Source organism: Brevundimonas sp. (genome assembly GCF_027487935.1).
Lineage (GTDB): Bacteria > Pseudomonadota > Alphaproteobacteria > Caulobacterales > Caulobacteraceae > Brevundimonas.
Genome location: NZ_JAIYCP010000015.1, coordinates 56215 through 110667, shown reverse-complemented (window position 1 = coordinate 110667; position 54453 = coordinate 56215). Strand labels below are relative to the sequence as shown.

The following is a 54453-nucleotide window of genomic DNA, read 5'->3' as shown; positions in this document are numbered from 1 at the left end:
AGAATGTCTGCCAGCTGACGCACCAGGGTGGTGTCGATCTCGGCTTCATTCCTGAGCTTCGGAGCGGGTGTTTTGGAGTCGGCCATGGGAGCCTCTTGTTACCTTACTGAACCGAACGGTCGGCGGTGGCGCGGTGTTCCTGCGCCAGACGAAGAGCGGCCTTGACGGCCAGTTCGTAGCTGAATGGGCCGAAGCCCGAAACCACGCCGGTGGCGACCGGCGAGACAAAGGAGCGATGACGGAAGCGCTCACGCGCCGCCGGGTTGGAGAGATGGCATTCGACGATCGGGATCGTCAGCGTCCTGAGCGCGTCGAGCAGGGCGACCGAGGTATGGGTATAGCCGGCGGCGTTGATGACCAGGACCGAGGCCTTTTCGCGGGCCTCATGGATCTGTTCGATCAGCTCGCCCTCGTGGTTGGTCTGGCGGAAGACCACGACCGCCCCGTCTGCGGCCTGTTCGCACAGGGCCTGGACGTCGGCGAGGGTCTCATGTCCGTAGATGGCGGGCTCGCGGACCCCAAGCAGGTTGAGGTTCGGGCCGTTCAGGACGTAGAGGACGGGGGTCTCGGGCATTGCGCTCGCGATTGTGGCGGTCCGACCGGAATCGGACCGGCCTTTTAGCTGAGGCGTGACGGTTATCAAACCGCACGTGTGAAAGAGTGACGTAAGGGAATGCGCATTCAGGTCAACGGGGAACATCGCGTGGTTGAAGCCGCGACCATCCTTGCCCTTGTGGAGGAACTTGGGCTGGACGTGCGCAAGGTGGCGGTGGAGCGCAATCTGGAGATCGTCCCGCGGTCGCTGCATGCGACGACGGCTCTGGCGGACGGGGACCGGGTGGAACTGGTGCAGTTCGTCGGCGGGGGGTGAAAACCTTTGCGCAATCGCGGCGGGTGCGCTCTGATACGTCTCAAGGGAGAGGTGCATGGACCGTGAGATCAAGATCGCCTTGGGGGCCGCCGCCGGAATAGCCGGTCTGGTCATCGCTTTCATCTTTCTGGTCAGGTTCCTTGTGCCCGTCATTCTTGAAGCCCGCTTCTCGGGCAGTCTGATCGCGGCGACGGTCGTGGGTATCGCCGGAAATCTGCTGCTGGTCTGGGCCGGATGGAAACTGTGGTCCTGGGCCTCGCAGTCGTTGAAACGTTGAGGGAATAGGCGATGTCGAATTTCGGATCCGGGATGCCCAACATCAAACTGCCGACCGGCGGGGGATCGCCGACGCGTGTGGTCTCGCTGGTGGCCCTGGTCGGGGTGCTGATCGCCATTTCGACGGTCGCCGTGAGCTCGTGCAGCGTCACGGTCGAGAGCGGCTATATGGGGATCAAGACCACCAAATTCGGGGCCAACCCCGGGGTCCAGCGCGCCGAACTGGGGCCGGGCTTTCACTGGGAAGGCATAGGCGAGAAAATCATCACCTATCAGACCCTGCAGCGGACCTATTCCTACACCCGGGAAGCCAATCCCGACGGCCGGGAGAATGAGGAGATCACCTTCTCGGACGTGCTCGGCCTGCCGATGACGGCGGATGTGGCGCTGACGTTCCGGATCCGTGAGGACAAGGCGGCGGACCTGTTTGCGACCTGGCGTCAGGAGTTCAATGCCTTCATCGACGGGCCGTTGCGGACCTCGGTTCGGGCGGCGATCGCGCGGGAGACGGAAAAGCTGCCGGTGGCCTGTAATGCGCAGCAGTCAGCGACGCCGAATGTTCAGCCGATCGCGCCGGGGGCCGTTGCCGGGCCCGCGGTTGCCGGCACGCCGGACAGCGATGACTGCCCCGGACAGCTGATCGGACCCGGGCGCCAGATCGTGCTGCAGAAGGCCATGCAGGCCCTGCAGCGGGAATGGGCCCCGCAGGGGCTGGAGATCATCCGCATGGAGTGGGTCGGCTCGATCCGTTATCCGGAGACGGTTCTGGCGGCCATCCAGTCGCGAACCACGGCCGAACAGAACACCCGCGCCGCCCTCGAGCGGGTCAATCTGGAGCGGGCCAATGCCGAGGCCCGGATCGCCCAGGCCCGCGGCCAGGCCGAGGCCAACCGGTTGCTGGCCGAATCGATCCGGTCGAACCCGGAGGTGGTGCGGCTGCGCGAGATCGAGCGGACCCTGGGCATTTGTCCGCTGAGCGCCAGCACCTGTGTGGTCGGCTCGGACATCAATGTCTCGGCGTTGATCGAGGCGCGCGAGGCCCGGGGTGGCGGCGGCGGCGGATAAGTCTGCCGCCCCCTTCGACTCGGGCGGATGAACGGCTAAACCCCGTTTCATGACCTCTCCCCAAGACACATGGACCGTCGCCGGCCGGACCTTTTCCAGCCGGCTGATCGTCGGCACCGGCAAGTACAAGACCTATCAGGAGAACGCTGACGCGGCCGAGGCGGCGGGGGCGGAGATCGTGACCGTGGCGGTGCGGCGGGTGAATCTGTCGGACCCCAGCCAGCCGATGCTGGTCGACTATGTGAAGCCGGACCGGTTCACCTTCCTGCCCAATACGGCGGGCTGTTTCACGGGCGAGGACGCGGTGCGGACGCTGCGGCTGGCGCGTGAGGCGGGCGGCTGGGATCTGGTCAAGCTGGAGGTGCTGTCGGACACGGCGCACCTCTATCCGGACATGATCGAGACGCTGCGGGCGCTGGACCTGCTGATCAGGGACGGCTTCCAGGTCATGGTCTATTGCACCGACGATGTGGTGATGTGCCGGCGGCTGGAGGAGGCGGGGGCTGCGGCGATCATGCCGGCGGCGGCGCCGATCGGCTCGGGCCTGGGCCTCCAGAACCGGGTCAATATCCGGCTGATCATCGAACAGGCCAAGGTGCCGGTGCTGGTCGATGCGGGGGTGGGGACACCCTCGGATGCGGTGCTGGCCATGGAGCTGGGCTGTGACGCGGTGCTGATGAACACGGCGATCGCGGGCGCCAAGGACCCGATCCTGATGGCCAGTGCGATGAAGCATGCGGTGATCGCGGGGCGGCAGGGCTATCTGGCCGGGCGGATGCCGCGGCGGATGTATGCCAGTGCCAGCTCGCCGATGGCCGGGCTGATCTGACGGGCGAGTTTTCGTCCGTCATCCTCGGGCTTGACCCGAGGATCAGGCGCAAAGGCCAGCTGGGTGTCCGGTGCGGCCCCGGAACCTCGCCCGTGCGACCGTTCACGGAGCACCGGATGGTCTGATCCTCGGGTCAAGCCCGAGGATGACGGCTCCGGCCGGGTCGGCGCGGAGAGTCTTCAGTCGACCCCAAAAATTGGGTCCGGGCGGTACAAAAAATGTACCCGGTCGGGTCGGGGTGCTGCGTCCTGGTGCGGGCGTAGCGATGGATCAGGATTGTCAAAGACCGGCCCTGTGGGGGTTTGGGCATTAAGGCACGCGGCTGCGTCAGATTCGGACGCAGGGTGGAATCGGCTCTGCGGGCAGGGGCGAGAAGACACTGTTCGGGGTCGAGAAGGGCGAGATTGTACGGCAAGGGAAGGGCGTGCGGAGCCTTCTCCCATTGGGAGAAGGTGGCCGAAGGCCGGATGTGGGTCGGATGGGTGGAGCGGCGAAGCCGCCCCCGGACAGGCGACCCTCACCCTTTCGCGCAAGGACGACGGCTGCGCCGCCGTGCGCTCAAGCCCTCTCCCATTGGGAGAGGGAGTCGGTTAGAGCATCGCTTCCTCCTGCCGAGACCGACCATGCACGACATCCGCGCCATTCGAGACAATCCCGCCGCCTTCGTGAGCGGCTGGTCGTCGCGTGGGGTCGAGGGGGCGCAGGGGCTGGTCGATGAGATTCTGACGCTGGATACGGCGCTGCGGGCGGCGCAGACGGCGGGGCAGACGGCGCTGGCGAAGCGCAATGAGAGTTCGAAGCTCATTGGCGCGGCGATGGGGAAAAAGGACCTCGTCGAGGCCGAGCGGCTGAAGGGCGAGGTCGAGAGCCTGAAGGGCGAGATCGCGGCGGCGGAGGCCGAGGAGGCGCGGGTCGGCAAGGCTCTGAGAGACCTGCTGGCGGCGCAGAAGAGCCTGGCGGCGGACGATGTGCCGGACGGCGAGGACGAGGCGGGCAATGTCCTGTGGGGTCAGCCGTGGGGCACGCCGCGTGAGGGCGGGCCTTCGAAGGATCACGCCGATCTGGGCGAGGCCATGGGCCTGCTGGATTTCGAGGCGGCGGCGAAGATGTCGGGGTCGCGGTTCGCGGTGCTGAAGGGCGGGCTGGCGCGGCTGGAACGGGCCATCGGCCAGTTCATGCTGGACGTCCAGACGGGCGAGCACGGCTATCTGGAAGTTAATCCGCCTTATCTGGTGCGGGATGAGGCGATGTTCGGGACCGGGCAGTTGCCCAAGTTCGAGGAGGACTTGTTCGCAGCGACCGGGTTCGACCACGTCGCCCGGCTCCATGCCTATGTCGGTGAGGCGCTCGGGGCGTTGCGGGATTGCGAGCTCTCCGAGGAGGACATGCGAACCCGAGATGCACTTGTTGAAGAGGGCGCGGACGGCGAGGACTTTCTGCGTGGAGCTAAAGAGACCTCCTTCACCATGGAGGCTCATAACCGCTTCGATAGCCTGCTCTCCAAAGAGGGGGCCGAAGACTACGCCAATCGCCACTTCCTCATCCCCACCGCCGAAGTCTCCCTGACCAACCTCGTCCGTGAGCAGATCCTGTCCGAGGACGAGCTGGCGACGCCGATCCGGTTCACCGCCCTGACGCCCTGTTTCCGGGCCGAGGCGGGGTCGGCGGGGCGGGATACGCGGGGGCTGATCCGGCAGCACCAGTTCCACAAGGTGGAGCTGGTCTCGATCACGCGGCCGGAAGACTCCGAGGCTGAGCATGAGCGGATGGTGCGTTGCGCCGAGGTGGTGTTGGAGAAGCTGAACCTGCCGTATCGCCGGATGCTGCTGTGCAAGGGCGACATGGGTTTTTCGGCGAAGAAGACGTTTGACCTGGAGGTCTGGCTGCCGTCGCAGGGGACGTATCGGGAGATCAGCTCCTGCTCCAACTGCGGGGATTTCCAGGCGCGGCGGATGGACGCGCGGTTCAAGCGGGCCGGGGAGAAGAAGACCGAGTTCGTGCACACGCTGAACGGCTCGGGCCTGGCCGTCGGCCGCACTCTGGTCGCGGTGATGGAGAACTATCAGGAGGCGGACGGGCGGATCCGGGTTCCGGAGGCGCTGGTTCCCTATATGCCCAAGGGCATGACCCACGTGGGCGGGCCAGGATAACCCCGCTCATCCCCGCGAACGCGGGGACCCAGTGCTGTCGTTTCGCACGGGTGGGTGGGATAAGGGGCGAGTCCGTTCCGGTCTGGTTCGGATCACCCAAAGAACTGGGTCCCCGCGTTCGCGGGGATGAGCGGATTTGACGGGAGCATTAGAGATGAAAGCCCTTCTAGCCCTGACTGCCGGCACCCTGTTGGCCGGTTTCGCCCCGGCACCGGCCGTCGTTGCCCATGATCCCGTGCCCACGGAGATTGTGGGCTGGGTGCGGTTCTCGGACGGGGAGTTCCAGCTGTATGAGCGCGAGGCCCAGGTGCTGCGGCCGTTCTCGCGGCCCTGTCTGTCGGGCGTGGCCTCGCGGGACCTGATGCGACAGGCGGTGCAGGACCTGAATGGCCGGCAGGTGAAGATCACCGGGGTGATGGCCGACTGGTCCCAGGCCGAGAACAACCGGATGGAGTTCCGCGGCTCGGTCGTCCGCAATGTCTGTCGCGGCGAGACGGTGCTGCTGGCCGACCGGGTCGAAGTGCTGCAGTAGTTTCCTGCCCCTTGTCATCCCGGCCGAAGCGAAGCGGAGAGCCGGGACGCGGTGCCCGCCTTTGTCATCGTCCCGGATCAGCGCTTTCGCGCTGTCCGGGATGACAAGGGAGCGCTCCGAGGGTCACGATTTTTCGAGTGCGCGGCGACGGCCCAGGCATTAGTCAGGCCCCATGCGAATCCTCCTGACCAATGACGACGGCATCGAGGCCGAAGGGCTGGAGTGCCTGGCGCGGATCGCGCGGACCCTGTCGGATGACGTCTGGGTCTGCGCGCCGCAGACGGAGCAGTCGGGCAAGGGGCGGGGGATCACCCTGACCGAGCCGCTGCGGGTCAATCAGATCTCGGACAAGCGGTTCGCCGTGACCGGGACGCCGACCGACTGTGTGGTGCTGGCGGTCAATGACCTGATGCCTGAGCGGCCTGATCTGGTGCTGTCGGGGGTCAATCGCGGGCATAATGTCGGGGAGGACTGCTCCTATTCGGGGACGGTGGCCGGGGCATTGCAGGGGATGGCCTTCGGCATCCGCTCGATCGCCCTGAGCCAGTCGCTTGAGCGGTTTCATGACGAGGTGCGGGCACACTGGGAGACGGCGGAGGCCTTCGCCCCGGCGATCATCTCACGCCTGCTCGCCCAGCCTTGGCAGGCGGGCGTGGTGATGAACCTGAATTTCCCCGCCCGGGCGCCGGAGGCTGTGACCGAGGTTGAGGTCACGCGGCAGGGCTTCCGCAACATCGGCGAGATGCATGCGGTGAAGCGCACCGACCTGCGCGGCCGCGACTACTACTGGATGAGTTTCCGCGGGACGAAGCACGACCATCCGGCAGGGACCGACCTGCGGGCGATGGATGAGGGGAAGATCTCGGTCACGCCGCTGCATATCGACCTGACCCATGCGCCGAGCCTGCATGACCTGAAGGGCGTGCTGGGCGGGGCACCGCCGAAGAGTGTGGTGGCGGTATGATTTCTTTCCCCGCTCATCCCCGCGAAAGCGGGGATCCAGTCTTGTCCAGCCTGGCGACGGCGTCTCAGGTTCACCTTTCGAGGGCCGACATCGCTTTTCCATCACCCAAAGCACTGGGTCCCCGCTTTCGCGGGGATGAGCGGATTTTGTGGGTGGTCCCATGAAACTGAATGACGATCGCGCCGGACGGCTGATCCTCGGGCTGCGGCAGCAGGGGGTGATGGACCCGCGCGTGCTGTCGGCGATTGAGTCGATCGACCGGGCTGTGTTCGTGCACGAGAAATTCCTCGACCAGGCCTGGGAGGATCAGGCCCTGCCGATCGACTGCGCCCAGACGATTTCCCAGCCCTATATCGTCGGCCTGATGACCCAGGCGTTGGACGTACAGCCGCGCCACCGGGTGCTGGAGATCGGCACGGGCAGCGGTTACCAGGCGGCGGTGCTGAGCCGGCTGGCGCGCTATGTCTATTCGATCGAACGCTACCGCAGCCTGCTGACCGAGGCCGAGGCGCGGCTGAAGGCCCTGAAGATCGACAATGTCATCACCCGCCACGGCGACGGCGGGCTGGGCTGGCCGGAACAGGCGCCGTTCGACCGGATCATGGTGACGGCGGCCTCGCCCGGAGAGCCGACCGAACTGCTGCATCAGCTGAAGCCGGGCGGGATCCTGGTGTGCCCGGTCGGGCGGTCGTCGGTGCAGAGGCTGCACCGCTATGTCGGCCAGCCGGACGGCAGCTTCCAGCGCGAGAGCCTGGCCGAGGTCAGGTTTGTGCCGCTGGTTGAGGGGACGGCGAAGGAGGGGTGAGGGGGTGGCTAGTGGTTAGTGGCTAGTGGCTAGTTGCTAGTGGTTGCAGGACGACTGTCTGCGGAAGGGCGGCGCAGGCCGCGCCCTCGCACCGGTGTCGGCCAACCACTAGCCACTAGCCACTAACCACCCCATACCCCGTTAACCTTCCCGCCCAACTTTCGCGCCCTTTGACGGGTTGGCTGGAATCGGTGGTCGAGGCACACGGGGTCGGCGGCGAGCGGCGGGAGACGACATGACGATTCAATTCGCGATCAGGGGGCTGGCGGTGCTGGGCGCCGTGACGACGCTGGTGGCCTGCGCAAGCTATCCGGATGCGCCCCGCTATCCGATCTATACAGGGGCTGCGCCGCCGCCGGCGCGGGCTCCCGCCTATCCGGACCGGCCGGCCCCGAGCGGCGAGGGCGTTCGGGGGCCGACCGATCCCGCGCGTGAGGTGCCGCCGCCCATGACCGCCCCCGTGGCCGAGATCGAGGGCGGGACGCTGGGGGCGCCGGTCAACGCGGCCCCGCGCAGTTCACCCGCCGCCGGCCCGGCCTCGGAAGGGTTCGCGGCTCCGCCACCGCCGGCGACCTCGGCTGTGGCCTATGAAATCCAGCCCGGGGATACGATTTCGGGCGTCGGCCGGCGGTTCCAGACCCCGGTGCAGACCCTGATTGATCTGAACAACCTCGGGCCCCGTGCGGCGATCAGCCCGGGACAGCGCATCCTGTTGCCGTCCGGTGCGGTGGATATCGGCGGTGATCCCTATGCCACCGGTCCTTCGCCGGGCGGCGTGGCCGTGCCGGACGAGGTTGCACCGCCGCCACCGCCGCCGCCGCCGCCGCCGCCGCCTTCGCAGAGTGTGGCTGCGCCGCCTGCGCCGCGCGCGCCGGCCGAAGCTGTCGCACCGACCCCGGTGCCCGCTGCGACGGGTTTGAGCCTGGACTGGCCCGTGCGGGGTGACATCCTGCGGCGCTTCGGGCCGGTCGGGCTGGGCGAGCGGAACAACGGCATCAATATCGGCGCAGCGGCCGGGACGGAGGTCCGGGCTGCGGCGGCGGGGCGGGTCGGCTATGTCGGCGACGACCTGGCCGGGCAGGGGCTGACGGTGCTGATCGTGCACCGGGACGGCTGGCGCACCGTCTATGGCCATCTGGGCACAGCGACGGTGCGGGACGGTGCGGACATCCGCGCGGGCCAGGCGATCGGCACGGTCGGGAACACCGCCGGCGACGGGCGGCCCTCCATGCATTTCGAGGCCTGGCGCATGCGCGGCGACCAGCCGGTGGCCGTCGATCCGCTGACGGTGTTGCCGCAATAGCGTCCCGCGAGGCCCGCGAGCACAGGTCGCGTTGCAATGTGACGCAGCGCACCCTAGTTTCCGCGCCTCATTTTCAAGGGTCGCATTGAGCGGCCCCAAACGTATTCGGAGACTATCGTGGCGGAACTTATGGCGGGGCCTTTCGGCACCCTGATCTTCTTCGTCCCCGTGATCATCCTGTTCTACTTCATGCTGATCCGTCCGCAGCAGAAGGCGATGAAGGCCCACCAGGCGCTGATCGCCGGCCTGAAGCGGGGTGATACGGTGGTGCTGTCGAACGGCGTGATCGGCAAGATCACCCGCGTCGAGGCCGAGCAGGCCATGGTCGAGATCGCCCAGGGCGTGAACGTGGCCGTGGTCAAGCAGATGATCACCCAGGTGCGCGATCGCACCGGGGTGGCCGCCAACGACACCAAGACCATCGCCAAGTCCTGATATCGTCCTGAAAGGTCCGGGGACGCCCGCATGATCCATCTGTCGCGCTGGAAGGTCGTCCTTCTTGTCCTGTCCCTGCTGTTCGGCCTGCTGTTCAGCTATCCGAACCTGCTGACCGCCGATCAGCGCGCGGCCTTGCCCGGCTGGCTGCCCAAGAGTGGGCTCAACCTCGGGCTCGACCTGCAGGGCGGCTCGTACCTGCTTCTGGAAGTCGATGTTCCGGCCATGCGCGAGAAGCGGCTGGCCAACCTGGGCGAAGACGCCCGGACGGTGCTGGCCGAGGCCCGGGTCGGGGTCCTGAGCATTGCGCGTGAGCCGGCCGGGGTGATTGTGACGCTCGCCGACCCCGGCCAGATGGATCTGGCCATTCAGTCGATGCGCGTCCTGACCCAGGCCAATCAGAGCGGCGTCGTGGACCGGGTGGTGCAGCGTCAGGGGGCCGATCGCGTCCGTTACGCCTACAGCGAGCAGGCCATGGCATCGATGGGAGCGGACGCCGTCACCCAGTCGATCGAGGTGGTGCGTCGCCGGATCGACAGCCTGGGCACGCGTGAGCCGTCGATCACCCGGCAGGGCAGCGATCGCATCGTCGTCCAGGCCCCCGGGGAGAGCGATCCCGCCCAGCTGGAGCGGGTGATCGGCCAGACGGCCCAGCTGACCTTCCAGATGGTCGATGTCGAGAACTCGGTCCAGGATGCCATGGCCGGCGCCGTCCCGCCTGACTCGGAACTGATCCCCGGCGCGCCGGATACCGGTCAGGCCTTCTATCTGGTCAAGCGCCGCATACTGGTGTCGGGCGAGAACCTGACCAAGGCCGAGGTGACGACGGACCAGGCCAACCAGACCGCCATCGGCTTCCGCTTCGACGGTGCCGGCGCCCGACGCTTCGGCGAGGCCACCGCAGCCAATATCGGTCGCCCCTTTGCCATCATCCTGGACGGCAAGGTGATCTCGGCCCCGCGCATCAACAGCGCCATCACCGGCGGCTCCGGCATCATCGAGGGCAGTTTCACCATCGAGCAGGCCTCGGAAATGGTGAACCTGCTGAACGGCGGTGCCCTTCCGGCCCCGTTGAAGGTCGAGGAGCGGCGGACGGTGACCGCTGAGCTCGGTGCGGATGCCGTTGCCGCAGGCAAGCTGTCGACCATGATCGGCTTCACGATCATCGTGGTGTTCATGTTCCTGGCCTATGGGGGCTTGTTCGGCGGGATTTCCGTGGTCGGCCTGCTGCTGAACGGCCTGCTGATTGTGGCCGCCATGTCCTTCACCGGGGCGACCCTGACCCTGCCCGGCATCGCCGGTCTGATCCTGACCTTCGCCGTGGCGGTGGACGCCAATGTGCTGATCTATGAGCGAATGCGGGACGAGGCGCGGGCCGGGCGTTCGGTCATCGCTTCGCTGGATGCAGGCTTCAACAAGGCCATGGGCACGATCATCGACGCCAACCTGACCACACTGGTGGCGGCGCTTATCATGTTCATCTTCGGCGCGGGTCCGGTGCGAGGTTTCGCATGGACCCTGACCATCGGTGTCTTCACCTCGATGCTGTCGGCGGTGCTGGTGGCCCAGGTCGGACTGGCCTGGTGGCTGAAGCTCGCCAAACCCAAAAAACTGCCGATCGCGGAGTGATGGCGATGCGTGGATGGCCTCTCATCAAAGTGCTTCCGATCAAGACGGACCTGAAATTCGTCTCGTTCGCCAAATATGCGGCCGTGCTTTCGGCCGTGCTGGTGATCGCGTCGCTGGTCGGGGTGTTCAAGCCGGGCCTGAGCCTGGGTATCGACTTCCGCGGCGGTGCCGTGATGGAGCTGACCAAGCCCGCCGGTGAGACCCTTGACCTTGAGGCCGTCCGCCATGCGGTCGACGGTCTCGGACTCGGTGACGTCAATGTTCAGGGTATCGACAACGACGCCAGCGCGATGGTCAAATTCCAGGTGCCGGAGGACGAGCCCCAGGCCCAGGTGGTCGAGCGCGTGCAGTCGGCGATCACGGCAGCCGTCGGCGAAGTCAGCTATTCCGGCGTCAGCGTGGTCGGGTCCAAGGTTTCGGGCGAGTTGTTCAGCTCGGGCCTGATGGCCCTGGGCGCGGCCATCGTCCTGATGTTCGGCTATATCTGGTTCCGGTTCGAGCCCCAGTTCGGGTTCGGAGCCGTCGCCGGTCTCTTGCATGACGTGATCCTGGTCTTCGGCCTGATTGTGCTGTTGCGGCTGGAGTTCAGCCTCAACATGGTCGCCGCCATCCTGACCGTTATCGGCTATTCGATGAACGACACGGTCGTGGTCTTCGACCGCCTGCGTGAGAACCTGCGCAAGTACAAGACGATGCCCCTTCGTGAGGTGATCGACCTGACCATCAACGAGATCCTGACCCGGACGATCATCACCGGCTTCACGGCGGTGATGGTGCTGGCGGCCCTGGCCTATTTCGGTGGGCCCGCCCTGTATGGTTTCTCGATCGCCCTGATGTTCGGCATCATCTGCGGCACCTATTCGTCGATCTACGTCGGCGCGCCGATCATCCTGCTGTGGGGGGTCAAGCGCGGCACCCGCGACCAGGACGACCTGAAGCCGGTCAAACTGGGTATGGCGTCGCGGCCGTAGGCTTTGAGTGGTTAGTGGCTAGTGGCTAGTGGCCAGGCGGGACCTGTGCGGTGGCGCGGTCCGGGTCGCCCTTGCTCTGACTGACATCGGGTGATCAGTGGCTACTAACGACTAGCCACTAGCCACTCGCCACTCTGGCCCGCCCGGGGCGTTGGCCGAATTCGCGCCCGCGTCTATGGTGCCGCTTCAACGAATCGCCCGGGGAGGGGCGGACCATGGGCAAGCTGCTTTCGAACTTTCGCACCACCATCCTGCTGAGCCTCGCTCTGGCCCTGGGTATGGTCCTCGCCTTCGGCCAGGTGTCGGGCGGTTTCGGTGACATCTTCTGGCAGGCTGCGCTGCGCTGGGTGCACGTCGTCGCCGGCATCCTCTGGATCGGCCTGCTGTACTATTTCAACTTCGTCCAGATCCGGGTCATGCCCAACATCCCCGCCGAGCTGAAGCCGGCGATCGGCAAACATATCGCGCCTGAGGCCCTGTTCTGGTTCCGTTGGTCGGCGCTGGTGACCGTGGTGGCCGGTCTGGGTGTCATGCTGGCGCGCGGGCATGCCTATGCCGCCGAGGTCCTGAGCTTCGGTTTCGCCGGCGGTCTGACCGAGGACCAGAAGGGTTTCACCCTGATGGGCGTGGGCATCTGGCTGGCCGTCATCATGTTCCTGAACGTCTGGGGCATCATCTGGCCGAACCAGAAGCGCGCCCTGGGCATTGTGGTCGTGGACGACGACGCCAAGGCCAAGGCCGCCCGGGTCGCCATGCTGGCAAGCCGCACCAATCTGCTGCTGTCGCTGCCCATGCTGACCTCGATGGCGATGTACCAGACGCTGTTTGGCTGATCCGGCGACAACCCTCGACGAACAGGTCCGGGCCGCCGACATTGACCGGTGGCTGTCCAGCCGCTTCGTGGCCGATGGACGGCTGCGCGCGGACCTGATCGTCCTCTATGCCTTCGAGGCCGAGCTGATGGCGATCCCCGCGCGGGTGACCCAGCCCCTGCTCGCCGAGATGCGTTACGTCTGGTGGCGCGAGCAGCTGGACGGCGTCTTCGCCGGGATTGCGCGCAAGGGCCATCCGGTGCTGGAAGCGCTGACGGATGTGGTGGCACGCCACAGTCTGGACCGCGCCCCCTTTGACTTCCTGATCGCGGCGCACATCGGCCGGGTGCATGGCGAGCCGCACGATCTGGACGCCTTCTATGTCGGACCGATGCAGACGGCCGTGCGGGTGCTGGCCGGGCCGGGGCATGAGGCGGCGGTCGTCGAGGCCGGGCGGGTGCGGGGGCTGTCGCAGACGGGGCAAGCGGCCGAGGCCAGGGCGCTGAGGCCCCTGGCCAACCGGGCGTTGGCGAGGCTGCCGGTCGAGGCCTTCCCCGCCGTCGCGGTCGCCACACTGATGCGGCCGGATGCGCCCGAATTCGTCAAACGGTTGGGACTGGTGGCCGCTTCGGTCCGGGGCCGGCTTTGAGGCTGCTGGGGCTGCCGTTCAGTCCCGCGGCCAGGCGATGACCTCGGACGGCCAGACCTCACGGTTCGGCGAGCCGTCATAGGCCCAGGCGAGGGTCCGGGCGAGGGTCCGCGCGCCGGCCCGGACGACCGGGACCGGCGGCGTCTTCAATCCGTGCATCGTTCTTGCCCAGTGGGGCAGGAGGTCGACGCCGGCCTGCATGATCACGGCCGAGGCGGCGTCGGTCACGGCCGCGCCGACGGACTGGCCGAGGACCAGCTGGGCGACCTCGCGGGTGCGGGCATCGGCACGAAGCGCCGGGCGCATCGACTGGATCAGGGCCTCGGCTGCAGCCCGGTTGTACGGGATCGGATCGGCCCCGAGCCGCTCGGCGACGACGGCCATCTCGACGAAATAGCGGTCCTGGTCGGCCAGAGGCATGTCCGGCTCGGCGTAACGGATCCAGCCGTTGAGGAAGCTGATCGCCTCGGTGACATGGACACAGGCCAGCAGGGCGGGATCGCTGACCCGGTAGGGGGTCCCGTCCGGCAGGACACCGCCGATCCGGTCGTGGATGCTGCGCACCCGGTCGATGGCGGCGATGCCGTATTCGGCATGGTCATAGGTGGTGACGGCGATGAATTTGGCCGTGCGCCTAAGCCGCCCGTGCATGTCGGAGCGGAAGTCCGAATGGTCCCAGACCCCGGCCAGCACGGCCGGATGCAGCATCTGCAGCAGCAGGCCCGAGACCCCGCCGATCATCATGGTGACGATGTCGCCATTGACGCGCCAGGCGACGGAGTCAGGCGCGAACAGGGCATCGGCGCGGCGCAGGATGGGGCGTTCGCCTTTCGAGGCGTCATTGAACAGTTCGGTGATCCGGCGGCGGATGGCGACCTTGGCGGGTTCGAGGATCACGCGCGGTCCAGCTCCAGATGGAGGAACTGATTGAAGGGGCTGGCCTGATAGTCGCCAAAGGCTTCACCGTTGGCGAAGCCGCGCCGCCTGTAGAGAGTCAGGGCCGGCTCGAAGGCCGGGCCGCTGCCGGTTTCGAGACTGACGCGATCGAGACCCATCAACCGGGCTTCATGCAGGATACGCTCAAGCAGGCTTGCCGCTACGCCCCTTCGAAGGTGATCGGGGTGGGTGCGCATCGACTTGATCTCCCCGAGCCCCGGGGCCAGAAGCTTCAGCGCGCCGATGCCGACGGCCTCGCCGTCGATCCAGCGGGTCCAGACGGCCACATCGGCTGACTGAAGGCCTGAAAGGTCGAGTGCAAACACAGAGCCGGGCGGTGAGTTGGCTTGCATGCCCCTCAGATGCAGCTCCAGCAACGCCCGGACGGCCGGATGGTTCAGGTCGTCGCGGCGGATGCCGTCGCGCATCAGCCTCTCCAGGCCTTGAGCGCCTCGAGCGCCCGGATGCTCATCAGCCGCTTCTTGGCCCGCCCGCGTTCCTTGAGGGGTATCTTGACGCCGGCCTCGTCGACCTTGGGGGCCTCGAGCGGGGGGAGGAGGCCGTAGTTGATGTTCATCGGCTGGAATTTGGAGATGCCGCCGGGGCCTTCGAGGTGGCCGCCGGTGATATGTTCGACGAGGGCCCCCATGGCGGTGTGGGCCGGCGGGGCTTCCAGCGGGCGGCCCAGACCTGCCTTGGCCAGACGTTCCGCGGCGGCGAGGCGGCCGGTCAGCAGCCCCATGGCGGCGCTCTCGACATAGCCCTCGACGCCGGTGACCTGTCCGGCGAAGCGCAGGCGCGGCATGGCCTTGAGGCGGAGCTGGCGGTCGAGCAGTTTGGGCGAGTTCAGGAAGGTGTTGCGGTGCAGGCCGCCGAGGCGGGCGAACTGGGCGTCCTGCAGGCCGGGGATCATGCGGAAGACCTCGGCCTGGGCCCCGTGTTTCAGCTTGGTCTGGAAGCCGACCATGTTGAACAGGGTGCCGAGCGCATTGTCCTGGCGCAGCTGGACGATGGCATGGGACTTGACCATGGGGTCGCGCGGATTGGTCAGGCCGACGGGCTTCATCGGGCCGTGGCGCAGGGTCTCGCGGCCGCGCTCGGCCATGACCTCGATGGGCAGGCAGCCGTCGAAATAGGGGACGTTCTCCCATTCCTTGAACTCGGCCTTGGGGCCGTTCAGCAGGGCGTCGATGAAGGCCTCGTACTGCGCCTTGTCCATGGGGCAGTTGACATAGGCGGCTGCGTCGCCGCCGGGGCCTTCCTTGTCGTAGCGGGACTGCCGCCAGGCGATGTCGAAATCGATGCTGTCGGCGTGGACGATGGGGGCAATGGCGTCGAAGAAGCTGAGGGCATCCTCGCCGGTCAGGTCGAGGATGGCGGCGGCCAGGGCCGGGGAGGTCAGGGGGCCGGTGGCGACGATGACATTGTCCCAGTCTTCGGGCGGCAGGCCGGCGATCTCCTCACGGACGATGGTGACGAGCGGGTGGGCCTCCAGCTTCGCCGTTACGGCCTGGGAGAAGCCGTCGCGGTCGACGGCGAGGGCACCGCCCGCGGGGACCTGATGAGCATCGCCGCAGGCCATGATGAGGGAGTCCAGCGCCCGCATCTCGGCGTGCAGCAGTCCGACGGCGTTATGCTCCCAGTCGTCGGAGCGGAAGGAGTTGGAACAGACCAGTTCCGCAAGCCCGTCCGTGTTGTGGGCATCGGTCTTCACGCCCGGCACGCCGCGCATCTCGTGCAGGACCACGGGCACGCCGGCCTCGGCGATCTGCCAGGCGGCCTCGGAGCCGGCGAGGCCGCCGCCGATAACGTGGATGGGCTTGAGAGTGTCCGTCATGGGCGGCTTCTAGCGGGGACGGAGGAAAGGGGCTAGATTGGTGTCAGGCTTGGGGAGGCTGGGATGGCACGATTTTCGATTGGAACGGCGATCGGCGAGGGCTTTGGCCTTGTCCGGCGACGGCCGTTTGCTGTGTTGGTCTGGGGGCTGCTTATGGCGGTGCCCTCGGTGGCGAGCCTGGCATTGGTCCTGCCGATGCTGGGCGGGATGTTCGCCTCGATGGCTTCAGGCATGTCCGATCCCGAACAGGTCCATAACGCCATGATGGCCGACATGGCGCAGGTTCAGGACATATCGTCGCTGCTGAATCTCGTGCAGCTGGTCGTGATGGTGGTCGTCTATACGGCGGTCATGCGTGCCGTCGTTCGGCCCCGCGAAACCGCCTTCTTCTCCTTGCGGCTCGGAATGGACGAACTGAGGGTCGCGGTCGTCGGTTTGGCATTGACTGTGGGCATCTGTCTGGGAGCCCTGGTCTTTGTTCTGTTGGGCGTCGGGATCGGGTTTGCGACCTGGGGCCTGGGTGAGCCCTACAACTGGCTGATCATTGTGGCCCTTTGCCTCGGCTTCGTTCTGGCGATCTGGCTTGGTACGGCGCGGGTCAGCCTGATCGCATCGGCCAGCGTCCTGCACCGGACCTTCGCCTTCGAACAGGGCTGGAAACTGGGCCGCGGCCGGACGGGTGCGCTGTTCGGCATGATGCTGGTCCTTGTCCTGATCATGCTGGTGGCGCAGGCCCTGTTGGTCGGCATCGGCTCGGCCGTCTTTATGGCTGCGGCCGGCGGTATGGACTGGTCGCGTATCCTGACGGCGATCGAGGAAAACCCGGTTACGGCACTGACGGCCCTGTTCAATGCCAACTGGCCATGGGTCACGCTCGCCGGCCTTGTCGTCGCGGCGCTCCACGGGGTCATTGTGACCTTGAGCATTGCGCCCTTCGCTTCGGCCTGTCGGCAGTTGTCCGCCGAGGTAGCGCCGGCGGCGGAAGAGGGTCACTGAAGCGGTCCGTGCGCACAGCCCACGGGATGAGCTAGGGTAGCCCGACAGTCGGGCGGGAGGATTCGATGGCGTTTTCAGCGACAGATGCTGTGTTCGAGGGCTTCAGGGTGGTGCGGCGGCAGCCGCTGACCCTGGTGTTCTGGTCCCTGTTCTATGCGGCGATCATGGTCGCGGCCTTCGCCATGATCGGCCCGTCCCTGATCGGTTTCGTCACGGCGACCGAACAGCTTGAGCAGTCCGGCGCGACCCCGACGATGGAGGATTTCGCGCCCCTGTTCCAGATGATGGGTCTGCTGTTCGCGGTTCTGCTGCCGGTCAGTCTGATTGCCAGCGCCATGATCTATGCCGCCGTAGCGCGCGCGGTCCTGCGGCCTGGGGAGAGCGCCTTCGGCTATCTGCGCCTCGGCATGGACGAGGTCCGGGTCCTGGTGGTGTCCGTGGTTCTGTTCCTCGTCTTTATGGCTCTGATATTCGTCCTGAGCGGGCTGATCGGCGTGGCGGTCGGTATGACGGTCGCTGCTGAGGCCCCGGCGCTTTGGCTTCTGGTGGTGCTGCTGGTCCTCGGGGCCATCGCCCTGTTCGCCTGGCTGTCCGTGCGCCTGAGCCTTGCGATCCCGATCACCATGGCCGAGCGGCGGATCGCGATCTTCGACTCCTTCGGTGTCACCAAGGGGCGTTTCTGGCCGCTGCTGGGTATGGCGCTGCTGGCCTGGTTCCTGAGCATGGTCGTCGGGCTGCTCGGCTCTTTGGTCGCCATGCCGCTGGAAATGGCAACCGGCGGGATGACGGCGCTGGAGGGTCTGGAAGACGAGAGCCTTCAGGTCATTCTCCAGGCGGCCTGGCCGGCGATCGCCGCCTGGATCCTGATCAATTCGGTGATGTCGGCCCTGCAGGTCGCGGTCGTCTATGCGCCGTTCTCGGCGGCCTATCGCGACATGAAGGCCGCAGCGTCGGAATAGGGTGCCTGTCGCAGTGTCCGACCGGCGAACTCTTCAGTCGCGCGGCCGTGGCCTGATCAATCTTCCCCGGCCTGCATCCATTGACCGCCGTCGCGGCCTCATGCCTGGACGGATCGTTGTCCGCTGACCCACGCCAAGGAGCGCCGCATGGCCGGTATTGAAATCTACGCCCAGCGCAAGCGGCGCCATCGGCGGACCTGGACGCTCGCCGCGATCGTGCTGGGGCTGGTCTTCATGGTCTGCGGAGAGGTCGGGGCCTATCTTCCGGCGGTCGCGACGGGCTTTGTGGAGCCCGGTGGCGGCGACGACGGCTGGCCGCAGATGGCCTATCAGCTCGGCGCTGCCTTCGGTCTGAGCGCCGTCCTTGTCCTGCTCTGGGCGTGGCTGTTCGAACGGCGCGGGCCGGCGGCCCTGGGTCTGAACGCCGATGGGCCGATGCGTTTCCTGCGCGGCTATCTGATCGGCCTGGCCTTTCTGGGCGGCGTGGTGGGCATCATCTGGGCGGCCGGGGGCTATGTGGTTGAGGGGGCCGGGGCGTTCGGCTCCGCCGCTGTCGGTGCCGCCCTGTTGCCGATCGGCGTGCTGATGCTGGGCTTCATCATCCAGGGATCGACGGAAGAGCTTCTGTTCCGCGGCTGGCTGATGCAGTTGATCGCCTCGCGGCACGGTCTGTGGATCGCGGTGATCGCCAACTCCGTGCTGTTCGCCCTGGCCCATGCCGGCAATATCGAGCCGTCAAACGAACTGTATGTCGGCCTCGCCAATATCGTTCTGTTCGGTCTGTTCATCAGCCTCTACGCCGTGCGCGAGGGCTCGTTGTGGGGTGTCTGCGGCTGGCATGCGGCGTGGAACTGGCTGTTGGGTCTCGGCTTCGGTCTGGAAGTGTCGGGCCAGGTGATCGCGACCACGCCGCTGGTCACGGACCTGACGGGTGCTCCCGGCGCGGCCTGGTGGCTGACCGGCGCAAGCTTCGGTCCGGAGGCCAGTCTGGTGACGACCGCCGTGCTGCTGATTGGCACGGTCGTGCTGATGGTGCGCGGCCGGACCCGCGACCATGGGGTGGAAGCGGCCCCCGACGCGGCTGTGGACGCGGCCTGAACCGTCAGGCGCTCTTCTTCAGTGACGCCACCCGCGCCTTGCGGCGGGTTTCGTGGCGGTCGAGGATTTCCTTGAGGTATTTGCCGGTCCAGCTGCGCGGATTGGCGGCGACCTGTTCGGGGGTGCCGACCGCGACGATCTCGCCACCGCCGTCGCCGCCCTCGGGGCCGAAGTCGAGCAGCCAGTCGGCGACCTTGATGACGTCGAGATTATGCTCGATCACGACGATGGTGTTGCCGTTGTCGACCAGCTCCTGAAGCACCTCGAGCAGCTTGCGCGTATCCTCGAAATGCAGGCCGGTCGTGGGCTCGTCGAGGATGTAGAGGGTCTTGCCGGTGGCCCGCTTGGACAGCTCCTTGGACAGTTTCACCCGCTGGGCCTCACCGCCCGAGAGGGTAGTCGCGGACTGGCCGACCTGGACATAGCCGAGGCCGACGCGGTTCAGGGTCAGCATCTTGTCGCGGATCGAGGGCACGGCCTTGAAGAAGGCGGCGGCCTCCTCGACCGTCATGTCGAGGACGTCGCTGATCGACTTGCCCTTGAAGACGATTTCCAGGGTCTCGCGGTTGTAGCGTTTGCCCTTGCAGACGTCGCAGGTGACATAGACGTCGGGCAGGAAATGCATCTCGATCTTGATCAGGCCGTCGCCCTGGCAGGCCTCGCAGCGGCCGCCCTTCACATTGAACGAGAAGCGACCGGGGCCGTAGCCGCGGGCCTTTGACTCGGGCAGGCCGGCATACCAGTCGCGGATCGGGCCGAAGGCCCCGGTGTAGGTGGCCGGGTTGGAACGCGGGGTGCGGCCGATGGGCGACTGGTCGATGTCGATGACCTTGTCGAACATCTCCAGCCCCTCGATCCGGTCGAAGGGGGCGGGGGCGTCCGAGGCGTTGTGAAGCCGGCGAGCGGCGGCCTTGTAGAGGGTCTCGATGGTGAAGGTCGATTTGCCGCCGCCGGACACGCCGGTGATGCAGGTGAAGACGCCGCCCGGAATCTCGCCGGTGACATTCTTCAGATTGTTGCCGGTGGCGCCGCTGATGCGCAGCATCCTCTTGCGGTCGATGGGGCGGCGGCCGTCGGCGGGCAGTTCGATCTCGCGCTCGCCGGTCAGGTATTTGGCGGTCAGGGAGTTCCCGTTGGCCATGACCTCGGCCGGGGTGCCCTGGGCGCAGACCTCGCCGCCGTGGACGCCGGCGGCGGGGCCCATGTCGATCACATAGTCGGCGGTGAGGATGGCTTCCTCGTCGTGCTCGACCACGAGGACGGAATTGCCGAGGTCGCGCAGGCCGCGCAGGCTTTCCAGCAGGCGGGAGTTGTCGCGCTGGTGCAGGCCGATGGACGGCTCGTCGAGGACATAGAGGACGCCGGTCAGGCCGGAGCCGATCTGGGAGGCCAGGCGGATACGCTGGCTTTCGCCGCCGGACAGGGTGCCCGAGGCGCGCGACAGGCTGAGATAGTCGAGGCCGACGTTGTTGAGGAAGCGCAGCCGGTCGGTGATCTCCTTCAGGATGCGGCGGCCGATCTCCATCTGTTTGTCGGTCAGTTTGCCGTCGAGCGCGGTGAACCAGTCGTGGGCGTGTTTGATCGACAGCCTGGAGACCTCGGCGATGTCCGTGGCCGCCACCTTGACCGCCAGGGCCTCTGGCTTGAGGCGTTTGCCGTGGCAGACCTCGCAGGGGGTCTCGGACTGAAAGCGCCCCAGTTCCTCGCGGACCCAGGCGGAGTCGGTCTCACGCCAGCGGCGCTCGAGATTCGGCAGGACGCCCTCGAAGGCCTTGGAGACCTCATATTTGCGGGCGTTGTCGTCATAGGTGAATTTGATCTTCTCGGAGCCGGTTCCGCGCAGGATGACGGTCCGGGCCTTCTCCGGCAGGTCGCGCCAGGCCAGGTCCATCGAGAAGCCGTAGTGGCGGCTGAGCGACTGCAGGGTCTGGGTGTAGAGCGGGGACGGACCGCGCGACCAGGGGGCGACGGCCCCCTTGTGCAGGGTCTTGTCGCGGTCGGGGATGACCAGGTCGGCGTCGAAGGCCAGTTTGACGCCGAGCCCGTCGCAGGCCGGGCAGGCGCCGAAAGGATTGTTGAACGAGAACAGCCGCGGCTCGATCTCGCTGATGGTGAAGCCCGAGACGGGGCAGGCGAATTTCTCGGAGAAGGTCAGGCGGCGCGGCTCCTTCTCGCCGTCCGCAACACTGGCCCATTCGGCCACGGCGATGCCATCGGCCAGACCGAGGGCGGTCTGCAGGCTGTCGGCGTAGCGGCTATCCAGCCCGGCCTTGGTGACGATCCGGTCCACTACAATGTCGATGTCGTGCTTGAACTTCTTGTCGAGGATCGGGGCGTCTTCGATGGCGTAGAATTCGCCGTCGATCTTGACGCGCTGGAAGCCCACGCGCTGCCACTCGGCCATTTCCTTGCGATATTCGCCCTTGCGGCCGCGCACGACGGGGGCCAGCAGCAGCAGGCGTTCGCCTTCGGGCAGGGCGCTCAGTTTGTCGACCATCATGGAGATGGTCTGGCTTTCAATCGGCAGGCCCGTGACGGGCGAATAGGGCACGCCGACGCGTGCCCAGAGCAGGCGCATATAGTCGTGGATCTCGGTTACCGTGCCGACGGTCGAGCGCGGGTTCTTCGAGGTCGTTTTCTGCTCGATGGAGATGGCGGGCGACAGGCCCTCGATCAGGTCGACGTCGGGTTTGCCCATCAGTTCGAGGAACTGGCGGGCGTAGGCGCTGAGCGACTCGACGTAACGGCGCTGGCCCTCGGCATAGATGGTGTCGAAGGCGAGCGAGCTTTTGCCGGAGCCGGACAGGCCGGTCATGACCACCAGCTTCTCGCGCGGGATGTCGAGGTCGACGCCCTTGAGATTGTGCTCCCGGGCTCCGCGAACGCGGATGAAATTATGCTTTTCGGTCATGGGGCCTGAAGGATGGGAGTCAGGGAGGGCGACAGAGCCGGGCAGGGCCCGACGCGAGCCCGCTATATGGGCATCAATTCGCGGGTTTCAGCAAGAACAATGCGGGAACAAGAGCCCTGCTACCGACCGCCAAAGGCATACCGTACGACCTGGAGGCGGCACGGGCGGTGCTGAAAGGGCTTGCGCCCCGGGGGCTTCACCCGCATTCTTCGTTTCTGCCTCGGTTCACCGGAGTTCGACGATCATGATCAGCGCCCTGGAAATCGGTTTCGCCCTTTTCGCGCCGCTGCTCGTGCTCGCCTGTGTGATGTCGCGGCCTCGCCCGGTGCCCGTGCGGATCCGCGCCCGGTCGCCTCGCGGTCCGCGCGGCTAAGAGGCCTTTGCGGTAACCTGATCAGAGACCGGCTCGGGATGTGTGGGCCGGGTTCACGCGCGGATTCACGCAGCGCCAGCCGCCGGGATAGACGATACAGGGTCAGGCAAGGCCGGGAACGGAGGGACGCCGGTCCCTTGTCAGCTCCAGCCCTCAACGGCACCGACACGACGCGTGGCGACCGAACTCGAGCCTGCGTTGGTGGGTTCCGCAGCCGGGCGGCCGAAGAGCCAGCCCTGGCCGTAGCCGACGCCGAGGCCCCGGATCGTCGTCTTCTGTTCTTCCGTCTCGATCATCTCCGCGATCGTCGCCATCTTCAGGTCTGCGCAGAGTTCGACCAGATGGGAGACGAGATCGCGAGCCCGCTGGTCGCTGACGATATCGCGCACGAACCGGCCGTCGATCTTGACGGTGTCGGCGGGCAAGCGGTGAAGATAGTCAAGAGACGCGGCACCGACGCCGAAATCATCGAGACAGACCCGGATGCCGGCCCGGCGCAGGCCGGAGAGCCGCCGCGCCGCAGCCTCGATATCGGCGACCGCCGCCGTTTCGGTCACCTCAATGAGAATTCGTTTCCGGATGTCCGGCGCGGAGGCTGTCAGCCGGAGCAAGCCGTCGACATAGCCGTCCGAGCCCAGCGAAGCGCCCGAGACATTGACCGCGATCTTCGTCAGGCCGAACCCGGGACGTCGCAGCTGCTGCAAGGTTTTTTCGACAACGGCGAGATCGAAGCCCTCGATCAGGCCCAGTTCCTCGGCGAGGCGAATGGAATCGGCGGGTCCGCGGGACCCGAACCGGGCGAGGGCCTCGAAATGATGGGTCACGCCGCTCACGAGATCGACGATCGGTTGGTATTCGAGGGTAAACTCCCGAGCCTGAACCATCGCACGGAAGCGGTCAGCCTGATCCAGGGTCCGCTTCAGGCTCTCCGACAGGGCGGCTCCGGCACCGTCGATTCCGCCCTCCCGAATGCAGGCCTCGAGAGCGAAGCGGAGCGCCCGCACGGTCGAATCCGCCGAGACGACCCCGGAGAGTGCGGCCTCGGTGGTCCGGACGATGAGTTCGAGCCCTTCGGCGGCTGCGGCGTCCCGGACCTCGGTCGCGAGGTCCGACTTGTCCTCCGATGCACGCACCAGGGCGAACCGTTCGGGTGTCAGCCGGGCTGCGGAAGATCCGTCGATGGACGAGGCCTGGAGGACCGCCGCGACCCGGGCCGCAGCGCGCTGTTGGGCCTCACCTTCCACGGCCAGTCCCGGGACATCGACGAAGGCGACCGCAAGGGCTGCGTTCGCTTCGAGGAGCGAGCCGCGGACGCGCGTCAGCAGACCGTCCGCGCTGAGCAGCTGGGGCGCTTCCGGGAGATCAAGGGTGAAGGGCGCACCGTCATAGGTGATGGAGCAGGAAACAGCCGGCGCGAGGTCGGGGAGCTGGAAAAAGCGCAGGCGGGCCTTGCGAACGCGGTCCGAACCACAGACCATCAACGCGTCGATCGGGGCAGTCCTGACACTCGGCCGGATTGACTTGAGTGCATCGGCGAGCTGCTTCTGACCCGCCTTGCCGACGAGATCGGTCAGCCGGGTTCCGGTCCAGCTCTCAACCACAGGACTTTGAGGACAGGGCCCGGCACCAAGCGCCAAGCTGATGCGACCGTCCGCATCGAGCTCAACAAGTGTATCTGCGGCGGCGAAGGCCATGCCGAGAAGACGGGACTTGGTGTTCATACCACCGGGTTACCGTATGGATATGAAGACACGTTCGACGAAAAGGATTAACGCCGCGGTTAAGCCTGTCGGTTGAAGGCGACTGCGCGCCCGTCGCTGGCGTTGGCCCGGCCAGATGCGCCGTAGGCAGAGGGGCTGCCGCGCTGGCCGGCGACCTCGGCGGCGATGGTGCGCACGAGGCCCTCCGAGACGATCCGGGCCGCCTCGACGGCGCGGGCGTGACGGTTCAGGACGGCCTCGAAGGCCGTGGTCGCCTGGATCAGCCGGGCCCTGTCTTCGGCGGAGGCGGCCGCGATCGAGGTGGGGTCTGCCTTCAGCTGGGCCGACTCCCGCCGGTAGGTATTGGCCAGGTCCTGGGTACCGACGAGGGCAGCGGCGGCGTCCTGCGGACGATTGGATTCAAAGACGCCCGATTCCTCGGTCAGCCGAGCGGTCAGCCGGTTTGTGAGGTCGATCAGCTGGCGGACACGGACGGTGGCGTTCAGCGCGGCGGCGTCGGTCATTGACCCTGCTCCTGCATCTTCAGCATCTGGGCGACGACCTGGTCGGCCAGGCCTATGCCCCCGCCGCGGACAGCCTGTTTGGCCATGGCATCGACGAGGAACCCTCGCCAGGTGCCCTCGGCTTCGCCGCCGCCGAAGGGGGCCTCGGTCGAAAGGCCCTCGAACATGGGCTTGAGCATCTGTGAGAGGAAGGAGGCTTCAAACGCCTCGGCCGTCTCGCGCATGCGGGCCGTGACGACGGCCGGCGCTGCAGCCGGGGGCAGGGTGGCGGGGGAAACGACCGGGACGCTCATCACATCACCTCGATTTCGGCCTGGAGGGCACCGGCGGCCTTGATGGCCTGAAGAATGCTGATCATGTCACGCGGGCTGACGCCGAGGGCGTTGAGGCCGTTGACCAGGGTCGAAAGCGAGGATCCACCGCGGACAATCCTCATCTCCCGGCCCAGTTCTTCCTCGATCACGATATCGGTCTGGGGGACGACGACGGTTTCGCCGCCGCGACTGAAGGGTTCGGGCTGGCTGACCGCGGAACTCTCCTGCACCGAGATGGTCAGATTGCCCTGGGCGATGGCGACGGTGGAGACGCGGACGGACTCCCCCATGACGATGACGCCATTGACCTCATCGATGATGACCCGGGCCGGGGTGTCGACCATGACCTCGAGGTTCTCGACCCGGCTGATGAAGCCTGCCATGCCCATCTGGCCGGGCGCGCGCAGGGCAACGACGGTGCCGTTCTCCGCCAGGGCGGTGTTCGGATAGACCTGGTTGATCGCGGCGGCCATGCGTTGGGCCGTGGTGAAATCGGGATTGCGCAGGGTCAGCCGGACCTCGTTCATGTTGGCGAGGTGAAAGCCGGTCTCGCGCTCGACCGTAGCGCCGGAGGCGATGCGGCCGGCCGTGGGGACGCCCCGGGTGACGGACGAGCCCGAGGACCCGCCGCCCGAAACCGCTCCGGTCTGGATCGATCCCTGTGCGACGGCATAGACTTGGCCATCGGCGCCCTGAAGGCTGGTCACAAGCAGGGTCCCGCCCAGCAGGCTCTTGGCGTCGCACATCGAGGCCACGCTGACGTCGATCCGGGCACCCGGCGTGGCGAAGGGCGGAAGCTCGGCCGTCACCATGATGGCGGCCAGGTTCTTGGCGTTGGCATTGGCCCCGCGAATATTCACGCCAAGCCGCTCGGTCATGCCTTCCAGCGACTGGCGGGTGAAGGGGCAGTTGCGCAAGGAGTCGCCGGTGCCGTTCAGGCCGACCACAAGGCCGTAGCCGACCAGCTGGTTGGAGCGCACGCCCTCAACCGCGGCGATATCCTTGATCCGCGACTGGGCCAGGGCTGGAGACGTGAGCCCGGCCAGGGCGGCGGCGGTCAGGATGGTGGCGAGCAGTTTCTGCATGGTCGGGGCGTCCGGAGCGGTTGCGCCGGGTCTCATGCCAATCCCGTGCCGCGAAGAAACTGTTGTAAAAACAGTGGTCAGGCGGTTGCTGAACGGACAGGAGACGGCAGAAACTGCCGGGCCGTTAACCAAACGGTGACGAGCGGGCGTCAAAGCTGGCTCATGAGCTGGAATCGCTTGCCATGAAGGTTACAGGCCCGTCCGGACCGTCGTCGTCACCGGGGCCCCGGGCCGCCCGCGCGAACGGCAGCTTTGCCGTGCCGACCGGCGCAACGACGTCCGGCGCCAGCGCGACGGTTTCCGCCCCCGCACCGTCCGCCGTTACCGATGCCGCGGCCCTGATGGCGCTGCAGGGGGTCGAGGATGCGACGGAACGCCGCCGTCGCGCGATCCGGCGTGGGGGTGGTCTGCTGGACCGGCTGGATGAGCTGAAACTGGCCTTGCTGGCGGGTGAGGCGGGCGACGGTGCCCTCGATCGGCTGACGCGGACGCTGCGTGAAGAGCGCCCGGATGACGCGGATGCCGCGTTGAACAGCCTGCTGGATCAGATCGATCTGCGGGCGGCTGTGGAACTGGCCAAGGCCGAGTTACGCCGCACTGCAACATAAACACCCGAAATTCCTTGTGAAACTCGGGTCCGGGCACCCCGGGTGATGAAGAAATGTCACGCTCGCGCGCTGACTGCAGGCTTCACAGGTCACGCCCGCGCGAGCGTTGTTGCCGCGACTCTCTGACCTCCCTATAGGCAGGGCTGCGCCACAGGGGGGCGCTGCTAAAGACCGTGAGTGCGAACTATGACCGCATTGGCGTCTGCGATTGTCGAGCCGGCCGGGTACAGGCCGTCCGACGACGAGCCGTTCATGAGCGAGCGGCAGCTGGCCTATTTCAAGGGCAAGCTGATGGACTGGAAGGATGATATCCTTCGCGAGTCCAAGGGGACTGTCGTCAATCTGAAGGCAGAGACGGAAAATCATCCGGATCTGGTCGACCGGGCCTCTTCGGAGTCCGATCGCGCCCTCGAACTGCGCACCCGCGACCGCCAGCGCAAATTGATCTCCAAGATCGATGAAGCGCTGCGCCGGATCGAGGACGGCTCCTATGGCTATTGCGAGGAGACCGGCGAGCCGATCAGCCTCGGACGGCTGGAAGCCCGCCCGACGGCGACGCTGTCGGTCGAGGCCCAGGAGCGGCACGAACGCCGTGAGCGCGTGCACCGGGACGACTGATCGGGTCACGACGCCTTGACTTGAGGGATGCGGAGCGCGACCTGTGCGCCCCGCGCTTCCAAGGTTCTTCGCATGTCCGTCAAGGTCCGTTTCGCCCCGTCGCCGACGGGTAAGCTGCACGTCGGCAATGTCCGCACCGCTCTCGTGAACTGGATGTTCGCGAAAGGGCAGGGCGGCAAGTTCGTGCTGCGTATCGACGACACCGACCTGGCCCGTTCCACCCCTGAATTCGAACAGGGGATCGAGGACGATCTGACCTGGCTCGGTCTGGTGTGGGACGAACGCTACAACCAGTCGAAGCGGTTCGACCGCTATGAGGAGGCGGCGGCGCGGCTGAAAGCCGCCGGTCGGCTCTACCCCTGTTACGACACGTCCGAAGAGCTGGATCGCCGCCGCAAGGTGCAGCTGTCGCGCGGCCTGCCGCCGATCTACGACCGCGCGGCGCTGGACCTGACCGATGCCGAGAAGGCAGCCTATGAGGCCGAGGGACGGCGACCGCACTGGCGCTTCAAGCTGGAGGGCCGCCGCGTGGCCTGGGAAGATCTGGCACGCGGCCATGCCGAGGTGGACACGACCTCAATGTCGGACCCGGTGCTGATCCGCGAGGACGGCCTGTTCCTCTACACCCTGCCGTCGGTCGTCGATGACATCGACATGGCCATCACCCACGTCATCCGCGGCGAGGACCACGTCACCAACACCGGGGCGCAGATCGAGATCTTCGAGGCCCTGGGCGCGACCGTGCCCGGCTTCGCCCATATGCCGCTGCTGGTGGGGGCCGATGGTCAGGCGCTGTCCAAACGGCTGGGCTCGCTGTCGATCGCGGAGATGCGCGACCAGGGCTATGAGCCGATCGCCATCACCAGCCATCTCGGCCGGATCGGCACGTCGGACCCGCTGGAAGTCGGGGCGTCGGTCGAGGCCCTCGGCAGCAGCTTCGCCTTTTCGAAAATGGGGCGTTCGCCGGCGCGTTATGACACGGCCGATCTGGATCGTCTGAACGCCCAGTCGCTGCATGTCATGGGTCATGCGGTCGCCCGGCCGAGGCTGGCCGAACTGGACGCCGATCTGGGCGAGGGCTTCTGGAACGGGGTGCGAGGCAACCTTCAGAAGTTCGGCGATGTCATTGAAATGGCGACGATCGTGCGGGGTCCGATCACGCCGGTGATCGAGGACGCGGCCTTTGCGGCGGCGGCGCTGGCGGCCCTGCCGGAGGTCATCGATGAGACCCTGTGGCCGGTGTGGACGAACGCGGTCAAGGAGGCCACGGGCGCCAAGGGCAAGGCCCTGTTCATGCCGCTGCGGATGATGATCACGGGCCAGTCGCATGGCCCGGACATGGCGACCCTGGCACCGATGATCGGGCGCGAGCGGATCGTGAAGCGGCTGAAGGGCGAGGCGGCCTGAGCAGGGCGGGTTTCGGCAACAAAAAAGGCCGCCCCTCGCAGGGCGGCCTTTGTCGTTCAGGGCCTGAAGGCGATCAGGCGTTGCAGGCTGCAATCTGTTCGGCCGACAGGGCGACGCCCTTGTAGCTGAACGACGACACGGCCCCGAGGCGGGCCACGACGCGGCGGCAGGCGCGGGTCGCGGGCTGGTTCGCGCCGCCGGTAGCGGTGCAGGTCGCGCCGGTGCAGCTCCAGGAGGCGCCGTCGATGATGGTGCGGGCGGCGGGCGCGCGCGCGGCGTCGACGAGGACAGCGCTGGTGGCAGGCGTCTGGGCGAAGGCCGGTGCGGCGGCGAGCAGGGCTGCGGCGAGGAGCAGAACACGCATGGGGAGGGTCTCCGGTGGCGCAGGACGACCATCCGTCCCGCTGACTTACCGGTGATTACTTATCGGCGATCATGTTGCAAGTGCGGCATGTCGTCAGCGGTCTGCATGGCCGCGATCGCGGCCTCGACCGTGTCGCAAACGACCCAGGCCTGACGGAAGCTGGCGGGGGTCATGCCCTCGGCGATACTGTGCTCCATGACGGCCAGGAGCGGCTCCCAGAAGCCGTTGAGATTCAGAAAGATGACCGGCTTGGAGTGCAGGTCCAGCCGCTTCCATGACAGCACCTCGATGACTTCTTCGAGGGTCCCGACACCGCCCGGTGCCACCACGAAGGCGTCGGACTGGTCGTACATGATCGTCTTGCGCTCATGCATGGACGGCACGATCACCGTCTCCACATCGTCAAACAGGCGTTCGCGGCTGCGAAGGAAGCCGGGCATGACGCCCAATACCCGGCCACCGGCCTCATGGGCCGCGCGGGCCGAGGCCCCCATGAGGCCGACGCCGCCACCCCCATAGACCAACCGCCAGCCGGCCCGGGCCGTCTGCTCGCCAAACGCGCGGGCCGCCTCGGTGTAGGCGGGATCCGAGCGATCTGAGGAGCCGCAGAACAGGCAGACGGACTTTCCGTCGAAGGGCTGGATGACGACAGGCGAAGACATGAGGCCTCGGGAACGTATGGGAGACAACGGCCACCTTGGCGCGCTATCTGGGCAGATACTCCTAGCGGTCGGATGCATGCGATGAAACGGGCCATGTTCGGCAAGGTGGTGGCAGCGGTCCTGCTAAGCACTGCGGGCGCAGCCTGTTCGCCACCCGCCGCCCTTGAGGCGGAGGCGGCGCGCGAGCCGGCCTCCCTGGCCGGGTGGACCCGGCCGCCGATGATCCGTTCGGTGCAACGTGTGCCGGGCGGTCTGGTTTTCACCGGACAGGCGGAGCCGGGCACCCGGGTGGTGCTGCGCAGTGATACGGGGCCGGCCCATGCCGCAGCCGCAAACGATCAGGGCCGGTTCGAGATTCGAATCACCGCACCGACCGGGAACCTGCTGCTGCGGCCCGAAACCCAGGTGGGACAGAATGCCGCCCCGGCCCCCGAGCGCCTCCTGATCGTGGCGGGCGGCCAGGGGCCCGTCGCGATCCTGCGTACCGGCGGACCGACGCGGCGACTGGACCGGGCTCCGGCGCTGGGTGCGGTCGACAGTGATGGCCGGATGCGGCTGGCTTCGGGTCGGAGCGCGCCGGGCGGTGCGTCTGTCGAGCTGGAAGCCGGGGGGCAGTCCGGACGCGTCACACCGGATGCGCAGGGCCGCTGGAGTCTGGTGCTGGCCGCTTCCCCCGGACCGGACGAGATCCGCGTCGGCGGGCGGTCCTTCTCCTGGCCGGGGGACGGATCTGCGGGAACCGGTGCCGGGACCCGGGTCGAGCGGGCCGGCGCAGGCTGGCGGGTGTCATGGAGTGGACCGGGGGCGGGCCGGCAGGTGACCTGGCTACCGGACGCCGAGTAGGCGGTTAACGTCCGATTAATCAAATCAGGGGATCGAAGGGATGTCTTCCTTTTCGGGGACACCCACCATCACCGAACTTCTTGAGCCCGGCGCTTGCGTCGGGCTTCTTTTTGTCCGGCATCGGGGTGGGAAAGAGTGGCTCCGCGGGTAGGATTCGAACCTACGACCAGCCGATTAACAGTCGGCTGCTCTACCACTGAGCTACCGCGGATCACTTCCCCTCGGGGAGGCGGGCGCTATAGCAGCGGGAGTCAGACTGACGCAACGGGAAATATCCGATCTTGGCCCTGATCCGCATCGACCAGCCCGACGATCCGCGTATCGCCGGCTTCCGCGACATCCGCGAAAGGGATTTGACGGGCAGGCTCGGCATGTTCCTGGCGGAGGGCGAGGTCGTGCTCAATGTGCTCATGTCGGACCGGTCGCTGTGCCGCCCCGTCGCCCTTCTGCTGGACATCAAACGGGTCGACGGGCTGGCAGGACTGCTTGCGCGGGTGACGGAGGGCACGCCGGTCTATGTGGCGAGCCAGGCGGTTCTCGACAGGATCGCCGGATTTCATCTCCATCGGGGCATTCTGGCGCTGGGCGAGAAGCCGCCGGCCCGGACCCTGGAGGCCTGTCTGGAAGGGATGGGTCCCGACGCCGTCGTCGTTGCGGCCTGTGGCATCGGCAACCACGACAATATGGGCGGGGTATTGCGGAACGCGGCTGCGTTCGGGGCCGGGGCAGTGCTGCTGGACGCCCATTGCTGCGATCCCTTCTATCGCAAGGCCATTCGGGTCTCGGTGGGGGCAGCGCTGCGGACGCCGATGGCGACCGGTCTCGACCCGCTGGCGATGGTCGAGCGGCTGAAGGCAGCGGGATTCAGGGTGCTGGCGCTGACGCCCGGCGCGTCAGATCCCCTGGATGCGATGCCAAGGGGCGGCAAGATCGCCATCGTGCTGGGTCCCGAGGGACCGGGCCTGTCGGCGGCGTTGCTGGAGCGGTGCCAGCCGGTCGGCATTCCGATGTCAGGAGGCTTCGATTCCCTGAACGTTTCGGTCGCCTGTGGAATTGCCCTGCATCATTTCACCAGACGGGCGTGAATCGATCACGGAATTGCGATTAACGCTTTGTACACCTTGATGAACCGGAAAACCTGTGTCGCTGTAGGGGTGTCCGGGGGGAGTTCAATCATGTTTGGTGGCGTTTTCGTCTTCATTCTCCGCAATGCGCGCGTCGCGTTGGCGGTCGCTATCGTCGCTGTGGGCGTCAGCGCAGCCAGTATCATCGGCTGGATTACCGCACCGGTCGCCTGACCGGGAGCGACCGCATCCCTCAGTCGGTTGGTCCGCTCTTGCTGACGGCCGCCGACGCAGCCTCTCGCGACGGCCAGAGGATGCCGCAGACGAGGGACAGGATAACCGCGTCGCCCCAGACGTAGTAGGCGGTGACATAGGCCCACTGCTCGAGCTGGGTGAAGCGGACGAAGGCCAGATGGTTGGCCATCAGCAGGAACTGGAAGGCGGTCGCCCAGATCGTCCACCGGCGGCTCGAGTAGATTGTCAGGTAAAGCAGGAACAGCATCGTGGCTCCGTCGAGCCCGATGGCGACCCATGGCGGTTCACTGCCATCAAACGGGGCCAGGGTGGTTCCAACCCATGTGACAACAAGGATGGCCGCTGTCGCGCGTTCCCAGAGGCCGCCTCGCCAGACAGCAAGCGCCGCCGTGACGATGAGCAAGGCCAGGGAAACCGCATAGATCGGCTCCATGCCCCTGAACCACCAACTCAGGAGATGAGCGCAAGGGCCGAGGGACGCGGGATCGGTCTGTCCCCCTTTGTGAGCCCGCCCAGCGGGACCCTTCGATAGAAGGTGCTCCGCTTCACATCGGCCAGTGCTTCGTGGAGCGCGACCATGGCACGTTGCGCCCCGACCTGGGCCGCGACGGCTTCGGCGAGGGCGTCAAACGCCGCCTGGCCCACTGTGCTCGAGAGACCCGCCTCCCGACGACTCAAGGTGAGGGACTGGGCCAGCCGCCCCAGCTGGTTGACGGCTTCATCCTGACTGGCCTCGGCCTGAAACAGGTCTGTCGCGAGGCGCGCGGCGATAGCCGCTGCATGTTCGCTGCGTTTCATTCGCTTGCTTTCTTGCTGGAGGCAGCGCGGCTCAGCTCCCATAGCGGATGCCTTGCAGGGCGAAGGCGAACTGTTCCGCGCCAATAACGCTTGTCAGGACCAGGGCGGCTATTGCGGCGATGGTGAGGACAAACACGATGCGGCCGAGGACGTCATGTCCGATTCCTGCGGCTGGAAACCGGAATCCAGCAGGGCCGCCCCGATGTGCAGGATCTCCCGGAAGGTGGCTTCCGGAGAGAGGAAGGCCGCCTGTTTGCGGGTCCCCCCGACCAGATGGTGCACCATCGTCTGTTTCACCGGCGTGTCCGCCAGTGACAGCAGCACGGTCTGAAGTTCTGCCCAGCTGATGCCCGGCAACTGTTCCTCGGTACTGGCCATGAACGTCCCCTTTCGCCGGGTGAGAAAAGCCGGTCGGTGCAGGGGAGGCGATTGGGAGCTGTTCGGATACCGAGTCAGTCGGAACGGCCTGACCGGCAAGCAGGAGCAGGGCTGCGTCGACACGGCCGGCGGCCTTGAGCTTGCGCGCGGCGTTTTCGCAGTGGCGGTCGACGGTCGAAGGCTTGATGCCCAGACGCCGGGCGATCTGCTTCGAGTTCATATGGGCATGGACGAGCCGAAGGCATTCGCGCTCGCGGTCTGTCAGATGATCTGAACGGTTCGGCATCCATCAGCCCCCGCAGTTCCCGCCCGGAGTTAACCACGGGCGAGGCCTGGCCGAAAAGGGCATTGCGGCTTGCCGCTGCAACCAGCGGCGGCCCGGCGAGGCCGGGCGGAGAAAAGATCGAAGTCGCGATGGAGGCCTGACCGAGAATCGAACTCGGGTACACGGATTTGCAATCCGGCGCGTAACCACTCCGCCATCAGGCCCCGGGGCCGTTGAGAACGACCACGCCATCGCGAGGGGCGTTCGCTATCAGATCGGATTGTCCCCCGCAACGCACAGACCTATAAGCGCGCCAGATTTCCCGGGTGCCTTCGAGCGCTCACAGCTGCAGGATCGTTTTCCATGGATTTCGCCGCCGCCCGCAAGGTCATGGTCGACAGCCAGGTCCGCGTGAACGATGTGACTGACCGCGCCCTGCAGGCCGCCCTTCTCGGCGTGCCGCGCGAGCGGTTCCTGCCGTCGGATCGTGCCTGGTCCGCCTATGCGGAGATCGAGCCCGAGATTGCCGGCGAGCGCCGTCTGATGCTGGCGCGGGATCTGTCGAAGCTGCTGATGGCGCTGGATGCGAAGCCGGGCGAGCGGGCCCTTGCAATCGCCGCACCCTATGCCGCCGCCGTTCTGGCGCGGCTGGGTCTCGAGGCGACCGCGCAGGAATCGGACGAGGCCGTGTTCGCGGTGACGGGCGAGGTCCTGGCGGAAGAGGGGGTCCGGACCGTCACAGCCCCGCTCGGTGCACCGGCGGACGGCGGCTATGACGTCATTATCTCGGAAGGGGCCGTGCCCGGCCGCCCGGAAGCCTGGCTGGAAGCGCTGAATATCGGGGGACGGCTGGCCGTCGTTGAACGGACGGGTGCGGTGGGCAAGGCTGTGCTCTATGTGCGGGGTGCCCAGGGGGTGTCGCGGCGTGAGCTGTTCAATGCCGCCCCTCCCGTGTTGGCGGAACTGTCAGCGATCCCCACCTTCGTGCTGTAGACTTTTGACGTTCGACGGAACGGTCCTTTCGGCGCGTGAAAAAAACTTAACTGGCGCGGGCGCTGGCCGTATCGCATCAGACCCATGAGACACTGAGTGCGCGCTTCCCCGCGCCAGGCAGGAACAGACATGCTGAAACGTACGCGCGCGCTCGCCTCGGTCGCCGTCATCGCCGTGATTACCGGTATGGGTGCGCCCGCCTGGGCCGAAACGCTCAAGGATGCGCTGGCGCTGGCCTACCAGACCAATCCGTCCCTTCTGGCCCAGCGGGCCAACCAGCGGGCCCTGGACGAGTCCATCGTACAGGCCCGTTCGGGGCTGCGGCCCCAGCTCGATGTCAGGGTCTCCGCCAGCTATGCCCGGGATTACAGCGGCGCGCCGTTCAGCAATCCCGACAGCGATACCGGCGCAGCCAGCGTCAGCCTGTCCCAGACCGTGTGGTCGGGTGGACGCATCGGGCACGGCATCTCGGCGGCTGAAGCCAACATCCTGTCCGGTCGCGAGACCCTGCGCGACGTTGAACAGAACGTCCTGGCATCGGTGATCCGGGCCTATGCCGATGTCATCCGCGACGGTGAAATTCTCGCCATCCGCCAGTCGAACCTCACCGTGCTCCAGCGTCAGCTGGAAGAAGCCTCGGCCCGATTCGAGGTCGGCGAGATCACCCGCACCGATGTGGCCCAGTCCGAATCCCGCCTGGCCCAGTCCGAGGCCGATCTGGCCAATGCCCGCGCCCAGCTGTCTGTGTCGCGCGCCGCCTATGCCGCAGTGGTCGGGCAGGCTCCGGGCGATCTGGCACCGATGCCGGCGCTTCCGGGTGTCCCGGCCGATTTCGACGCCGCCCTCGATGTCGCGCTTTCGGATAATCCGGCCATCCTCTCGGCCGCCTACACCCAGCGCGCGGCTGAAGCCCAGGTGGCGGCCGCCAAGGCCGAATACATGCCGTCCGCGAGTTTGACGGCCTCCTACGGCGGCGGCACCTCTGACCTCGGCCAGCTCGGCGACATTGCGGACCAGACCCGTTTTCAGGCCGGCGCATCCCTCTCAGTGCCGCTGTTCACCGGCGGACTGAACCGTTCCCGCGTGGCTCAGGCCGTGGAGCGCGCCAATGTGGCGCAGATCAACCTCGAGGGAGAGCGCCGCAACATTCTGCAGGCGGTCAGCGCGGCCGTTGCCCAGTCCATCTCGTCCCGCGCCACGCTTCAGGCCGGCGAGGAAGCCGTTCGGGCAGCGACCGTGGCCGCCGAGGGCGTGCGACAGGAGGCCCAGGTCGGTCTGCGGACGACCCTCGATGTGCTGAACCAGGAGCTGGAGCTGCGTAACGCTCAGATCAATCTGGCCAGCGCCCGTCGCAATGAGTACGTCGCCCAGGCCAGTCTGCTGGCCGCCATGGGTCGGCTCGAAGGGGCGGATCTGGATGCGAATCTGACGGCCTATGACCCAGCGGCCAACTACAACCGGGTGCGCAACCGGGGTGGCTTGCCTTGGGACGGGGTTGTCGAAGCGATCGATCGTATCGCCTCGCCCGCCGTTATGCCGGCCAACAACGCCGCGGATGCACCGATTGATGCGCAGCTCAATTCGGAGATCGTCGGGACCGCACCGCGCGATTGACGGGCCTCCGGTCGCCTCTCGCGCGACTACCGGGGCCAGTTGTTAACCTGTGACGCGAAAACGCCCGTTGATTCCAGCGGGCTGAGATGCGACGACATGGTCGGGGGGATGCTCCTCTCACTTGTCTCAATTCGAATGATCGTGCGTTCGCCGCGCGCCCCGGGGTTTCGATATGACCGACCAGACCGCCCAGGAACCGACGATGGAGGAAATCCTGGCGTCGATTCGCCGGATCATTTCCGAGGATGACGCCCCGGCGGGGGCAGCCGCGGATCCTGAACCCGAGACGGTTGTCGAGGACGCCGCGGAGGAGGAAGCGCCTGCGGTCGAGGAGCCGGAGCCCGTTGAGGAGGACGTGTTGGAACTGACTGAGGCCTATGAAGCGCCTGTGGCAGAGAGCCTCGGCGATCTCGACATCCTGTCGGCGGAGCCGTTCCCCAGTGCGTCGGTCCCTGAGTCGGACTTTGTCGAAACGGTCGAGGCCCATGACCCCGAGCCGGAGCCCGAGCCGATCGACGAGGGCCTCGTCGGCGTGAGCGCGGCGGCCAGTGCCGCATCGGCGTTTGCCGGTCTCGCCTCGACCGTCCGCAAACCTGATCCGATTGATTCCTGGACCGGCTCCGGTCCGACCGTCGATGAACTGGCGCGCGCCCTGCTGCGGCCGATGCTGAAGGAGTGGCTGGACGCCAATCTGCCGGGCATCGTCGAGGCCCAGGTACGCAAGGAAGTCGAACGCATCGCCCGCAACGCCGGCTGACTTCACCCGCGACCCGATCAAGGCTAGATCATTCCGGGGCGGCTCCAGTCGGGGCCGCCCTTTCTCTTTGCCCGAAGACCCTCCCAATGCTCGACAAGACCTTCGACCCGACCGCCGCCGAACCCCGCCTCTATGCGAAATGGGAGGAGAGCGGGGTGTTCGCTCCCCGGACCGACGGGGCTGCCGAGGCCTATTCGATCGTCATCCCGCCGCCCAATGTGACGGGCTCGCTGCACATCGGCCATGCGCTGAACAACACCCTGCAGGACATCCTGGCCCGCTATCACCGGATGAAGGGCAAGGCGGTGCTGTGGCTGCCGGGCACGGACCACGCGGGCATCGCGACCCAGATGGTGGTCGAGCGCCAGCTGGCCGCAGCAGGCCATGCCAGCCGCCGCGACATGGGCCGCGAGGCCTTTCTGGCCAAGGTCTGGGAGTGGAAGGCCGAGTCGGGCGGGACCATCGTCCAGCAGCTGCGCCGGCTGGGTGCCTCCTGCGACTGGAGCCGTGAGCGGTTCACCCTCGACGAGGGGCTGAACGCCGCCGTGCGCAAGGTCTTCGTCCAGCTGCACCGGGACGGGCTGATCTATCGCGACAAGCGGCTGGTCAATTGGGACCCGCATTTCCAGACGGCGATCTCGGATCTCGAGGTCGAGCAGCGCGAGATGGACGGCCACTACTGGCATTTCGCCTATCCGCTGGCGGACGGTGTCACCTATGAGCATCCGGTCGCCTTCGACGAGGACGGCAAGGCGACGGAATGGGAGACGCGCGACTTCATCGTCGTCGCCACGACCCGGCCGGAGACCATGCTGGGCGACACCGGCGTGGCGGTGCATCCGGACGATGCGCGGTATGCGGGGCTGGTCGGGAAATTTGTGACCCTGCCGATCGTGGGCCGGCGCATTCCGATTGTCGCCGACGACTATGCCGACCCGGCCAAGGGGTCGGGGGCGGTGAAGATCACGCCGGCGCACGACTTCAATGACTTTCAGGTCGGCAAGCGGGCGGGGCTGGCGGCGTTGAACGTGATGGACGCCTTCGGTCGGATCACGGCCGCCGACACGCCGGACGTGCCCGCCGACTATGAGGGCATGGACCGCTTCGCGGCGCGCAAGGCCATCGTCGCGAAGGCCGAGGAAGACGGCTGGCTCAAGGAGATCGAGAAGACCCGCCACGTGATCCCGCACGGCGACCGCTCGGGCGTGGTCATCGAGCCCTGGCTGACGGACCAGTGGTACGTCGATGCGCATACGATGGCCCAGCCGGCGATCAAGGCGGTGGAGCAGGGCGATACGGTCTTTGAGCCTAAGTCCTATGAGAAGATCTATTTCGAATGGCTGCGCAACATCGAGCCCTGGTGCATCTCGCGCCAGCTCTGGTGGGGGCATCGCATTCCGGCCTGGTATGACGCCGACGGGAACATCTATGTCGCGGAGAGCGAGGCCGAGGCGGTCGCCCAGGCCGGCGGCAAGCCGCTGACGCAGGACGAGGATGTGCTGGACACCTGGTTCAGCTCGGCCCTGTGGCCGTTCTCGACCATGGGCTGGCCGGAGAAGACCGAGGACCTGCGGCGCTTCTATCCGACCAGCGATCTGGTGACGGCGGCTGACATCATTTTCTTCTGGGTTGCCCGAATGATGATGATGGGACTTCACTTCATGGATGAGGTTCCGTTCAAGCGGGTCATCATCAATGGCCTGGTCCGCGACGAGAAGGGCCAGAAGATGAGCAAGTCGAAGGGGAATGTCATCGACCCCCTCGGCATCATCGACGAGCTGGGTGCCGACCCGCTGCGGTTCACGATGGCCATTCTGTCCGGCACTCGTGACATCAAATTGTCGAAGCAACGTATTGAAGGTTATAGGAACTTCGGCACCAAGCTTTGGAACGCGGCGCGCTTCTCGCAGATGAATGAGGCGAAGCGGGTCGAGGGCTTTGACCCGGCGACCGTGGACCAGACCATCAACCGCTGGATCCGCGGCGAGCTGACCAAGGCCGAGCGCGGGGTCAGCGAGGCGATCGAGGGCGGACGTTTCGACGATGCCGCCTCGGCCCTGTACCGCTTCGTCTGGAACGTCTTCTGCGACTGGTATCTGGAACTGGCCAAGCCCGTGTTCATGGGGTCGGACGAGGCCGCCAAGGCCGAGACCCGGGCCATGACGGCCTGGACCCTGGACCAGACCCTGAAGCTGATGCACCCGATCATGCCCTTCATCACAGAGGAGCTGTGGGACCAGCTGTCCGGTGAGGGCGCGGCGCGGGATGAGGCGACCCTGATCGGGGCGGCCTGGCCGGTTCTGCCGGACAGCTTCATCGACGCAGCGGCCGAGGGCGAGATCGGCTGGCTGGTCGATCTGGTCACCGAAATCCGCCAGCTGAAGGCCGAGATGAATGTGCCGCAGGGTGCCAAGCCCGGCCTGTCCTTCATCGCGCCGGATGCGGTCACCGCCGGGCGGATCGCGCGCCACCGCGACCTGATCCTGACGCTCGGCCGGGTGTCGGACCTGTCCTCCGTCGAGGCGGCGGCCGAGGGGTCGGTGACCTTCGTCTCTGGCGGCGCGACGGCGGCCTTGTCGCTGGCCGGGATCATCGATCTGTCGGCCGAGCGTGCCCGGCTGACGAAAGAGATCGCCGCCTTCGACAGCGATATCGGCCATTTCAACAAGAAGCTGGGCAATCCGAATTTCGTCGATCGCGCGGCCCCCGAGGTCGTCGAGGAGCAGCGCCAGAAGCTGGCCGAGGCCGAGGCCGGCAAGACCAGGCTGCAGGCGGCGTTGGCACGGCTGGACGCGGTGGGGTGAAGACCCGGCTCGACCAGCTGCTGGTCGCGCGTGGGCTGGCCGAGAGCCGGGCGCGGGCGAAGGCGGCGATCGAGGCGGGCGGGGTGACGGTCAACGGGGTGCCGGCGAAGGCGGCGTCACAGACCGTGGCTGAGGATGCGGTCGTGGCCTATGCCGACGCCCATCGCTGGGTCGGGCGCGGCGCGTTGAAGCTGGATCACGCCCTGTCCCTTTGGCCGGTCGAGGTTGCGGGCCGGACGGTGCTGGACGTCGGGGCCTCTACGGGCGGTTTCACCGAGGTCTGCCTGTCTCGCGGCGCGGCGCGGGTCTATGCCGTCGATGTCGGCTCAGGTCAGCTGCATGCCCGCGTCGCGGCCGATCCGCGGGTGATCAATCTGGAGCAGACCGACGCCCGGGACCTGACGCCCGCTGTGATCCCCGAGGCACCCGGTCTGATCGTCTGCGACGCCAGCTTCATCGGCCTGGCCAAGGTGCTGCGTGTGGCCTTGGCGCTGGCCGCCCCGGAGGCGGATCTGGTCACCCTGGTCAAGCCGCAGTTCGAGGCGACGGGGCCGGGCGGGACCAAGAAGGGCGTGGTCAAGGATCCGGCGGCACAGCAGGCGGCGCTGGCGGCGGTCTGTGACTGGCTGGAAGGCGAGGGCTGGGCGGTGCAGGCGACCACGGAAAGCCCGATCACCGGTGGGGACGGGAATGTGGAGTTTCTGCTGTGGGCGAAGAGGGGTGGCTAGTGGTTAGTGCGAGTGGCTAGTGGCTAGTGGCTAGTGGTTAGTGGCTGGCCAACGGTTGTTCGACTGCGCGGACTGCGCCGCCCTTCCGCCGGCAATGAGGCGGAGAGCACGAACCACTAACCACTAACCACTAGCCACTAGCCACTGGCCACTCGCCACTGGCTTCTCTCACGCCCGCCACGACCCTGTCCCAACAAGGAAAGACCCCCGGTGGATGGCTCCACCGGGGGTCTCCGTCACGCCGCCGATCGACAGGGGGGCTGAAAAATAATCGGCGGCGCAATTCTGTCAGCAGGTCTGTTCGTAGCGGGTGACCGTGCGGCCGTAGCGGTCGCGGCTGTGGACGGTCCGGCTGCGGCAGTCGGATTGGTAACCGTCGTTCGACCGGTCCTCGTAGCCCTGGTCGCCGTAGCCCTGGGCGTCGTAGCGGTCGCTGTATCCGTAGCCGCCATGGTCCCGGCTGCTGTAGTCGCGGTAGCCGTTTGAGTTCCCGTAGCCGTACTGCGCATAGTCGCTGCGGGTCCCATTGCAGTCGCGGGCCGAGTCGCCGCCGACGGCTGCGCCGAGCGCACCACCGATCACCGCCCCGAGCACACTGCCTTCGGTCCGGCGGCCGCGTGCGCCCATCTGGGAGCCCAGGACGGCCCCGAAGGTCGCGCCGACGAGGGCACCGTTACCCTGACGGTTCCGGCGCTCGCTGAGGCATTCGCCCTGGCCGGAGCGGTCTTGGGACCGACCGTAGGAACGGTCGTAGGAACGGTCGTAGCCATAGTCAGACTGGCGCTCATTGCCGTAGCCATATTGCTGGCCGTTGTAGCTGTAGGCCTGGGCCGAGGCGGTGGCGGGGGTCAGCATCAGGCCGGCCGCGGCGAGGGCGGCGGCGCCGAAAGCGGTCTTGAGGGGCAGACGGGCGAACATCGGCATCATCCTGGCTGAAGGGCGGGCGCCGGGGTTCGACGCCTGTGCTTGTGATGACGAGGCATAGGCCCCCGAAACTGAACGGCCTTTGAGCAGGCCGTTCATCTTCGTTCAGGTTTCGTGGATGGGCCGGAGTCCCTCGAGCCTGCGCGATGGCCGGGACCGGCGCTGATCGCGTCCGAACCGATTTCGCTCTAGAAGCAGCCGATGACGGAAACGCTGACCATCAGCCGCGTGGGCGGGCAGGGCGACGGGATCGCCGAGACGCCGGGCGGACCTGTGTTCGTACCCTTGAGCCTGCCCGGCGAGACGGTGCGGGGCGAGGTTCGGGACGGGCGGCTGGAGGGGGGCGAGATCCTGACCGCCAGCCCGGAGCGGATCGCGCCGGTGTCGCCCCACTATGGCGATTGCGGTGGCTGCGCCCTGCAGCACTGGGCCGCCGGGCCCTATCTGGACTGGAAACAGGATCAGGTCCGGCAGGCGCTCGCGCGGGAGCGGATCGAGACCGAGATCGAGGCGACGGTGGCCGTGCCGCCGGGGACGCGGCGGCGGCTGGCCCTGCATGCGCGGCGCAGCGAGGACGGGCGGGTCGTGCTGGGATTCAAGGCCCGCAAGAGCTGGCGGCTGGTTGAGGTGATGGCCTGTCCGGTGGCCGATCCCCGGCTGGTGGCGGCGTTTCCGGCGCTGGCCCGGGTGGCGGCGGCCTTTCTGGAGCATCCGAAGTCGGCCCCGACCCTGCATGTGACAGCGACCCTGACCGGGCTTGATGTGGATGTGACGGGGGTTGAGCGGCGCACGGGCGGGCTGTCCGGTGACGCGCGGATGCGGGCCATCGCCGCGGCGGCCGAGGCCGGTCTGGCTCGTCTGAGTCTGGCGGGCGAGGTTCTGATGATGGAGCGTCAGCCGAAGGTGGCCTTCGGACCCGCGACCGTACCCCTGCCGCCCGGCGGCTTTCTGCAGGCCGTGCCCGAGGCCGAGGCGGCGATGGTCGCGCGCGCGGTCGAGGCGGTGAAGGGGGCGAAGAAGATCGCGGATCTGTTCTGCGGGGCGGGGACCTTCACCTTTCCGCTGGCGACGGTGGCGCCGGTGCTGGCGGCGGACGGCTCGGCCGCGGGGATCGCGGCGCTGAAGGCGGGGATCGGTTCAGGGCCGGGCATGAAAGGGATCACCGCCGAGGCGCGTGACCTGTTCCGCCGACCGCTGGCCCCCTATGACCTGCGGGGCTGTGACGCCATTGTGCTGGACCCGCCGAGGGCCGGGGCGCTGGAGCAGACGCGGCAGCTGCCGGGCACGAAGGCGGCGGTCGTGGTCGGTGTGTCGTGCAATCCGGTGACCTTCGCCCGGGATGCCCGGGTGCTGATCGACGCCGGCTTCCGGCTGGAACGGGTGACGCCGGTGGACCAGTTCCTGTGGTCGGCGCATGTGGAGCTGGTGGGAGTGTTCCGGCGATGACGATGAACGACAACCTGCCCGACGAGGATGGGGGTGGCTTCGACGCCGAGGACTGGACGCGGCTGACACCGTTTGTCGGGGCCGTGGCAACCCTGGACGATGTGCAGGCCCGCCGGGCGGTGTTTGCCCTGGGCGAGACCGACGATCCGCGCCCGATCGCCATGGACCTGCCGCAGCCGGTGATCTGGTGGGACGAGGACGGCGAACAGGCGGCGGTGGCGGTCCAGGCCGAGACCCATCTGGGACCCGACGGCGAGGAGATGGAAATCCTGGGCCTGATCCTGCCCGACGGCGGCGGGGCCGTGGCCCTGATGGAGGATGTCGATCTGGTCGATGCCACCGATCCGACCTGGCGTGAGCTGGTCACCAATGCCATCGATCCGTCGGCGGCGGATGAGGATTAGAGGATGATGCCTGCCCCTGTTTCGGGGGAGGGTGTCGCGCGCGCCGTCCTTGAAGCCTGCGGGTGATCACGGGCTTTCGTGACTGGTGCGGATGAGAGGAATCGAACCTCCACGCCTCGCGGCGCTGGAACCTAAATCCAGTGCGTCTACCAGTTCCGCCACATCCGCCAGGTCCGCTGCAGCGTCTAGGCGAGGCCGGACCGGGCGGCAACGAAAAAGGCCCGGGATCGCTCCCGGGCCTTTCGTCTTGCAGGGATGATCCCGGGGATCAGTCCTTCTGGTTGTCCACACCGGAGCCCATGGCCTCGGCCGGGGACGACATCGTGGTTTCTTCGGTGATGTCGATGCCCTTGGCGAGCTTGGAGTGCCAGAAGCCGTAGATGATGTAGATGACGGCACCGACCGCGGCATAGGCAGCCAGGATCGTCAGGGGCAGCGTATTGCCGTCCATGGCGTGCTGGATCATGGGCCAGAAGTTGAAGCCGGCCAAGGACAGACAGGCCACAATGCCGGCACCCGCCGTCCAGACACCACCCGGGACCTTGAACGGACGCTCCATCTCCGGGTGTTTGATGCGCAGGAAGATCACGCTCAGGCACACGATCGAGAAGGCCACCGCCGTGCCGAGGGACACGAGGTCGCCGAGGATCGAGATCGGCAGGAAGGAGGCTGCGACGGCAATGAGGATGCCGAGCAGGATGGTGCCGATCCAGGGCGTGCGGAACTTCGGATGGATGACCGCAAACGCCTTCGGCAGAAGGCCGTCACGGGCCATGGTGTAGAAGATCCGCGTCTGGCCGTAGCACAGCACCAGCATGACCGAGGACAGGCCGGTGATGGCGCCGATCTTGATCAGGAAGCTGATCAGGTTCAGTTCACCGCCTGCGGCCGAGGGCACGGCGATGTTGGCCCATTCCAGACCCATGCGGTCGATGGCGACTGCCACCGGCGCCGGGCTGGCCAGCTCGAGGTAGGGAACGACGCCGGTCATGACGGCGGCGACGGCCATATAGATCAGGGTGCAGACGATGAGCGCACCGAGAATCCCGACCGGAACGTCCTTGGACGGGTTCTTGGCTTCGGCGGCCGCCGTCGAGACGGCTTCGAAGCCGACGTAGGCGAAGAAGATGATCGCCGCACCCCGCAGGATGCCGCTGGTGCCGTACTCACCGAACTTGCCCGTGGTGTTCTCGGGGATGAAGGGCACCCAGTTATCGGGGTTGATGTACTGTATCCCGACCGCGATGAAGGTCAGCAGCACAACGATCTTGATGATGACGATGAGATTGTTGATCGACGCCGACTCACTGACGCCGAGAACCAGAAGGCTGCAGACAGCCGCGATGCCGATGGCAGCCACCAGGTTCAGGGTGCCGGTCATAGGGAAGCTGCTGACGCCGTCGACCGTGACGGCCTGGATCAGCGGGGTTGCCCAGGATGGGCCTTCTCCGCCGGCGTACTGGATGGTCGGGAACAGACCGGCGGCGAGACCGAAATCATTGAGGATCGAGACCACATAGCCGGACCAGCCGACGGCGACGGTCGAGGCCGCAACGCCGTATTCCAGCACCAGCAGCCAGCCCATGATCCAGGCGAAGACTTCGCCCAGGGTGCCGTAGGCGTAGGTGTAGGCCGAGCCGGACACCGGCATGGTCGAGGCCAGTTCGGCATAGCAGAGACCGGCGAGACCGCAGGCGATGCCCGCGACCACGAAGCTGAGCATGATTGCCGGGCCTGCATTGGCCGCGGCGACCTGGCCGGTCAGAACGAAGATGCCGGCGCCGATGATGGCACCGATGCCGAGGCTCATCAGGTTGATGGGACCCAGGGACCGTTTCAGCTCGCTCTTGGCGGCTTCCTTCTGGATCTGGGCTACGGATTTCTTGAGGAACAGACGGTTCCCCCTGGGCCTAAGGCCTTCTGCGGACATCGAGTCTCGCCCCCTGATACACGACGAGTCCTCCCCGGACCGCCTTCAATGCCGCGAACGCTAGCGGCGCAGGGGGCCGCTGGCAACGCGGTTTCCGAATGGTGAAGCCCTGACGACGCTTTCGTGAAGGGGGGCTGACCGTCTAGAGCCGTGGATGATGCTGCCGATCCACGCCGTTATCGAGCCTCTGAAGGCCGCCCTAGCCGCGGGCAATGCGGCTGTGCTTGCGGCTCCGCCGGGGGCGGGGAAGACGACGGTCGTGCCGCTGGCGCTGCTCGATGCGCCCTGGCTGGCGGGCGGAAAGCTGCTGGTGCTGGAGCCCCGCAGGCTGGCGGCACGGGCGGCGGCGGAACGGATGGCGGTGTCGCTGGGCGAGTCGACCGGTGAGACGGTGGGCTATCGCACCCGGCTGCAGAGCCGGATCGGACCGAACACGCGGATCGAGGTGATCACCGAAGGGGTGTTCACCCGGATGATCCTGGACGATCCCGGCCTGGAGGGCGTCGGCGGGGTGCTGTTCGACGAATTTCACGAACGGTCGCTGGACGCCGATCTGGGTCTGGCGCTGGCACGGGAAACACAGGGTCTGCTGCGGGAGGACCTGCGGCTGCTGGTCATGTCGGCCACGCTGGATATCGGGGGGGTGTCACGCCTTCTGGCCGGCGCGCCGGTCATCGAGGCGGAAGGCCGGATGTTTCCGGTCGGAACGCGCTATTGCGGGCGAAACCCGGTCGAGCGGATCGAGGATGCCCTGACCCGGGCCATCCTGCTGGCCCTGGGGGAGGAGAGCGGCTCGATCCTCGTCTTTCTGCCCGGACAGGGCGAAATCCACCGCACGGCGCAGCGGCTCGCGGAGCGGCTGAATGATCCGGCCGTGGATGTCGTGCCGCTGTACGGAGCGCTGGACCGCGAAACCCAGGACCGGGCCATCCAGCCGACGACCGCCGGGCGGCGCAAGGTGGTGCTGGCGACCTCGGTGGCCGAGACCAGCCTGACCATCGAGGGGGTCCGGGTGGTGATCGACGGTGGCCTGTCGCGCGTGCCGCGGTTCGAGCCGTCCAGCGGCCTGACGCGGCTGGCGACGGTCCGGGTCAGCCGGTCCTCGGCAGAACAGAGGCGCGGCCGGGCCGGCCGGACGGAGCCTGGCATGTGCTACCGGCTCTGGGACGAGGCGGAGATGCGCGGGCTGGTGCCGCACCAGCGCCCGGAAATCCTGGAGGCGGACCTGACGGGCCTTGCCCTCGACCTGGCCCGATGGGGTACCCGGTCGACAGAGGCGCTCGCCTTGCTGGACCAGCCGCCGGCGGGGGCCTTTGCCGAGGCGCGCAAGGTATTGGAACGCCTGGGCGCACTGGATGGGGCCGGGGCGTTGACCGTCCATGGACGGCGGTTGACGCGGATCCCGCTGCCGCCGCGGCTGGCGCATATGGTCGCCGTCGCCAGCGATGCGGGGGACGCGGGGCTGGGCGCGCGGATCGCGGCGGTGCTGAGCGAGCCGGGACTGGGCGGCCACGACATCGATCTGAGGGACCGGCTGCGTGGACTGGAGCGCGACCGGTCGCCGAGGGGCCGGGACGCGATCAAGCTGGCCGAGCGCTGGGCGCGGGCGGCCGGAAGCGGGCAGGGCGGCGAGGTCGATGTGGGTGTGCTGCTGGCCGAGGCCTTCCCCGAGCGGGTGGCGAAGGCGCGCGGCAAGCCGGGGGAGGTGCTGCTGGCTTCGGGGCGCGGTGCCTTTCTTGATCCGACGGAGGCCCTGGCGCGGGAGTCGTGGCTGGCGGTGGCAGAGCTGGGCGGCGGGGATGCGCGGGACCGCATCCGGCTGGCCGCTCCGGTCGATCCGGCGGCGCTGGAGGGTCGGATCGGGATCGAGGACCGACTGGTGCGGGAGCCGTCGGGGCGGATGACCTTGAAGCGCATCCGCCGCATCGGGGCGATCGTGGTGGATGAAAGGATCATCGGCACGCCGGACCGGGCCGCGATCACGGCGGCGCTGCGGGACGAGGTTGAGCGCGACGGGCTGGCAAGTCTGAGTTGGGGCGAGCGGGCATCGGGCCTGAAGGCGCGGATGGCCTTTGTAGCCGGACTGGAGGACGGCTGGCCGGACGTGTCGGACGCGGGGCTGAGGGCGAGCCGCGAGACCTGGCTGTGGCCTTTGCTGGACGCCGTGCAGGCCCTGGAGAAGATCGAAGATGGCGCGCTGGAAGCCGGGCTGCGCGCGCTGATCCCCTGGGACCGGCAGCGCGCGCTGGACGAGCTGGCTCCGGCACGACTGGCGACACCGCTCGGCTCGGCCGCTATCGACTATGCGGCCGTGGGCGGGCCGCGGGTGGACATCCGGGTGCAGGAGCTGTTCGGGACCACCGCTCATCCGACCGTCGGTGGCGGGCGGGTGCCGTTGACGCTGGCCCTGCTGTCGCCGGCCCGGCGGCCGGTGCAGGTGACGAAGGACCTGCCCGGTTTCTGGGCCGGAAGCTGGGCGGCGGTGCGCAGTGAGATGCGGGGCCGCTATCCCCGGCATCCCTGGCCGGAGGACCCGACGAAGGCTGAGGCCACCAGCCGGGCCAAGCCGCGCGGGACCTAGGCGGGCCGGCACCGCTTGCCTTTTCCGCCCAAGCCGCCTAGAAGCCCTGCCACTTCACACGCAGGCGTGGCGCTGACGGGGAGAAATCCCGTCTGCTCCGTTCCGAGGGCCAACCGGTCTTTACAGCGCCTGCGGCGGATCAATCGGATAAAGGACTACACCATGGCTCTGCCAGAATTCTCCATGCGTTCGCTGCTCGAAGCCGGCGCGCATTTCGGCCACCAGACGCACCGTTGGAACCCGAAGATGGAGCGCTACATCTTCGGATCGCGCTCGAACATCCACATCATCGACCTGTCGCAGTCGATCCCGCTGCTGCACCAGGCCCTGGTCGCCGTGCGCGATGTCGCCGCCAAGGGCGGTCGCGTCCTGTTCGTCGGCACCAAGCGCCAGGCTTCGGATCCGGTGGCTGAAGCCGCCAAGCGCTGCGCCCAGTACTATATGAACAACCGCTGGCTCGGCGGCACCCTGACCAACTGGCGCACCGTGTCGGGCTCGATCGCCCGCCTGCGCGAGCTGGAAGCCCTGCTGGACGGCGGCGGTGACGGCCGGGTCAAGAAGGAACTGCTGAACCTGCAGCGCGAGCGCGACAAGCTCGAGCTGTCGCTGGGCGGCATCAAGGACATGGGTTCGATCCCGGACATCATCTTCGTGATCGACACCAACAAGGAAGCGATCGCGATCCTGGAAGCCCGCAAGCTGAACATCCCGATCATCGCCATCCTCGACACCAACTCGGACCCGGACGGCATCACCTATCCGATCCCCGGCAACGATGACGCCGCCCGCGCCATCCAGACCTATTGCGACCTGATCGCCGACGCCGTCCTCGACGGCCTGGCTGCCGGCCAGTCGGCCGCCGGCGTCGATCTGGGGGCTGCGGTCAACCCGGACGAGCCGATGCTGCGCGAAGCCAAGGCACCGAAGGCGGCCAAGGTTGAAGCCGAGGTCGTTCCCGCCGAGGCTGAAGCCGTCGCTGAGGAAATGATCGCTGCCGCCGAGCCGGCCGCCGAAGACACTGCCGAAACCGAGGAAGCTGCGGTCTAAATCCGAACCGCTTCCCGACGGCGAAACTGACATACGGCCGGGCTAGATCAGCCCGGCCGTTCCCGCATACGCATATCCAAGGAGACTACCCATGGCCGAGATCACCGCCGCCCTCGTGATGGAACTGCGCGCCAAGTCCGGCGTCGGCATGATGGACTGCAAGAAGGCGCTCCAGGAAACCGACGGCGACATCAATGCCGCGATCGACTGGCTGCGCGCCAAGGGCCTGTCCAAGGCCGCCAAGAAGGCTGACCGCGTCGCCGCTGAAGGCCTCGTCGCCGTGGCCTCGAAGGACGTCGGCGCCGGTGAAGTCGGTGCCGCCATCGAGTTCAACGCCGAGACCGACTTCGTGGCCCGCAACGACCTGTTCCAGAACGCCGCCAAGTCGTTCGCCCAGCTGGGCCTCGAGCACGCCACGCTGGAAGGTCTGCACGGCGCCGAACTGGAGAGCGGCAAGTCGGTCCAGGACGAGGTCACGAACCTGATCGCCACGGTGGGCGAGAACATGCAGCTGCGCCGCGCCGCCCGCCTGTCGGTCGACGAAGGCGTCGTGGCCTCCTACGTCCACAATGCGGTGTCGCCGGGCCTCGGCCGTATCGGCGTGCTGGTCGCCCTGCACGGCGGCGGCGACAAGGCCGCCCTGCGCGAACTGGGCCGCAAGATCGCCATGCACGTGGCCGCCACGGCCCCGCTGTCGCTGAACACGGACGATCTGGACCCGGCCGCCATCGAGAAGGAACGTCAGGTCCTGACCGAAAAGGCCCGCGAAGAAGGCAAGCCGGAAGCCATGATCGCCAAGATCGTGGAAGGCCAGATCAACAAGTTCCAGAAGGATGTGGTGCTGATCAAACAGCCCTTCGTCATGAACCCCGACGTGACCATCGAACAGCTGGTCGCTGACACGGGCAAGGAACTGGGTGCCCCCGGCCTGCACCTGGCCGGCTTTGTCCGCCTGGCGCTGGGTGAAGGCGTCGAGAAGGTCGAGGGACCGGACTTCGCTTCGGAAGTCGCCGCGATGACGGCCGGCCAGTAGGTCGGACTTTCCACGATTGAAGACAGGGGCCGACGGGAAACCGCCGGCCCCTTTTTCATTGCCGCTCCCAGCAGGATGCCGTGGCCGGCCGGGACGCGACAATCACGACGCCTTCTCGGCGCGCCCGACACCCGCTACAGCTTCCGGCATGATCGGCAAACTCAACCACATCGGCGTCGCCACGCCGTCCATCGAGGCCAGCGTCGCGATGTATCGCGACCTGCTCGGTGCGACGAAGGCAAAGGCGCCTTTCGACCTGCCGGCGCAGGGGGTGAGGGTCTGTTTCATTGACCTGCCGAACAGCCAGATCGAACTGATAGAGCCGCTGGGCGACGACAGCCCCATCCATGGATTTCTGGCGAAGAACCCGAGGGGTGGCCAGCATCATGTCTGTTTCGAGGTCGAGGACATCCTGGTCGCCCGGGACGCCCTGCGGGCCAAGGGGGCGACCATCCTCGGGACGGGCGAGCCGCGCATCGGGGCGCACGGTACGCCGATCATCTTCGTCCATCCGAAGGATATGGGTGGCGTTCTGGTCGAATTGATGGAAACGCCCAGGGGCAATCACGAGAGCGGAGCGCACTGATGCCGATCGGTATCGTCACCATGCTTGGGGTCTATATCATCTGCTGGTGGACGGTGCTGTTTGCCGTCCTCCCGTTGGGGACCTCACAGGAGCGGCATGAGCCGCCTACCGACGGGGCACAGTGGGGTGCGCCGGAGAAGCCGGACCTGAAGCGCAAATTCATCACCACGACCTGGGTTTCGGCCCTGCTTTGGCTGCTGGTGATGGTGCTGGTCTATATCGGCTGGATGCCGCTGCCCGATCTGGCCCCGCCGGTTCCGTGACGCCATGACGGACAGGCTGCTGCTGCTCAATCCAGGCTGGACCGACGATCAGGGCGGGCCCTGGTACTGCCCGCCCGGCGCGATCGTCGAGGGTGTGCTGGCCTTCCATCCCTTTCTCCGGGACCGGCTGGAGATCACCTATCTCGATCATCCCCGACCGCGCCCTCCGGTGATTGAACTGGTCGGTGAGGATCACCAGAGCTGCCCGATCCTGGTGCTGGACGAGACCTTCGACTGGCCCGAGGCACAGACCAGCGCGGCGACGGGCCGACGCTTCCTGCAGGATGAGGCGATCATCCCCTATCTGGCGGCGCGCTACGGGATTGCGCGGCCGCATCCTTGAGCAGGGTGTGGGGTATCGGGTGTGGGGTGTGGGGTGGCCCGGTCTTTCGCATGACCAGAACCCCCACGCCCCATACCCCAAACCCCACACCCTAATCCTCGAACCGGCCTAGCTTTCGCCCCGATGACCCGGCTAAAGCTCTTGCTCCAAGCCTCCCACGCCGGATTCTGCCCATGCGCCTGTCGCGCTACTTCCTGCCCACGCTCAAAGAGGCGCCTTCCGACGCCCAGATCGTTTCGCACCAGCTGATGCTGCGTGCGGGCCTGATCAAACAGGAGGCCGCCGGCATCTATGCCTGGCTGCCGCTGGGCCTGCGGGTGCTGAACCGGATCGAGCAGATCGTGCGCGAGGAGCAGGAGCGGGCAGGGGCCGTCGAGCTGCTGATGCCGACCTTGCAGCTGGCCGATCTGTGGCGTGAGAGCGGTCGGTATGACGCCTACGGTCCGGAGATGCTGCGCATCACCGACCGGCATGAGCGCGAGCTGCTGTACGGGCCGACGAACGAGGAGATGATCACCGACATCTTCCGCGGCTTCGTGAAGAGCTACAAGGCGCTGCCGCTGAACCTGTTTCACATCCAGTGGAAATTCCGCGACGAGCGCCGACCGCGGTTCGGCGTCATGCGCGGGCGCGAATTCCTGATGAAGGACGCCTATTCGTTCGACATCGATGAGGCCTCGGCACGCAAGGCCTACAACCGGATGTTCGTGGCCTATCTGAACACCTTCGCCCGGATGGGGCTGAAGGCGGTGCCGATGCGCGCCGACACGGGCCCGATCGGTGGCGACCTGAGCCATGAGTTCATCGTCCTGGCCGACACGGGCGAGAGCCAGGTGTTCTGCGACCGCAAACTGGTCGAGATGCCCGCGCCCGGTGCCGGTGTGGACTGGGATGAGCTGCAGGCCATCGTCGACGAGCGGACCGGCCTCTATGCCGCGACCGAGGAAATGCATGACGCGGCCCAGTTCAAAAGCCAGACGGCCGAGGCCGACCGCCTGACCGCGCGCGGCATCGAGGTCGGGCACATCTTCTATTTCGGCACCAAATACTCGGCCCCGATGAAGGCCCGTGTTGCCGGTCCGGACGGCAAGGACACCGAAGTCCATATGGGCAGCTACGGCGTCGGGGTGTCGCGCCTGCTGGGGGCCATCATTGAGGCCAGCCATGACGAGGGCGGCATCATCTGGCCGGACTCCGTGGCCCCGTTCGATGTCGTGGTGATCAATCTGCGCGTTAATGACGAGGCGGTCTGCGTGGCCTGTGAAGAGGCGGTGGCCAAGCTCGAGGCCCTCGGCAAGGACGTGCTCTATGACGACACCGACGAGCGGCCGGGCGGGAAATTCGCCACCGCCGACCTGATCGGCATTCCCTGGCAGCTGACGATCGGGCCCAAGGGTGTGGCCGAGGGGCTGGTGGAGCTGAAGCGCCGCGCGACCGGTGAGAAGCTCTCGATCCCGCTGGATGAGGCGCTGGCGAAGGTGCGCGGATGACGGATGTGCCGGCGGCACTGAAGCCGACCAAGCCCGCCGGCCCGTTCTCGGCCTGGGAGTTCGAACTGGCGCTGCGCTATCTGCGCGCCCGGCGGAAGGAGGGCGGCATCGCCCTGATCGCCATCATCTCCTATGTGGCCATCGCGCTGGCGGTCATGGCCCTGATCATCGTCATGAGCATCATGGCCGGGTTCAGGAATGAGCTGCTGGACCGGATGCTGTCGTTCAACGGCCATATGTACGTCCAGGGACAGGTGCTGGTGGATCCCGACCGCGAGGCGGCCGTGACGCGGATCGCGGCGGTCCCGGGTGTGGTCAGTGTCTCGCCCCTGACCGAGAACCAGGCGCTTGTGCGCGCCGCCGGCCAGACGACCGGGGCCGTGGTGCGGGGCATTCGCCCTCAGGACCTGGACTCCATGTCCTATGTCTTCGACAGCCTGACGCCCGAGGCGCGCCGCGCTTTCGGACAGGGGGCCTACGGCGGTGATGACATCCTGATCGGCAAGGCGCTGGCCGAGAGCATGGGGCTTCGGGTGGGTGATCCGATCAGCCTTTATTCGCCCACCGGTGCCGACAGTGCCTTCGGCAATCTGGGCGGGCTGGAGAAGACCTATCGCATCGGCGGGGTGTTCACCTCGGGCACGGCCGATTTCGACCGCGCCTTCATCTTCATGCCGCTGGAACAGGCCCAGTTGTTCTTCGGCAAGGAAAGCGTCTGGGACGTGATCGAGCTGAAGGTCGAGGCGCCGGACCGGGTCGGTGAGCTGATCCAGCCGGTGCGTATGGCCTCCGGCCGCAGCGCCATCGTCAGCGACTGGCGTGACCGTCTGGCGGCCTTCTGGGGCGCGCTCAAGGTCGAGCGGGTGGCCATGAGCATCATCCTCGGCCTCGTCGTCGCCATCGCGGCTCTGAACATCATTTCCGGCATCGTCATGCTGGTGAAGAACAAGACCCGGGACATCGCCATCCTGCGCACCGTGGGGGCCAGCCAGTCGTCGATGCTGCGCATCTTCTTCATCGCCGGCGCGGCCATCGGGGTGGCGGGGACGATCACCGGCCTGGTCCTGGGACTGGTCTTCTGTCTGAACATCGGAGCGATCCAGCATTTCCTTGAGTGGGTTCTGGGCGTCCAGCTGTTCAACGCGGACGTCTATATGCTGGATTCCATCCCCGCCGAGGTCGACGCCATGGACGTGGTCTGGGTCACCCTGTGGTCCGTCTTCATGTCCTGTTTCGCCTCGCTGCTGCCGTCCTGGCGGGCGGCGAAAATGGATCCGGTCGAGGCGCTTCGCTATGAGTAGGCCCGTCCTCTCCGTGCGGGGCGTCACCCGCACCTATGACACCGCCTCGGGCGGTCTGACCGTGCTGAAGGGCGTGGATCTGGACGTCATGCCGGGCGAGGTCGTCGGCCTGATCGGGCCCTCGGGCTCGGGCAAATCCTCCTTGCTCCACGCCGCCGGCCTGCTGGAACGGCCGACGTCGGGCGAGATCCGCATCGACGGCGCCGATGTCGGCGGCCTCGATGAGCGGGCGCGGACCCACATCCGCCTCGCCAGCATCGGCTTCGTCTATCAGTTCCACCATCTGCTGGCCGAGTTCGACGCACGCGACAATGTGGCCCTGCCGCTGCGGATCGCCGGGGTCGGACAGGCCCAGGCCCGCGAACGCGCCTCGGAGGTGCTGACAGCGCTGGGCCTCGGCGAGCGGCTGACGCACCAGCCGGCCCAGTTGTCGGGTGGGGAACAGCAGCGGGTCGCGGTGGCCCGCGCCCTGGCCAACCGTCCGCGGCTGCTGCTGGCCGATGAGCCGACCGGCAACCTCGATCCCGCCACCAGCCAGAGCGTGTTCGAGGCCCTGCAACGGCTGGTCAAGGACACCGGCGTCGCCGCCCTGATCGCCACCCACAATATGGAGCTGGCCGGGCATATGGACCGGGTGTTCGCCCTGAAGGACGGGCATCTGGAAGAACGGCCGGCGGAGAGCCAGGCCTACTGATCAGGTGGTGGCCTCCGCGCGGGCCTTGATCACGCCCAGCACATTGCGGTGGAAGTCGCCGAGGAAAACGCCGCCCCACCAGGCCGCGTACTCGTTCATCGGCGTACGGATCCAGTAATGGGTGGTCAGGACAAGGTCCGAGCCGCCGTCTGCGGTCGGCTCGATGCGGTAGCGACCTTCCTCGAGACGCAGGTAGGCGCTGTCGACCTTCAGATGCTCGTCCAGCATG

General features: G+C 67.0%; 57 protein-coding genes, 3 tRNA genes and 1 pseudogene (2 of these 61 cut by a window edge). 39 read left to right on the top strand and 22 right to left on the bottom strand.

Features of this window, described 5'->3' with window-relative positions; translation table 11 throughout:
• Nucleotides 1-86 carry the 5' portion of an acetyl-CoA carboxylase biotin carboxyl carrier protein gene (gene accB / locus Q0053_RS06280; RefSeq protein ID WP_298097526.1) on the bottom strand. 433 nt of this gene lie to the left of the window's left edge, so only the first 86 of its 519 coding nucleotides appear in the window; it begins with the start codon at nt 84-86; its stop codon lies beyond the left edge, outside the window.
• Between the two features lie 17 nt (nt 87-103).
• Nucleotides 104-574, bottom strand: coding sequence for a type II 3-dehydroquinate dehydratase (aroQ, locus tag Q0053_RS06275; protein ID WP_298097524.1), 471 nt, complete (start codon nt 572-574; stop codon nt 104-106).
• A gap of 99 nt (nt 575-673) precedes the next feature.
• Between aroQ and thiS the strand changes: the two genes are divergently transcribed.
• From thiS to Q0053_RS06205, 14 genes are all read left to right on the top strand, one after another.
• Nucleotides 674-871 (top strand): sulfur carrier protein ThiS, encoded by a 198-nt coding sequence (gene thiS / locus Q0053_RS06270; protein WP_298097521.1) that lies wholly within the window; start codon nt 674-676, stop codon nt 869-871.
• A gap of 55 nt (nt 872-926) precedes the next feature.
• Nucleotides 927-1148 carry a hypothetical protein gene (locus Q0053_RS06265; RefSeq protein ID WP_298097518.1) on the top strand — a complete coding sequence of 74 codons (222 nt, stop codon included), beginning with the start codon at nt 927-929 and terminating at the stop codon, nt 1146-1148.
• Between the two features lie 32 nt (nt 1149-1180).
• Nucleotides 1181-2212, top strand: a complete 1032-nt coding sequence (locus Q0053_RS06260; RefSeq protein WP_298097516.1) for an SPFH domain-containing protein — start codon at nt 1181-1183, stop codon at nt 2210-2212.
• 49 nt (nt 2213-2261) lie between these two features.
• On the top strand, nt 2262-3041 hold the full coding sequence (locus Q0053_RS06255) for a thiazole synthase (RefSeq protein WP_298097514.1): 780 nt from the start codon (nt 2262-2264) through the stop codon (nt 3039-3041).
• 623 nt (nt 3042-3664) lie between these two features.
• Nucleotides 3665-5191: a serine--tRNA ligase gene (gene serS, locus Q0053_RS06250; protein WP_298097512.1), complete on the top strand. Its 1527-nt coding sequence runs from the start codon at nt 3665-3667 to the stop codon at nt 5189-5191.
• A 154-nt stretch (nt 5192-5345) separates the two neighbouring features.
• On the top strand, nt 5346-5723 hold the full coding sequence (locus tag Q0053_RS06245; RefSeq protein ID WP_298097509.1) for a hypothetical protein: 378 nt from the start codon (nt 5346-5348) through the stop codon (nt 5721-5723).
• A gap of 172 nt (nt 5724-5895) precedes the next feature.
• Nucleotides 5896-6687: a 5'/3'-nucleotidase SurE gene (surE, locus tag Q0053_RS06240; protein ID WP_298097506.1), complete on the top strand. Its 792-nt coding sequence runs from the start codon at nt 5896-5898 to the stop codon at nt 6685-6687.
• 160 nt (nt 6688-6847) lie between these two features.
• On the top strand, nt 6848-7492 hold the full coding sequence (locus Q0053_RS06235) for a protein-L-isoaspartate(D-aspartate) O-methyltransferase (RefSeq protein WP_298097502.1): 645 nt from the start codon (nt 6848-6850) through the stop codon (nt 7490-7492).
• Between the two features lie 235 nt (nt 7493-7727).
• The gene (locus Q0053_RS06230) at nt 7728-8795 is read left to right on the top strand and encodes a M23 family metallopeptidase (protein ID WP_298097499.1); all 1068 of its coding nucleotides are present in this window, start codon (nt 7728-7730) and stop codon (nt 8793-8795) included.
• A gap of 129 nt (nt 8796-8924) precedes the next feature.
• The gene (gene yajC / locus Q0053_RS06225) at nt 8925-9230 is read left to right on the top strand and encodes a preprotein translocase subunit YajC (RefSeq protein ID WP_298097687.1); all 306 of its coding nucleotides are present in this window, start codon (nt 8925-8927) and stop codon (nt 9228-9230) included.
• Between the two features lie 30 nt (nt 9231-9260).
• Complete coding sequence (secD, locus tag Q0053_RS06220; protein WP_298097496.1) at nt 9261-10859, top strand: protein translocase subunit SecD; 1599 nt, start codon at nt 9261-9263, stop codon at nt 10857-10859.
• A complete protein-coding gene (gene secF / locus Q0053_RS06215) occupies nt 10859-11830 on the top strand; it encodes a protein translocase subunit SecF (RefSeq protein WP_298097493.1) in 972 nt (323 codons plus the stop codon). Before secD ends, secF begins: the two co-directional genes overlap by 1 nt.
• 215 nt (nt 11831-12045) lie before the next feature.
• Nucleotides 12046-12663, top strand: a complete 618-nt coding sequence (locus tag Q0053_RS06210; RefSeq protein WP_298097491.1) for a hypothetical protein — start codon at nt 12046-12048, stop codon at nt 12661-12663.
• Nucleotides 12656-13291 carry a squalene/phytoene synthase family protein gene (locus Q0053_RS06205; RefSeq protein ID WP_298097488.1) on the top strand — a complete coding sequence of 212 codons (636 nt, stop codon included), beginning with the start codon at nt 12656-12658 and terminating at the stop codon, nt 13289-13291. The genes Q0053_RS06210 and Q0053_RS06205 overlap by 8 nt, the downstream gene beginning before the upstream one ends.
• A gap of 18 nt (nt 13292-13309) precedes the next feature.
• Here the strand turns inward: Q0053_RS06205 and Q0053_RS06200 are convergent, their stop codons facing one another.
• The 3 genes from Q0053_RS06200 to trmFO are packed head-to-tail and all read right to left on the bottom strand — an operon-like array spanning nt 13310 to nt 16064.
• Nucleotides 13310-14188, bottom strand: coding sequence for an oxygenase MpaB family protein (locus Q0053_RS06200; RefSeq protein WP_298097485.1), 879 nt, complete (start codon nt 14186-14188; stop codon nt 13310-13312).
• Nucleotides 14185-14655, bottom strand: a complete 471-nt coding sequence (locus Q0053_RS06195; protein WP_298097482.1) for a GNAT family N-acetyltransferase — start codon at nt 14653-14655, stop codon at nt 14185-14187. Before Q0053_RS06195 ends, Q0053_RS06200 begins: the two co-directional genes overlap by 4 nt.
• A complete protein-coding gene (gene trmFO, locus Q0053_RS06190; protein WP_298097479.1) occupies nt 14655-16064 on the bottom strand; it encodes a methylenetetrahydrofolate--tRNA-(uracil(54)-C(5))-methyltransferase (FADH(2)-oxidizing) TrmFO in 1410 nt (469 codons plus the stop codon). Before trmFO ends, Q0053_RS06195 begins: the two co-directional genes overlap by 1 nt.
• A 63-nt stretch (nt 16065-16127) precedes the next feature.
• Here trmFO and Q0053_RS06185 point away from each other — a divergent pair, with 63 nt between their 5' ends.
• The 3 genes from Q0053_RS06185 (at nt 16128) to Q0053_RS06175 (ending at nt 19117) form a co-directional block, all read left to right on the top strand.
• On the top strand, nt 16128-17060 hold the full coding sequence (locus Q0053_RS06185) for a hypothetical protein (RefSeq protein WP_298097477.1): 933 nt from the start codon (nt 16128-16130) through the stop codon (nt 17058-17060).
• Between the two features lie 65 nt (nt 17061-17125).
• Complete coding sequence (locus Q0053_RS06180; protein WP_298097475.1) at nt 17126-18019, top strand: hypothetical protein; 894 nt, start codon at nt 17126-17128, stop codon at nt 18017-18019.
• 147 nt (nt 18020-18166) lie between these two features.
• Nucleotides 18167-19117: a CPBP family intramembrane glutamic endopeptidase gene (locus Q0053_RS06175; protein WP_298097473.1), complete on the top strand. Its 951-nt coding sequence runs from the start codon at nt 18167-18169 to the stop codon at nt 19115-19117.
• Nucleotides 19118-19121: 4 nt separating this feature from the next.
• On the opposite strand, the gene uvrA is transcribed toward Q0053_RS06175, so the two are convergent.
• The 5 genes from uvrA to Q0053_RS06150 all read right to left on the bottom strand — a co-directional run bounded on the left by uvrA (nt 19122) and on the right by Q0053_RS06150 (nt 26024).
• The gene (uvrA, locus tag Q0053_RS06170) at nt 19122-22028 is read right to left on the bottom strand and encodes an excinuclease ABC subunit UvrA (RefSeq protein ID WP_298097471.1); all 2907 of its coding nucleotides are present in this window, start codon (nt 22026-22028) and stop codon (nt 19122-19124) included.
• A gap of 513 nt (nt 22029-22541) precedes the next feature.
• The gene (locus tag Q0053_RS06165; RefSeq protein WP_298097468.1) at nt 22542-24122 is read right to left on the bottom strand and encodes an EAL domain-containing protein; all 1581 of its coding nucleotides are present in this window, start codon (nt 24120-24122) and stop codon (nt 22542-22544) included.
• 59 nt (nt 24123-24181) lie between these two features.
• Nucleotides 24182-24625: a flagellar basal-body protein FlbY gene (locus tag Q0053_RS06160; protein ID WP_298097465.1), complete on the bottom strand. Its 444-nt coding sequence runs from the start codon at nt 24623-24625 to the stop codon at nt 24182-24184.
• The gene (locus tag Q0053_RS06155; protein ID WP_298097463.1) at nt 24622-24918 is read right to left on the bottom strand and encodes a rod-binding protein; all 297 of its coding nucleotides are present in this window, start codon (nt 24916-24918) and stop codon (nt 24622-24624) included. The genes Q0053_RS06160 and Q0053_RS06155 overlap by 4 nt, the downstream gene beginning before the upstream one ends.
• Nucleotides 24918-26024 (bottom strand): flagellar basal body P-ring protein FlgI, encoded by a 1107-nt coding sequence (locus Q0053_RS06150; RefSeq protein ID WP_298097684.1) that lies wholly within the window; start codon nt 26022-26024, stop codon nt 24918-24920. The genes Q0053_RS06155 and Q0053_RS06150 overlap by 1 nt, the downstream gene beginning before the upstream one ends.
• 182 nt (nt 26025-26206) lie before the next feature.
• Between Q0053_RS06150 and Q0053_RS06145 the strand changes: the two genes are divergently transcribed.
• The 3 genes from Q0053_RS06145 to gltX all read left to right on the top strand — a co-directional run bounded on the left by Q0053_RS06145 (nt 26207) and on the right by gltX (nt 28657).
• Nucleotides 26207-26632 carry a flagellar assembly protein FliX gene (locus tag Q0053_RS06145; RefSeq protein WP_298097461.1) on the top strand — a complete coding sequence of 142 codons (426 nt, stop codon included), beginning with the start codon at nt 26207-26209 and terminating at the stop codon, nt 26630-26632.
• A gap of 186 nt (nt 26633-26818) precedes the next feature.
• Nucleotides 26819-27250: an RNA polymerase-binding protein DksA gene (gene dksA, locus Q0053_RS06140; protein ID WP_298097458.1), complete on the top strand. Its 432-nt coding sequence runs from the start codon at nt 26819-26821 to the stop codon at nt 27248-27250.
• Nucleotides 27251-27322: 72 nt separating this feature from the next.
• Nucleotides 27323-28657, top strand: a complete 1335-nt coding sequence (gene gltX / locus Q0053_RS06135) for a glutamate--tRNA ligase (RefSeq protein ID WP_298097455.1) — start codon at nt 27323-27325, stop codon at nt 28655-28657.
• 73 nt (nt 28658-28730) lie between these two features.
• On the opposite strand, the gene Q0053_RS06130 is transcribed toward gltX, so the two are convergent.
• The gene (locus tag Q0053_RS06130) at nt 28731-29021 is read right to left on the bottom strand and encodes a hypothetical protein (RefSeq protein WP_298097452.1); all 291 of its coding nucleotides are present in this window, start codon (nt 29019-29021) and stop codon (nt 28731-28733) included.
• A 59-nt stretch (nt 29022-29080) separates the two neighbouring features.
• Nucleotides 29081-29683, bottom strand: coding sequence for a TIGR00730 family Rossman fold protein (locus tag Q0053_RS06125; RefSeq protein WP_298097448.1), 603 nt, complete (start codon nt 29681-29683; stop codon nt 29081-29083).
• A gap of 81 nt (nt 29684-29764) precedes the next feature.
• Between Q0053_RS06125 and Q0053_RS06120 the strand changes: the two genes are divergently transcribed.
• Nucleotides 29765-30526 carry a hypothetical protein gene (locus tag Q0053_RS06120; protein WP_298097445.1) on the top strand — a complete coding sequence of 254 codons (762 nt, stop codon included), beginning with the start codon at nt 29765-29767 and terminating at the stop codon, nt 30524-30526.
• Nucleotides 30527-30662: 136 nt separating this feature from the next.
• Here Q0053_RS06120 and Q0053_RS06115 read toward each other — a convergent pair.
• Nucleotides 30663-30737 (bottom strand) — tRNA-Asn (locus Q0053_RS06115).
• A 70-nt stretch (nt 30738-30807) separates the two neighbouring features.
• Between Q0053_RS06115 and Q0053_RS06110 the strand changes: the two genes are divergently transcribed.
• Nucleotides 30808-31611: an RNA methyltransferase gene (locus tag Q0053_RS06110; RefSeq protein WP_298097442.1), complete on the top strand. Its 804-nt coding sequence runs from the start codon at nt 30808-30810 to the stop codon at nt 31609-31611.
• Between the two features lie 90 nt (nt 31612-31701).
• Entirely contained in the window at nt 31702-31824 is a 123-nt protein-coding gene (locus Q0053_RS06105) for a hypothetical protein (protein ID WP_298097439.1), read from the top strand.
• A 19-nt stretch (nt 31825-31843) separates the two neighbouring features.
• On the opposite strand, the gene Q0053_RS06100 is transcribed toward Q0053_RS06105, so the two are convergent.
• From Q0053_RS06100 to Q0053_RS06080, 5 genes and pseudogenes are all read right to left on the bottom strand, one after another.
• Nucleotides 31844-32278: a hypothetical protein gene (locus tag Q0053_RS06100; RefSeq protein ID WP_298097436.1), complete on the bottom strand. Its 435-nt coding sequence runs from the start codon at nt 32276-32278 to the stop codon at nt 31844-31846.
• Nucleotides 32279-32295: 17 nt separating this feature from the next.
• On the bottom strand, nt 32296-32643 hold the full coding sequence (locus Q0053_RS06095; RefSeq protein WP_298097433.1) for a hypothetical protein: 348 nt from the start codon (nt 32641-32643) through the stop codon (nt 32296-32298).
• A gap of 108 nt (nt 32644-32751) precedes the next feature.
• A complete protein-coding gene (locus tag Q0053_RS06090) occupies nt 32752-33021 on the bottom strand; it encodes a hypothetical protein (RefSeq protein ID WP_298097430.1) in 270 nt (89 codons plus the stop codon).
• Nucleotides 33022-33184: 163 nt separating this feature from the next.
• Nucleotides 33185-33241: pseudogene (locus Q0053_RS13285) on the bottom strand (hypothetical protein); the annotation flags it as partial.
• 195 nt (nt 33242-33436) lie between these two features.
• Nucleotides 33437-33510, bottom strand: a tRNA-Cys gene (locus tag Q0053_RS06080).
• Between the two features lie 139 nt (nt 33511-33649).
• Here Q0053_RS06080 and Q0053_RS06075 point away from each other — a divergent pair.
• From Q0053_RS06075 to Q0053_RS06055, 5 genes are all read left to right on the top strand, one after another.
• Nucleotides 33650-34279, top strand: a complete 630-nt coding sequence (locus Q0053_RS06075) for a protein-L-isoaspartate O-methyltransferase (protein ID WP_298097425.1) — start codon at nt 33650-33652, stop codon at nt 34277-34279.
• Between the two features lie 129 nt (nt 34280-34408).
• Complete coding sequence (locus Q0053_RS06070) at nt 34409-35893, top strand: TolC family outer membrane protein (protein ID WP_298097423.1); 1485 nt, start codon at nt 34409-34411, stop codon at nt 35891-35893.
• 172 nt (nt 35894-36065) lie between these two features.
• On the top strand, nt 36066-36650 hold the full coding sequence (locus Q0053_RS06065) for a DUF2497 domain-containing protein (protein WP_298097420.1): 585 nt from the start codon (nt 36066-36068) through the stop codon (nt 36648-36650).
• A gap of 86 nt (nt 36651-36736) precedes the next feature.
• Nucleotides 36737-39454 (top strand): valine--tRNA ligase, encoded by a 2718-nt coding sequence (locus tag Q0053_RS06060; RefSeq protein ID WP_298097417.1) that lies wholly within the window; start codon nt 36737-36739, stop codon nt 39452-39454.
• Entirely contained in the window at nt 39451-40182 is a 732-nt protein-coding gene (locus Q0053_RS06055; protein WP_298097414.1) for a TlyA family RNA methyltransferase, read from the top strand. Before Q0053_RS06060 ends, Q0053_RS06055 begins: the two co-directional genes overlap by 4 nt.
• A gap of 288 nt (nt 40183-40470) precedes the next feature.
• On the opposite strand, the gene Q0053_RS06050 is transcribed toward Q0053_RS06055, so the two are convergent.
• Entirely contained in the window at nt 40471-41100 is a 630-nt protein-coding gene (locus tag Q0053_RS06050; RefSeq protein WP_298097411.1) for a glycine zipper 2TM domain-containing protein, read from the bottom strand.
• A gap of 207 nt (nt 41101-41307) precedes the next feature.
• On the opposite strand from Q0053_RS06050, the gene Q0053_RS06045 reads away from it, so the two are divergent.
• The gene (locus Q0053_RS06045) at nt 41308-42552 is read left to right on the top strand and encodes a class I SAM-dependent RNA methyltransferase (protein WP_298097408.1); all 1245 of its coding nucleotides are present in this window, start codon (nt 41308-41310) and stop codon (nt 42550-42552) included.
• A 2-nt stretch (nt 42553-42554) separates the two neighbouring features.
• Complete coding sequence (locus Q0053_RS06040) at nt 42555-42956, top strand: hypothetical protein (RefSeq protein ID WP_298097407.1); 402 nt, start codon at nt 42555-42557, stop codon at nt 42954-42956.
• Between the two features lie 83 nt (nt 42957-43039).
• On the opposite strand, the gene Q0053_RS06035 is transcribed toward Q0053_RS06040, so the two are convergent.
• Together Q0053_RS06035 and Q0053_RS06030 are read right to left on the bottom strand one after the other, a co-directional pair.
• Nucleotides 43040-43124 (bottom strand) — tRNA-Leu (locus tag Q0053_RS06035).
• Between the two features lie 100 nt (nt 43125-43224).
• Nucleotides 43225-44886 (bottom strand): amino acid permease, encoded by a 1662-nt coding sequence (locus tag Q0053_RS06030; protein WP_298097404.1) that lies wholly within the window; start codon nt 44884-44886, stop codon nt 43225-43227.
• 157 nt (nt 44887-45043) lie between these two features.
• Between Q0053_RS06030 and hrpB the strand changes: the two genes are divergently transcribed.
• The 9 genes from hrpB (at nt 45044) to Q0053_RS05985 (ending at nt 54224) form a co-directional block, all read left to right on the top strand.
• Nucleotides 45044-47467, top strand: coding sequence for an ATP-dependent helicase HrpB (hrpB, locus tag Q0053_RS06025; RefSeq protein ID WP_298097682.1), 2424 nt, complete (start codon nt 45044-45046; stop codon nt 47465-47467).
• A gap of 162 nt (nt 47468-47629) precedes the next feature.
• Nucleotides 47630-48514 (top strand): 30S ribosomal protein S2, encoded by an 885-nt coding sequence (gene rpsB, locus Q0053_RS06020; protein WP_298097401.1) that lies wholly within the window; start codon nt 47630-47632, stop codon nt 48512-48514.
• A 91-nt stretch (nt 48515-48605) separates the two neighbouring features.
• Complete coding sequence (gene tsf, locus Q0053_RS06015) at nt 48606-49547, top strand: translation elongation factor Ts (protein ID WP_298097398.1); 942 nt, start codon at nt 48606-48608, stop codon at nt 49545-49547.
• Nucleotides 49548-49695: 148 nt separating this feature from the next.
• Nucleotides 49696-50133 carry a methylmalonyl-CoA epimerase gene (gene mce, locus Q0053_RS06010; protein WP_298097395.1) on the top strand — a complete coding sequence of 146 codons (438 nt, stop codon included), beginning with the start codon at nt 49696-49698 and terminating at the stop codon, nt 50131-50133.
• Nucleotides 50133-50396: a DUF1467 family protein gene (locus Q0053_RS06005; RefSeq protein WP_298097392.1), complete on the top strand. Its 264-nt coding sequence runs from the start codon at nt 50133-50135 to the stop codon at nt 50394-50396. Before mce ends, Q0053_RS06005 begins: the two co-directional genes overlap by 1 nt.
• 4 nt (nt 50397-50400) lie before the next feature.
• Entirely contained in the window at nt 50401-50739 is a 339-nt protein-coding gene (locus Q0053_RS06000) for a DUF3088 family protein (RefSeq protein ID WP_298097390.1), read from the top strand.
• Between the two features lie 173 nt (nt 50740-50912).
• Nucleotides 50913-52229: a proline--tRNA ligase gene (gene proS / locus Q0053_RS05995; protein WP_298097387.1), complete on the top strand. Its 1317-nt coding sequence runs from the start codon at nt 50913-50915 to the stop codon at nt 52227-52229.
• Nucleotides 52226-53530, top strand: a complete 1305-nt coding sequence (locus tag Q0053_RS05990) for a lipoprotein-releasing ABC transporter permease subunit (RefSeq protein WP_298097385.1) — start codon at nt 52226-52228, stop codon at nt 53528-53530. Before proS ends, Q0053_RS05990 begins: the two co-directional genes overlap by 4 nt.
• Nucleotides 53523-54224 carry an ABC transporter ATP-binding protein gene (locus Q0053_RS05985; protein WP_298097383.1) on the top strand — a complete coding sequence of 234 codons (702 nt, stop codon included), beginning with the start codon at nt 53523-53525 and terminating at the stop codon, nt 54222-54224. Before Q0053_RS05990 ends, Q0053_RS05985 begins: the two co-directional genes overlap by 8 nt.
• On the opposite strand, the gene Q0053_RS05980 is transcribed toward Q0053_RS05985, so the two are convergent.
• A protein-coding gene (locus Q0053_RS05980; RefSeq protein ID WP_298097680.1) for an SRPBCC family protein crosses the window boundary here: on the bottom strand, nt 54225-54453 show its final stretch. 494 nt of this gene lie beyond the right edge of the window; 229 of the gene's 723 nt are visible here — the last part of the coding sequence; its start codon lies off the right edge, out of view; its stop codon occupies nt 54225-54227.

Excerpts from the sequence above, each read along its gene's own strand:
- aroQ (WP_298097524.1), bottom strand. The coding sequence starts at position 574 with ATGCCCGAGACCCCCGTCCTCTACGTCCTGAACGGCCCGAACCTCAAC.
- thiS (WP_298097521.1), top strand. The coding sequence starts at position 674 with ATGCGCATTCAGGTCAACGGGGAACATCGCGTGGTTGAAGCCGCGACC.
- Q0053_RS06265 (WP_298097518.1), top strand. The coding sequence starts at position 927 with ATGGACCGTGAGATCAAGATCGCCTTGGGGGCCGCCGCCGGAATAGCC.
- Q0053_RS06260 (WP_298097516.1), top strand. The coding sequence starts at position 1,181 with ATGCCCAACATCAAACTGCCGACCGGCGGGGGATCGCCGACGCGTGTG.
- Q0053_RS06255 (WP_298097514.1), top strand. The coding sequence starts at position 2,262 with ATGACCTCTCCCCAAGACACATGGACCGTCGCCGGCCGGACCTTTTCC.
- serS (WP_298097512.1), top strand. The coding sequence starts at position 3,665 with ATGCACGACATCCGCGCCATTCGAGACAATCCCGCCGCCTTCGTGAGC.
- Q0053_RS06245 (WP_298097509.1), top strand. The coding sequence starts at position 5,346 with ATGAAAGCCCTTCTAGCCCTGACTGCCGGCACCCTGTTGGCCGGTTTC.
- surE (WP_298097506.1), top strand. The coding sequence starts at position 5,896 with ATGCGAATCCTCCTGACCAATGACGACGGCATCGAGGCCGAAGGGCTG.
- Q0053_RS06235 (WP_298097502.1), top strand. The coding sequence starts at position 6,848 with ATGAAACTGAATGACGATCGCGCCGGACGGCTGATCCTCGGGCTGCGG.
- Q0053_RS06230 (WP_298097499.1), top strand. The coding sequence starts at position 7,728 with ATGACGATTCAATTCGCGATCAGGGGGCTGGCGGTGCTGGGCGCCGTG.
- yajC (WP_298097687.1), top strand. The coding sequence starts at position 8,925 with ATGGCGGGGCCTTTCGGCACCCTGATCTTCTTCGTCCCCGTGATCATC.
- secD (WP_298097496.1), top strand. The coding sequence starts at position 9,261 with ATGATCCATCTGTCGCGCTGGAAGGTCGTCCTTCTTGTCCTGTCCCTG.
- secF (WP_298097493.1), top strand. The coding sequence starts at position 10,859 with ATGGCGATGCGTGGATGGCCTCTCATCAAAGTGCTTCCGATCAAGACG.
- Q0053_RS06210 (WP_298097491.1), top strand. The coding sequence starts at position 12,046 with ATGGGCAAGCTGCTTTCGAACTTTCGCACCACCATCCTGCTGAGCCTC.
- Q0053_RS06195 (WP_298097482.1), bottom strand. The coding sequence starts at position 14,655 with ATGCGCGACGGCATCCGCCGCGACGACCTGAACCATCCGGCCGTCCGG.
- trmFO (WP_298097479.1), bottom strand. The coding sequence starts at position 16,064 with ATGACGGACACTCTCAAGCCCATCCACGTTATCGGCGGCGGCCTCGCC.
- Q0053_RS06185 (WP_298097477.1), top strand. The coding sequence starts at position 16,128 with ATGGCACGATTTTCGATTGGAACGGCGATCGGCGAGGGCTTTGGCCTT.
- Q0053_RS06180 (WP_298097475.1), top strand. The coding sequence starts at position 17,126 with ATGGCGTTTTCAGCGACAGATGCTGTGTTCGAGGGCTTCAGGGTGGTG.
- Q0053_RS06175 (WP_298097473.1), top strand. The coding sequence starts at position 18,167 with ATGGCCGGTATTGAAATCTACGCCCAGCGCAAGCGGCGCCATCGGCGG.
- uvrA (WP_298097471.1), bottom strand. The coding sequence starts at position 22,028 with ATGACCGAAAAGCATAATTTCATCCGCGTTCGCGGAGCCCGGGAGCAC.
- Q0053_RS06165 (WP_298097468.1), bottom strand. The coding sequence starts at position 24,122 with ATGAACACCAAGTCCCGTCTTCTCGGCATGGCCTTCGCCGCCGCAGAT.
- Q0053_RS06160 (WP_298097465.1), bottom strand. The coding sequence starts at position 24,625 with ATGACCGACGCCGCCGCGCTGAACGCCACCGTCCGTGTCCGCCAGCTG.
- Q0053_RS06155 (WP_298097463.1), bottom strand. The coding sequence starts at position 24,918 with ATGAGCGTCCCGGTCGTTTCCCCCGCCACCCTGCCCCCGGCTGCAGCG.
- Q0053_RS06150 (WP_298097684.1), bottom strand. The coding sequence starts at position 26,024 with ATGCAGAAACTGCTCGCCACCATCCTGACCGCCGCCGCCCTGGCCGGG.
- Q0053_RS06145 (WP_298097461.1), top strand. The coding sequence starts at position 26,207 with ATGAAGGTTACAGGCCCGTCCGGACCGTCGTCGTCACCGGGGCCCCGG.
- dksA (WP_298097458.1), top strand. The coding sequence starts at position 26,819 with ATGACCGCATTGGCGTCTGCGATTGTCGAGCCGGCCGGGTACAGGCCG.
- gltX (WP_298097455.1), top strand. The coding sequence starts at position 27,323 with ATGTCCGTCAAGGTCCGTTTCGCCCCGTCGCCGACGGGTAAGCTGCAC.
- Q0053_RS06130 (WP_298097452.1), bottom strand. The coding sequence starts at position 29,021 with ATGCGTGTTCTGCTCCTCGCCGCAGCCCTGCTCGCCGCCGCACCGGCC.
- Q0053_RS06125 (WP_298097448.1), bottom strand. The coding sequence starts at position 29,683 with ATGTCTTCGCCTGTCGTCATCCAGCCCTTCGACGGAAAGTCCGTCTGC.
- Q0053_RS06120 (WP_298097445.1), top strand. The coding sequence starts at position 29,765 with ATGAAACGGGCCATGTTCGGCAAGGTGGTGGCAGCGGTCCTGCTAAGC.
- Q0053_RS06105 (WP_298097439.1), top strand. The coding sequence starts at position 31,702 with ATGTTTGGTGGCGTTTTCGTCTTCATTCTCCGCAATGCGCGCGTCGCG.
- Q0053_RS06100 (WP_298097436.1), bottom strand. The coding sequence starts at position 32,278 with ATGGAGCCGATCTATGCGGTTTCCCTGGCCTTGCTCATCGTCACGGCG.
- Q0053_RS06095 (WP_298097433.1), bottom strand. The coding sequence starts at position 32,643 with ATGAAACGCAGCGAACATGCAGCGGCTATCGCCGCGCGCCTCGCGACA.
- Q0053_RS06090 (WP_298097430.1), bottom strand. The coding sequence starts at position 33,021 with ATGGCCAGTACCGAGGAACAGTTGCCGGGCATCAGCTGGGCAGAACTT.
- Q0053_RS06075 (WP_298097425.1), top strand. The coding sequence starts at position 33,650 with ATGGATTTCGCCGCCGCCCGCAAGGTCATGGTCGACAGCCAGGTCCGC.
- Q0053_RS06070 (WP_298097423.1), top strand. The coding sequence starts at position 34,409 with ATGCTGAAACGTACGCGCGCGCTCGCCTCGGTCGCCGTCATCGCCGTG.
- Q0053_RS06065 (WP_298097420.1), top strand. The coding sequence starts at position 36,066 with ATGACCGACCAGACCGCCCAGGAACCGACGATGGAGGAAATCCTGGCG.
- Q0053_RS06060 (WP_298097417.1), top strand. The coding sequence starts at position 36,737 with ATGCTCGACAAGACCTTCGACCCGACCGCCGCCGAACCCCGCCTCTAT.
- Q0053_RS06050 (WP_298097411.1), bottom strand. The coding sequence starts at position 41,100 with ATGTTCGCCCGTCTGCCCCTCAAGACCGCTTTCGGCGCCGCCGCCCTC.
- Q0053_RS06045 (WP_298097408.1), top strand. The coding sequence starts at position 41,308 with ATGACGGAAACGCTGACCATCAGCCGCGTGGGCGGGCAGGGCGACGGG.
- Q0053_RS06040 (WP_298097407.1), top strand. The coding sequence starts at position 42,555 with ATGAACGACAACCTGCCCGACGAGGATGGGGGTGGCTTCGACGCCGAG.
- Q0053_RS06030 (WP_298097404.1), bottom strand. The coding sequence starts at position 44,886 with ATGTCCGCAGAAGGCCTTAGGCCCAGGGGGAACCGTCTGTTCCTCAAG.
- hrpB (WP_298097682.1), top strand. The coding sequence starts at position 45,044 with ATGCTGCCGATCCACGCCGTTATCGAGCCTCTGAAGGCCGCCCTAGCC.
- rpsB (WP_298097401.1), top strand. The coding sequence starts at position 47,630 with ATGGCTCTGCCAGAATTCTCCATGCGTTCGCTGCTCGAAGCCGGCGCG.
- tsf (WP_298097398.1), top strand. The coding sequence starts at position 48,606 with ATGGCCGAGATCACCGCCGCCCTCGTGATGGAACTGCGCGCCAAGTCC.
- mce (WP_298097395.1), top strand. The coding sequence starts at position 49,696 with ATGATCGGCAAACTCAACCACATCGGCGTCGCCACGCCGTCCATCGAG.
- Q0053_RS06005 (WP_298097392.1), top strand. The coding sequence starts at position 50,133 with ATGCCGATCGGTATCGTCACCATGCTTGGGGTCTATATCATCTGCTGG.
- Q0053_RS06000 (WP_298097390.1), top strand. The coding sequence starts at position 50,401 with ATGACGGACAGGCTGCTGCTGCTCAATCCAGGCTGGACCGACGATCAG.
- proS (WP_298097387.1), top strand. The coding sequence starts at position 50,913 with ATGCGCCTGTCGCGCTACTTCCTGCCCACGCTCAAAGAGGCGCCTTCC.
- Q0053_RS05990 (WP_298097385.1), top strand. The coding sequence starts at position 52,226 with ATGACGGATGTGCCGGCGGCACTGAAGCCGACCAAGCCCGCCGGCCCG.
- Q0053_RS05985 (WP_298097383.1), top strand. The coding sequence starts at position 53,523 with ATGAGTAGGCCCGTCCTCTCCGTGCGGGGCGTCACCCGCACCTATGAC.